The organism is Mycobacterium sp. 1245801.1, assembly GCF_001673055.1.
GTDB lineage: Bacteria > Actinomycetota > Actinomycetes > Mycobacteriales > Mycobacteriaceae > Mycobacterium > Mycobacterium europaeum_A.
On the sequence record NZ_LZKY01000402.1, the window covers coordinates 1 to 55,296 of the forward strand.

Annotated in this window: 58 protein-coding genes and 1 pseudogene (1 of these 59 only partly in view); 35 read left to right on the plus strand and 24 right to left on the minus strand. The window is 67.2% G+C overall.

The genetic code is table 11. The annotated features are described in order from the left end of the window. Window positions 1-30: 30 nt before the first annotated feature. On the minus strand, window positions 31-1,791 hold the full coding sequence (gene oxc / locus A5622_RS25515) for an oxalyl-CoA decarboxylase (RefSeq protein WP_066882011.1): 1,761 nt from the start codon (window positions 1,789-1,791) through the stop codon (window positions 31-33). Window positions 1,792-2,057: 266 nt separating this feature from the next. On the opposite strand from oxc, the gene A5622_RS25520 reads away from it, so the two are divergent. Further along, complete coding sequence (locus A5622_RS25520; protein ID WP_066882014.1) at window positions 2,058-3,653, plus strand: FadD7 family fatty acid--CoA ligase; 1,596 nt, start codon at window positions 2,058-2,060, stop codon at window positions 3,651-3,653. Between the two features lie 12 nt (window positions 3,654-3,665). On the opposite strand, the gene A5622_RS25525 is transcribed toward A5622_RS25520, so the two are convergent. Both A5622_RS25525 and A5622_RS25530 read right to left on the minus strand, forming a co-directional pair. Then, on the minus strand, window positions 3,666-5,834 hold the full coding sequence (locus tag A5622_RS25525) for an elongation factor G-like protein EF-G2 (protein WP_066882015.1): 2,169 nt from the start codon (window positions 5,832-5,834) through the stop codon (window positions 3,666-3,668). Window positions 5,835-5,975: 141 nt separating this feature from the next. Next, window positions 5,976-6,401 (minus strand): TIGR03668 family PPOX class F420-dependent oxidoreductase, encoded by a 426-nt coding sequence (locus A5622_RS25530; RefSeq protein ID WP_066882017.1) that lies wholly within the window; start codon window positions 6,399-6,401, stop codon window positions 5,976-5,978. Window positions 6,402-6,576: 175 nt separating this feature from the next. Between A5622_RS25530 and A5622_RS25535 the strand changes: the two genes are divergently transcribed. The 4 genes from A5622_RS25535 to A5622_RS25550 all read left to right on the plus strand — a co-directional run bounded on the left by A5622_RS25535 (window position 6,577) and on the right by A5622_RS25550 (window position 11,685). After that, window positions 6,577-7,659 (plus strand): S1C family serine protease, encoded by a 1,083-nt coding sequence (locus A5622_RS25535; protein ID WP_066868122.1) that lies wholly within the window; start codon window positions 6,577-6,579, stop codon window positions 7,657-7,659. 120 nt (window positions 7,660-7,779) lie between these two features. Beyond that, window positions 7,780-9,552: a maltose alpha-D-glucosyltransferase gene (gene treS, locus A5622_RS25540; RefSeq protein ID WP_066882100.1), complete on the plus strand. Its 1,773-nt coding sequence runs from the start codon at window positions 7,780-7,782 to the stop codon at window positions 9,550-9,552. Window positions 9,553-9,601: 49 nt separating this feature from the next. Then, window positions 9,602-10,951, plus strand: coding sequence for a maltokinase (locus A5622_RS25545; RefSeq protein WP_066882019.1), 1,350 nt, complete (start codon window positions 9,602-9,604; stop codon window positions 10,949-10,951). 47 nt (window positions 10,952-10,998) lie between these two features. Then, a complete protein-coding gene (locus tag A5622_RS25550; protein ID WP_066868128.1) occupies window positions 10,999-11,685 on the plus strand; it encodes a YoaK family protein in 687 nt (228 codons plus the stop codon). A gap of 57 nt (window positions 11,686-11,742) precedes the next feature. Here the strand turns inward: A5622_RS25550 and ag85C are convergent, their stop codons facing one another. From ag85C to A5622_RS25575, 5 genes are all read right to left on the minus strand, one after another. Beyond that, window positions 11,743-12,768 carry a diacylglycerol acyltransferase/mycolyltransferase Ag85C gene (gene ag85C, locus A5622_RS25555; protein WP_066868130.1) on the minus strand — a complete coding sequence of 342 codons (1,026 nt, stop codon included), beginning with the start codon at window positions 12,766-12,768 and terminating at the stop codon, window positions 11,743-11,745. A 232-nt stretch (window positions 12,769-13,000) separates the two neighbouring features. Further along, window positions 13,001-13,819, minus strand: a complete 819-nt coding sequence (locus A5622_RS25560) for an ABC transporter permease (RefSeq protein ID WP_066868134.1) — start codon at window positions 13,817-13,819, stop codon at window positions 13,001-13,003. After that, window positions 13,809-14,639 (minus strand): ATP-binding cassette domain-containing protein, encoded by an 831-nt coding sequence (locus tag A5622_RS25565; protein WP_066882021.1) that lies wholly within the window; start codon window positions 14,637-14,639, stop codon window positions 13,809-13,811. The genes A5622_RS25560 and A5622_RS25565 overlap by 11 nt, the downstream gene beginning before the upstream one ends. Next, the gene (locus A5622_RS25570; protein ID WP_066868139.1) at window positions 14,636-15,088 is read right to left on the minus strand and encodes a MarR family winged helix-turn-helix transcriptional regulator; all 453 of its coding nucleotides are present in this window, start codon (window positions 15,086-15,088) and stop codon (window positions 14,636-14,638) included. Before A5622_RS25570 ends, A5622_RS25565 begins: the two co-directional genes overlap by 4 nt. 67 nt (window positions 15,089-15,155) lie before the next feature. Beyond that, the gene (locus tag A5622_RS25575) at window positions 15,156-15,653 is read right to left on the minus strand and encodes a metallophosphoesterase (RefSeq protein WP_066868141.1); all 498 of its coding nucleotides are present in this window, start codon (window positions 15,651-15,653) and stop codon (window positions 15,156-15,158) included. Between the two features lie 79 nt (window positions 15,654-15,732). Between A5622_RS25575 and A5622_RS25580 the strand changes: the two genes are divergently transcribed. Genes A5622_RS25580 through A5622_RS25590 form a run of 3 tightly spaced genes read left to right on the plus strand, consistent with a single transcriptional unit; the run spans window position 15,733 to window position 17,137 of the window. Beyond that, a complete protein-coding gene (locus tag A5622_RS25580; RefSeq protein WP_066882023.1) occupies window positions 15,733-16,041 on the plus strand; it encodes a metal-sensitive transcriptional regulator in 309 nt (102 codons plus the stop codon). Between the two features lie 28 nt (window positions 16,042-16,069). Further along, window positions 16,070-16,684: a hypothetical protein gene (locus A5622_RS25585; RefSeq protein ID WP_066882025.1), complete on the plus strand. Its 615-nt coding sequence runs from the start codon at window positions 16,070-16,072 to the stop codon at window positions 16,682-16,684. Window positions 16,685-16,735: 51 nt separating this feature from the next. Next, complete coding sequence (locus tag A5622_RS25590; protein WP_066868148.1) at window positions 16,736-17,137, plus strand: DUF302 domain-containing protein; 402 nt, start codon at window positions 16,736-16,738, stop codon at window positions 17,135-17,137. Between the two features lie 35 nt (window positions 17,138-17,172). Here the strand turns inward: A5622_RS25590 and A5622_RS29890 are convergent, their stop codons facing one another. Further along, on the minus strand, window positions 17,173-17,346 hold the full coding sequence (locus A5622_RS29890; RefSeq protein ID WP_197498032.1) for a hypothetical protein: 174 nt from the start codon (window positions 17,344-17,346) through the stop codon (window positions 17,173-17,175). A gap of 131 nt (window positions 17,347-17,477) precedes the next feature. Here A5622_RS29890 and A5622_RS25595 point away from each other — a divergent pair, with 131 nt between their 5' ends. Beyond that, a complete protein-coding gene (locus tag A5622_RS25595) occupies window positions 17,478-17,933 on the plus strand; it encodes a MaoC family dehydratase (RefSeq protein WP_066868150.1) in 456 nt (151 codons plus the stop codon). A 17-nt stretch (window positions 17,934-17,950) separates the two neighbouring features. Here A5622_RS25595 and A5622_RS25600 read toward each other — a convergent pair whose 3' ends face one another. Both A5622_RS25600 and A5622_RS25605 read right to left on the minus strand, forming a co-directional pair. Next, window positions 17,951-19,246, minus strand: a complete 1,296-nt coding sequence (locus A5622_RS25600) for an acyl-CoA dehydrogenase family protein (protein ID WP_066882102.1) — start codon at window positions 19,244-19,246, stop codon at window positions 17,951-17,953. An 81-nt stretch (window positions 19,247-19,327) separates the two neighbouring features. Beyond that, complete coding sequence (locus tag A5622_RS25605; RefSeq protein WP_066868154.1) at window positions 19,328-20,026, minus strand: GAF and ANTAR domain-containing protein; 699 nt, start codon at window positions 20,024-20,026, stop codon at window positions 19,328-19,330. A gap of 160 nt (window positions 20,027-20,186) precedes the next feature. Here A5622_RS25605 and A5622_RS25610 point away from each other — a divergent pair, with 160 nt between their 5' ends. Further along, a complete protein-coding gene (locus tag A5622_RS25610) occupies window positions 20,187-21,086 on the plus strand; it encodes a manganese catalase family protein (protein WP_066882027.1) in 900 nt (299 codons plus the stop codon). A gap of 60 nt (window positions 21,087-21,146) precedes the next feature. Here the strand turns inward: A5622_RS25610 and A5622_RS25615 are convergent, their stop codons facing one another. Then, window positions 21,147-21,725: a hemerythrin domain-containing protein gene (locus tag A5622_RS25615; RefSeq protein ID WP_066882028.1), complete on the minus strand. Its 579-nt coding sequence runs from the start codon at window positions 21,723-21,725 to the stop codon at window positions 21,147-21,149. A gap of 85 nt (window positions 21,726-21,810) precedes the next feature. After that, window positions 21,811-22,908: a F420-dependent hydroxymycolic acid dehydrogenase gene (locus tag A5622_RS25620; RefSeq protein WP_066882030.1), complete on the minus strand. Its 1,098-nt coding sequence runs from the start codon at window positions 22,906-22,908 to the stop codon at window positions 21,811-21,813. A 51-nt stretch (window positions 22,909-22,959) separates the two neighbouring features. Here A5622_RS25620 and A5622_RS25625 point away from each other — a divergent pair, with 51 nt between their 5' ends. Further along, complete coding sequence (locus A5622_RS25625; RefSeq protein WP_066868239.1) at window positions 22,960-23,565, plus strand: GNAT family N-acetyltransferase; 606 nt, start codon at window positions 22,960-22,962, stop codon at window positions 23,563-23,565. A gap of 63 nt (window positions 23,566-23,628) precedes the next feature. Further along, window positions 23,629-23,976, plus strand: a complete 348-nt coding sequence (locus A5622_RS25630; RefSeq protein WP_066868241.1) for a hypothetical protein — start codon at window positions 23,629-23,631, stop codon at window positions 23,974-23,976. Window positions 23,977-24,010: 34 nt separating this feature from the next. On the opposite strand, the gene A5622_RS25635 is transcribed toward A5622_RS25630, so the two are convergent. Further along, a complete protein-coding gene (locus A5622_RS25635) occupies window positions 24,011-24,712 on the minus strand; it encodes a TetR family transcriptional regulator (RefSeq protein ID WP_197499698.1) in 702 nt (233 codons plus the stop codon). Between the two features lie 43 nt (window positions 24,713-24,755). Between A5622_RS25635 and A5622_RS25640 the strand changes: the two genes are divergently transcribed. Together A5622_RS25640 and A5622_RS25645 are read left to right on the plus strand one after the other, a co-directional pair. Further along, window positions 24,756-25,853, plus strand: a complete 1,098-nt coding sequence (locus A5622_RS25640; protein ID WP_066882034.1) for a ferredoxin reductase — start codon at window positions 24,756-24,758, stop codon at window positions 25,851-25,853. A gap of 43 nt (window positions 25,854-25,896) precedes the next feature. Next, entirely contained in the window at window positions 25,897-27,012 is a 1,116-nt protein-coding gene (locus A5622_RS25645) for an acyl-CoA desaturase (RefSeq protein ID WP_066882036.1), read from the plus strand. 42 nt (window positions 27,013-27,054) lie between these two features. Here the strand turns inward: A5622_RS25645 and A5622_RS25650 are convergent, their stop codons facing one another. Together A5622_RS25650 and A5622_RS25655 are read right to left on the minus strand one after the other, a co-directional pair. Next, entirely contained in the window at window positions 27,055-28,158 is a 1,104-nt protein-coding gene (locus A5622_RS25650) for a DUF1214 domain-containing protein (RefSeq protein WP_066882038.1), read from the minus strand. Beyond that, a complete protein-coding gene (locus A5622_RS25655) occupies window positions 28,155-28,730 on the minus strand; it encodes a TetR/AcrR family transcriptional regulator (RefSeq protein ID WP_066882040.1) in 576 nt (191 codons plus the stop codon). Before A5622_RS25655 ends, A5622_RS25650 begins: the two co-directional genes overlap by 4 nt. A gap of 28 nt (window positions 28,731-28,758) precedes the next feature. Between A5622_RS25655 and A5622_RS25660 the strand changes: the two genes are divergently transcribed. Next, window positions 28,759-29,988, plus strand: coding sequence for a sulfotransferase (locus tag A5622_RS25660; protein ID WP_066882042.1), 1,230 nt, complete (start codon window positions 28,759-28,761; stop codon window positions 29,986-29,988). A 24-nt stretch (window positions 29,989-30,012) separates the two neighbouring features. Then, complete coding sequence (locus A5622_RS25665; RefSeq protein WP_066882044.1) at window positions 30,013-30,897, plus strand: alpha/beta fold hydrolase; 885 nt, start codon at window positions 30,013-30,015, stop codon at window positions 30,895-30,897. 1 nt (window position 30,898) lies between these two features. Here A5622_RS25665 and A5622_RS25670 read toward each other — a convergent pair whose 3' ends face one another. Beyond that, on the minus strand, window positions 30,899-31,111 hold the full coding sequence (locus A5622_RS25670) for a molybdopterin-binding protein (protein WP_066882046.1): 213 nt from the start codon (window positions 31,109-31,111) through the stop codon (window positions 30,899-30,901). An 83-nt stretch (window positions 31,112-31,194) separates the two neighbouring features. After that, window positions 31,195-31,800, minus strand: a complete 606-nt coding sequence (locus A5622_RS25675; RefSeq protein ID WP_066868178.1) for a TetR/AcrR family transcriptional regulator — start codon at window positions 31,798-31,800, stop codon at window positions 31,195-31,197. Between the two features lie 142 nt (window positions 31,801-31,942). Here A5622_RS25675 and A5622_RS25680 point away from each other — a divergent pair, with 142 nt between their 5' ends. Further along, window positions 31,943-33,268 carry a cytochrome P450 gene (locus tag A5622_RS25680; protein WP_066882048.1) on the plus strand — a complete coding sequence of 442 codons (1,326 nt, stop codon included), beginning with the start codon at window positions 31,943-31,945 and terminating at the stop codon, window positions 33,266-33,268. Here the strand turns inward: A5622_RS25680 and msrA are convergent. Beyond that, window positions 33,260-33,800, minus strand: a pseudogene (gene msrA / locus A5622_RS25685) (peptide-methionine (S)-S-oxide reductase MsrA); the annotation flags it as partial. The gene A5622_RS25680 and the pseudogene msrA sit on opposite strands and share 9 nt — an antisense overlap. 87 nt (window positions 33,801-33,887) lie before the next feature. Here msrA and A5622_RS25690 point away from each other — a divergent pair. The 4 genes from A5622_RS25690 (at window position 33,888) to A5622_RS25705 (ending at window position 36,748) form a co-directional block, all read left to right on the plus strand. Further along, complete coding sequence (locus A5622_RS25690; RefSeq protein WP_066882051.1) at window positions 33,888-34,394, plus strand: nuclear transport factor 2 family protein; 507 nt, start codon at window positions 33,888-33,890, stop codon at window positions 34,392-34,394. Next, on the plus strand, window positions 34,391-35,410 hold the full coding sequence (locus tag A5622_RS25695; protein ID WP_066882053.1) for an NAD-dependent epimerase/dehydratase family protein: 1,020 nt from the start codon (window positions 34,391-34,393) through the stop codon (window positions 35,408-35,410). Before A5622_RS25690 ends, A5622_RS25695 begins: the two co-directional genes overlap by 4 nt. Before the next feature lie 64 nt (window positions 35,411-35,474). Further along, window positions 35,475-36,317, plus strand: a complete 843-nt coding sequence (locus tag A5622_RS25700) for a class I SAM-dependent methyltransferase (protein ID WP_066882055.1) — start codon at window positions 35,475-35,477, stop codon at window positions 36,315-36,317. A gap of 50 nt (window positions 36,318-36,367) precedes the next feature. Continuing rightward, complete coding sequence (locus A5622_RS25705; protein WP_066882057.1) at window positions 36,368-36,748, plus strand: DUF427 domain-containing protein; 381 nt, start codon at window positions 36,368-36,370, stop codon at window positions 36,746-36,748. On the opposite strand, the gene A5622_RS25710 is transcribed toward A5622_RS25705, so the two are convergent. After that, window positions 36,742-37,143: a nuclear transport factor 2 family protein gene (locus A5622_RS25710; protein ID WP_066882059.1), complete on the minus strand. Its 402-nt coding sequence runs from the start codon at window positions 37,141-37,143 to the stop codon at window positions 36,742-36,744. The two genes, A5622_RS25705 and A5622_RS25710, sit on opposite strands and share 7 nt — an antisense overlap. 60 nt (window positions 37,144-37,203) lie before the next feature. Between A5622_RS25710 and A5622_RS25715 the strand changes: the two genes are divergently transcribed. Together A5622_RS25715 and A5622_RS25720 are read left to right on the plus strand one after the other, a co-directional pair. Further along, window positions 37,204-38,115, plus strand: a complete 912-nt coding sequence (locus tag A5622_RS25715; RefSeq protein WP_066882061.1) for a DNA-3-methyladenine glycosylase — start codon at window positions 37,204-37,206, stop codon at window positions 38,113-38,115. Window positions 38,116-38,203: 88 nt separating this feature from the next. Beyond that, entirely contained in the window at window positions 38,204-38,752 is a 549-nt protein-coding gene (locus A5622_RS25720; RefSeq protein WP_066868196.1) for a Dps family protein, read from the plus strand. An 8-nt stretch (window positions 38,753-38,760) separates the two neighbouring features. Here A5622_RS25720 and A5622_RS25725 read toward each other — a convergent pair whose 3' ends face one another. Further along, the gene (locus tag A5622_RS25725) at window positions 38,761-40,656 is read right to left on the minus strand and encodes a chloride channel protein (RefSeq protein WP_232003044.1); all 1,896 of its coding nucleotides are present in this window, start codon (window positions 40,654-40,656) and stop codon (window positions 38,761-38,763) included. Window positions 40,657-40,955: 299 nt separating this feature from the next. On the opposite strand from A5622_RS25725, the gene A5622_RS25730 reads away from it, so the two are divergent. The 7 genes from A5622_RS25730 (at window position 40,956) to A5622_RS25760 (ending at window position 48,722) form a co-directional block, all read left to right on the plus strand. Next, window positions 40,956-41,948, plus strand: coding sequence for a pirin family protein (locus A5622_RS25730; RefSeq protein ID WP_066868205.1), 993 nt, complete (start codon window positions 40,956-40,958; stop codon window positions 41,946-41,948). A 2-nt stretch (window positions 41,949-41,950) separates the two neighbouring features. Then, window positions 41,951-42,586 carry a TetR/AcrR family transcriptional regulator gene (locus A5622_RS25735; protein ID WP_066868207.1) on the plus strand — a complete coding sequence of 212 codons (636 nt, stop codon included), beginning with the start codon at window positions 41,951-41,953 and terminating at the stop codon, window positions 42,584-42,586. 72 nt (window positions 42,587-42,658) lie between these two features. Then, window positions 42,659-43,600: a class I SAM-dependent methyltransferase gene (locus A5622_RS25740; RefSeq protein WP_066882065.1), complete on the plus strand. Its 942-nt coding sequence runs from the start codon at window positions 42,659-42,661 to the stop codon at window positions 43,598-43,600. A gap of 27 nt (window positions 43,601-43,627) precedes the next feature. Beyond that, the gene (locus A5622_RS25745; protein WP_066868209.1) at window positions 43,628-44,569 is read left to right on the plus strand and encodes a class I SAM-dependent methyltransferase; all 942 of its coding nucleotides are present in this window, start codon (window positions 43,628-43,630) and stop codon (window positions 44,567-44,569) included. Window positions 44,570-44,659: 90 nt separating this feature from the next. After that, the gene (locus tag A5622_RS25750; RefSeq protein ID WP_066882067.1) at window positions 44,660-46,225 is read left to right on the plus strand and encodes an LCP family protein; all 1,566 of its coding nucleotides are present in this window, start codon (window positions 44,660-44,662) and stop codon (window positions 46,223-46,225) included. 142 nt (window positions 46,226-46,367) lie between these two features. After that, the gene (locus tag A5622_RS25755; protein WP_066882069.1) at window positions 46,368-47,801 is read left to right on the plus strand and encodes an aldehyde dehydrogenase family protein; all 1,434 of its coding nucleotides are present in this window, start codon (window positions 46,368-46,370) and stop codon (window positions 47,799-47,801) included. A 57-nt stretch (window positions 47,802-47,858) separates the two neighbouring features. Continuing rightward, window positions 47,859-48,722: an SDR family oxidoreductase gene (locus A5622_RS25760; RefSeq protein ID WP_066868214.1), complete on the plus strand. Its 864-nt coding sequence runs from the start codon at window positions 47,859-47,861 to the stop codon at window positions 48,720-48,722. 27 nt (window positions 48,723-48,749) lie between these two features. On the opposite strand, the gene A5622_RS25765 is transcribed toward A5622_RS25760, so the two are convergent. Together A5622_RS25765 and A5622_RS25770 are read right to left on the minus strand one after the other, a co-directional pair. After that, entirely contained in the window at window positions 48,750-49,574 is an 825-nt protein-coding gene (locus tag A5622_RS25765; protein WP_066882071.1) for a tyrosine-protein phosphatase, read from the minus strand. Then, the gene (locus tag A5622_RS25770) at window positions 49,571-50,788 is read right to left on the minus strand and encodes an acyl-CoA dehydrogenase family protein (protein ID WP_066868243.1); all 1,218 of its coding nucleotides are present in this window, start codon (window positions 50,786-50,788) and stop codon (window positions 49,571-49,573) included. Before A5622_RS25770 ends, A5622_RS25765 begins: the two co-directional genes overlap by 4 nt. A 114-nt stretch (window positions 50,789-50,902) precedes the next feature. On the opposite strand from A5622_RS25770, the gene A5622_RS25775 reads away from it, so the two are divergent. From A5622_RS25775 to A5622_RS25790, 4 genes are all read left to right on the plus strand, one after another. Next, the gene (locus tag A5622_RS25775; RefSeq protein WP_066882073.1) at window positions 50,903-51,364 is read left to right on the plus strand and encodes a nuclear transport factor 2 family protein; all 462 of its coding nucleotides are present in this window, start codon (window positions 50,903-50,905) and stop codon (window positions 51,362-51,364) included. Window positions 51,365-51,601: 237 nt separating this feature from the next. After that, window positions 51,602-52,684 (plus strand): Re/Si-specific NAD(P)(+) transhydrogenase subunit alpha, encoded by a 1,083-nt coding sequence (locus tag A5622_RS25780; protein WP_066882075.1) that lies wholly within the window; start codon window positions 51,602-51,604, stop codon window positions 52,682-52,684. 9 nt (window positions 52,685-52,693) lie between these two features. Then, the gene (locus tag A5622_RS25785) at window positions 52,694-53,032 is read left to right on the plus strand and encodes an NAD(P) transhydrogenase subunit alpha (protein WP_066882077.1); all 339 of its coding nucleotides are present in this window, start codon (window positions 52,694-52,696) and stop codon (window positions 53,030-53,032) included. Beyond that, a complete protein-coding gene (locus A5622_RS25790; RefSeq protein ID WP_066882079.1) occupies window positions 53,029-54,453 on the plus strand; it encodes an NAD(P)(+) transhydrogenase (Re/Si-specific) subunit beta in 1,425 nt (474 codons plus the stop codon). The genes A5622_RS25785 and A5622_RS25790 overlap by 4 nt, the downstream gene beginning before the upstream one ends. Before the next feature lie 30 nt (window positions 54,454-54,483). On the opposite strand, the gene A5622_RS29405 is transcribed toward A5622_RS25790, so the two are convergent. Further along, window positions 54,484-54,609: a hypothetical protein gene (locus A5622_RS29405; protein WP_003874194.1), complete on the minus strand. Its 126-nt coding sequence runs from the start codon at window positions 54,607-54,609 to the stop codon at window positions 54,484-54,486. 159 nt (window positions 54,610-54,768) lie between these two features. On the opposite strand from A5622_RS29405, the gene A5622_RS25795 reads away from it, so the two are divergent. Continuing rightward, a protein-coding gene (locus A5622_RS25795) for a TetR/AcrR family transcriptional regulator (protein ID WP_066868225.1) crosses the window boundary here: on the plus strand, window positions 54,769-55,296 show its 5' portion. The gene runs 108 nt beyond the window's last position; only the first 528 of its 636 coding nucleotides appear in the window; its start codon is at window positions 54,769-54,771; the stop codon falls past the right edge of the window.

Sequence of the window (55,296 nt, forward strand, 5' to 3'; positions counted from 1 at the left end):
ACGAGTTCTTCGACGCGCAGCTGTTAGGGCTTACCCGCCGGCGTTGACCGCCGCAGGCGGTGTCGCCGCGCTGGCCGGGTTCAGGTTGGCCAGATGTCCGCTCTCCACCCCCGCCGCCGGGTCGAGTTCGCAGTCGATGATCGACGGCCCCCCGGCGCCGATCGCTTCGGCCAGCGCGGCGCGCAGCTCCGACGGGGTGGTGACGTGATATCCCTTGCCGCCGAACGCTTCCGCGAGCAGCTCGTGGTGCGCCCGGGCGTTCAACACGGTCGGTGCCGGGTCCGAGCCGCGCGCGGCGGTGCCGGGTGCGGCCTCGTCGCCGCGGTAGACGCCGCCGTTGTTGAGGATGACGACGGTGACCGGCAGGCGGTAGCGGCAGATGGTTTCGATCTCCATGCCGCTGAAGCCGAATGCGCTGTCGCCCTCGATCGCGACCACCGGTTTGCCGGTCTCGACGGCCGCGCCGATCGCATACCCCATCCCGATGCCCATCACGCCCCAGGTGCCCGTGTCGAGCCGGTGGCGCGGCAGCTCCATGTCGATGACATTGCGGGCCAGATCGAGCGCGTTGGCTCCTTCGTTGACGACATACACGTCCCGGTTGTCCTGCAGGACGGAGCGAATCGCGCCCAAGGCGTTGTAAAACCGCATCGGGTGCGGATCGTCGGCCAGGCGCTCGCGCATCTTGGCGTCGTTGCGGGCTCTGCGCTCGGCCAGCTCGCCGGCCCACTCCGGTGGCGCGGTGATCGGCCGGGCGGCCACGCCGTCACACAGTGCCGACAGCACCGAACCGATGTCGCCGGCCAGCGGCGCGGCGATGCGCTGGTTGCTGTCGAACTCGCAAGCGGCGATGTCCACCTGCACGAATTTGGCGTTCGCGTTCCACTGTGGCGAATCCCCATGGCCCAGCAGCCAATTCAGCCGGGCGCCGACCAGCAGGACGGCGTCGGCCCGCGCGATCGCCAGTGAGCGGGCTGCCGCGGCCGACTGCGGGTGCGAATCCGGAAGTAGGCCTTTGGCCATCGACATGGGCAGGAACGGAATGCCGGTGGTCTCGACGAACTTCCGAATCGCGTTGTCGGCCTGGGCATACGCCGCGCCTTTGCCGAGCACGATCAGCGGCCGCCGCGCTTGGGTCAGCACGTCCAGCGCACGGTCGATCGCGTCGGGCGCCGGCAGCTGGCGGGGCGCGGGGTCGACGACCCGCCAGATCGTGTCCGCCGCGGCGCCGGCGTCCATGGCCTGGCCCAGCACCTCGCCGGGGATGTCCAGGTAGACGCCGCCGGGCCGTCCCGAGACCGCGGTGCGAATGGCGCGCGCGATGCCGCGCCCGATGTCCTCGATCCGGCCGATCCGATAAGCGGCCTTGGCGAACGGCTTCGCGGCGTTGAGTTGGTCGAGGTCCTGATAATCGCCGCGCTGCAGATCCACCAGCGCTCGATTGCTGGAGCCGGAAATCTGAATCATCGGAAAGCAATTCGTGGTCGCGTTCGCCAACGCGGGCAGGCCGTTGAGGAAGCCGGGCCCGGACGTCGTGAGGCACACCCCGGGCCGGCGGGTCAGGAACCCGGCTGCGGCGGCGGCATTTCCGGCCGAGGTTTCCTGGCGGAAACCGATGTAGCGGATTCCGGACGCCTGCGCGACGCGGGCGAGGTCGGTGATCGGGATGCCGACGATGCCGTAGATGGTCTCGACGCCGTTGGCCTTCAGCGCGTCCACCACGAGGTGAAAGCCGTCGGTCAGGCGCGTCGGTTCCGGCGCCGGGATTCCAGATGCCGAAGCTGTGGACATGTGGCGACTCCTCGGATGCGTGCGGTCGGCGGGTGGGTGCGCCGGGGCGGGTACTGCCGTAGCCATCACTGTGGCCCCAGCGCACACCGCGTGTCCAAGACGAAGGCGCTATCCGGCGATTCGCGTTGTCTATCGTGCCAGGTCAAAGCGCTGTGAGGGCAGTTCGATAGCCGGCGGTTATCGATCGTGAGCGAATCGATATTGGACGGCCGAGAAGGCCGCGCGGCAGGGTTGGCATCGGCAGCCGAAGTGGAAGGAGTGCGGCGATGACATCCGAGGTGATTGACAGCGGCGAGGGGTTGACCGAATCCGCGAGCCCCCGCCTGGCGGACCTGGTCGAGGCGGCGGCGCACCGGTCGCCGGAGGCGCGGGCGTTGGTCGTCACCGCCGACCGCATACCCATCAACTATCGAGACCTGATCGGGCTGGTCGATGATCTGGCCGCCCAACTGAAGGCCGGTGGCCTGCGGCCGGGGGATCGGGTCGCGCTGCGCGCCGGCAGCAACGCCGAGTTTGTCGTCGGGTTGCTTGGGGCGTCGCGCGCGGATCTCGTTGCGGTTCCGCTGGATCCGGCTCTGCCCCTGGCCGACCAGCGGGCCCGCAGCGAGGCGGTCGGTGCCCGGGTGGTGCTCGTCGACCAACCCGGTGACGCCGACAATGATCCGGCCGCGCCGCCGTGGTGGCCCATCGCGGTGACGGTCGGGCCGGACGGCACCGCCCCGGCGGTCAGCCTGGACGCCGCCGCGGCGCCCCGTCGCGAGGTGGCCACACCGCAGGGGTTGCGCGACGACGACGCCATGATCATGTTCACCGGCGGAACCACCGGTGTGCCCAAGATGGTTCCGTGGACTCACCACAACATCACCGGGTCGGTGGCGGCCATCATCGCGGGGTACGGGCTGGGTCCGCGGGACGCGACGGTGGCGGTGATGCCGCTCTACCACGGGCACGGGCTGCTCGCCGCGCTGCTGGGCACGCTGGTGTCCGGGGGAGCGGTGCTGCTGCCGGCGCGCGGAAAGTTCTCCGCGCATACGTTCTGGGAGGACATCGAGGCCGTCGGCGCCACCTGGTACACCGCCGTCCCGACGATCCATCAAATCCTGTTGGAGCGCGCGCGAACCGAGCAGCCGGGCAGCACGCCCGCCCTGCGGTTCATCCGTAGTTGCAGCGCGCCGCTGACCGCCGAGACTGCCCAGGCGCTGCATGACACGTTCTCCGCGCCGGTGGTGTGCGCATTCGGGATGACCGAGTCGACCCACCAGGTGGCGACGACCGCCATCGACGGTGCTGGGCATAGCGAAAACCCCGGTGCCACACCGGGTCTCGTGGGCCGGTCGACAGGCCCGGAAATCCGGATCGTCGGGCCCGGCGGTCAGGCGCTGCCCGCGGAGGCCGTCGGCGAGGTCTGGCTGCACGGCCCCACCGTGGTGCGCGGTTACCTCGGCGACCCGTCCATCACCGCCGCCAACTTCACCGAGGGGTGGTTGCACACCGGTGACCTGGGCACTCTGTCGCCGGCCGGCGACCTTGTCATCCGCGGCCGGATCAAGGAGCTCATCAACCGCGGCGGGGAGAAGATTTCGCCGGAGCGCGTCGAGGGCGTCCTGGCCAGCCACCCCGGCGTGCTCGAGGTCGGCGTGTTCGGGGTGCCCGACAAGCTGTACGGCGAGGCGGTGGCCGCGGTGATCGTCCCCCGCGGGTCGGCCGCGCCGACGCCCGACGAACTGGCGGCGTTCTGCCGGGACCGGCTGGCGCCCTTCGAGGTGCCGGCCGAGTTCCAGCAGGCCGACGAATTGCCGCACACCGCAAAGGGTTCGCTGGACCGCCGGGCGGTGGCCGAGCGGTTCGGTCGCAAAGCCTGACGCGCAGGCGCCCTAAACGGCGGCGTTCACCCGGGCGGCCGCGGACTCCGGCATCGGTTCGTAGCGGACGAACGACCGGGTGAACGACGCCGCGCCGTGCGCCAGCGACCGCAGGTCGATGGCGTAACGGGTCAATTCCACCTGGGGCACCTCGGCTTTGACCACGGTGCGCTCGTTGCCCGCGGTGTCCGAGCCCAGCACCCGGCCGCGCCGGCTGGACAGGTCACCCATCACCGCACCGACGTAGTCGTCTGGCACCAGGACCGAGATCTCGTCGATGGGCTCGAGCAGCGCCACCTTGGTCGCAGCGGCGGCCTCCCGCAGCGCCAGCGCGCCGGCCATCTGGAAAGCGAAGTCCGACGAGTCGACGCTGTGCGCTTTGCCGTCGAGCAGCGTGACGCGGATGTCGACCACCGGGTAGCCCGCGTGCACGCCCTTCTCCATCTGGGCGCGCACGCCCTTCTCCACGCTCGGAATGAACTGGCGCGGCACCGCGCCGCCGACCACCTTGTCGACGAACTCGAAACCCGAACCCTCCGGCAGCGGCTCCACCTCGATGTCGCACACCGCGTACTGGCCGTGCCCACCGGACTGCTTGACGTGGCGGCCGTGGCCTTTCGCCTTGCCGCCGAACGTTTCTCGTAGCGGGACCCGCAGTTCCACGGTATCGACGGTGACCCCGTACCGATTGGCCAGCGCGTCGAGCACCACCCCGGCGTGTGATTCGCCCATGCACCACAGCACGATCTGGTGTGTCTCGGAGTTCTGCTCGATCCGCAGCGTCGGATCCTCGGCGGCCAGCCGCCCCAGCCCCACCGACAGCTTGTCCTCGTCGGTTTTGGCGTGCGCGGCGATGGCGACCGGCAACAGGGGCTCGGGCATGGTCCAGGGCTTCAAGACCAACGGCTCGGACTTGTCCGAGAGCGTGTCACCCGTTTCGGCGCGGCTCAGCTTCCCGATCGCGCAGATGTCGCCCGCGACCACCGTCGCCGCCGGGCGCTGCTGCTTGCCCAACGGGAAGGACAGCACCCCGACGCGCTCGTCCTCGTCGTGGTCGGGGTGCACATGGCCCTGAGAATTGGAGCCGTTGCTGGCACCGAAGAACGACGCAAAATGGCCCGACACATGGACCGTCGTGTCGGGCCTGATGGTGCCGGAGAACACCCGGACCAGGCTGACCCTGCCCACGTACGGGTCCGACGTCGTCTTCACCACCTCCGCGAGCAGCGGCCCGTCCGCGTCACACGTCAGGGTGGCGTGCGGCGCACCGACCGGCGTGAAGACCTCCGGCAGTGGGTGTTCCCTCGGAGACGGGAAGCCGCGCGTGGCGACCTCCAGCAATTCCAGGGTGCCGACGCCGCTGCCGCTGCAGACCGGGATCACCGGAAAGAACGAGGCCCGCGCGACGGCCCGCTCCAGATCCGCGATGAGCACGGATTCGTCGATGGCCTCGCCCCCGAGATAGCGCTCCATCAGCGACTCGTCCTCGGACTCCTCGATGATTCCTTCGATCAGGGCGCCGCGCGCTTCCTCGATGTGCTCGGCGTCGGAGGGATTGGGTGACCGCACGGTGCGTGTGCCGCCGCTGTATTCGTAGCGCTGCTGCGACAGCAGTCCGATCAGGCCGCTGCAGTTGGGCAGGTCGGTGGGCAGGTAGAGCGGTAATACCTTGTCGCCGAACGCATTCTGTGCGGCGGCCAAGGCCTCGGCGTAATTCGCGCGGGTGTGGTCGAGCTTGGTGATCACCACGGCGCGGGGCATGCCGACCTGGTTGCATTCCTGCCATAGCGATTTGGTGGGCTCGTCGACGCCCTCGTTGGCCGCGATCACAAACAGCGCGCAGTCGGCGGCCCGCAGCCCGGCCCGCAACTCGCCGACGAAGTCGGCGTATCCGGGTGTGTCGACCAGATTGACCTTGACACCGTCATGCGACAGGGACGCCACGGCCACGCCCACCGACCGTTGCTGGCGGATCTCGGCGTCGTCGTAATCGCAGACCGTGCTGCCGTCGGCAACCGAGCCGCTTCGGGTCAACACACCGGCGGCGACCAACAAGGCTTCTACGAGAGTGGTTTTGCCGCCGCCCGACGGGCCCACCAGCACCACGTTGCGGATCTCGTCCGGACCGGTCGCGGTGGGGGCGTTCCCCGCGCCTTGGGAAGTAGTTGTCCTGTCGGCCATGACTTTCCTCCAGGTTGCCCGGGCGCACCGTTGCTGACCTCGCTAGCACCTAACTAGCTACCATTCACCCAACTTCGGTAGACCACAAGACCGTCGGGCCAGATCGAGTGGCCCACGCGCCGCAGCCGGCCGAGCCGCCGGTCAGTAGTGCCAGCCCGACCAACGCTGCACCGCCACCGCGATCACCGGGCCGTCCAGCGAAACCGATTGGTACTGGGGATATTTCGCGCGCAGCAGTTGGTATCCGAGGTCGGCGTCATCCCCACCGGTGTGGATCGTGGCGACGCCGTCGGCGCGCACCCACCACAGCTGGGTCCAGTCGTCGGCGTAGTGATCGACCAGCAGGCTCACGCGGGGATTGCTGTCGATGTTGGCCAGGCGGCGCAGCCGCCTTGTCGTTTTCGGTTTCGCATCGACGGCCGTGTACACCACGTCGGATCCGTCCCGGGCATCGGTGGCGACCGCGAAGACCACCGGCACCACGTGCGGTTGGCCGCCGGGCCCGACCGTGGCCAGCCGGGCCACCGGGGACCCGGCGAAGCCGGTTTTGGGGTCGAATCCGCCCACCGGGTCAGCCTAGGACCTGGGGTTAACGACGGCGCGGGTGCCGACGAGGCCGATCACAACCTGACACATGCCATGCATAGCTACCTGCATTACGGTTATATACACACAAATGTGCCGCCAAGAGCTTGAGGCCGGGACAGTTTGTTCTCTACCGCAAAGCAGGAGGGTGACACCGATGAGCAAATCGCACCGCCGCGCGGTCCGGTGGTCATGGTTGGTCAGCGTGCTGACCGTGGTCGGACTGGGCCTCGGCTGGGGATCCGGTGTGGGCCTTGCGCCGGCGTCGGCGTCACCATCGAACCTGGCGCTGGATCGGTTCACCGATCGCCCCCAGGCGCCGCTGGATCCGTCGGCGATGGTGGGTCAGGTCGGGCCGCAGGTGGTCAACATCGACACCAAGTTCGGCTACAACAACGCGGTGGGCGCCGGAACCGGCATCGTGATCGACCCCAACGGCGTCGTGCTCACCAACAACCACGTGATCTCGGGTGCCACCGACATCAGCGCATTCGACGTCGGCAACGGGCAGACCTACGCCGTCGACGTGATCGGCTATGACCGCACCCAGGACATCGCGGTGCTGCAACTTCGCGGCGCGTCCGGCCTGCCCACCGCCGCGATCGGCGGCGAGGCCACGGTCGGAGAGCCCGTCGTCGCGCTCGGAAACGTCAACGGTCAAGGCGGTACCCCCAACGCGGTGACCGGCAAGGTCGTCGCCTTGAACCAGAGCGTCTCGGCGACGGACACCCTGACCGGCGCGCAGGAGAGCCTGGGCGGCCTGATCCAGGCGGACGCCCCGATCAAACCGGGTGACTCCGGCGGGCCGTTGGTGAACAACGCCGGGCAGGTGATCGGCGTCGACACCGCCGCCACCGACAGCTACAAGATGTCCGGCGGGCAGGGCTTCGCCATTCCCATCGGGCGCGCGATGGGCGTCGCCGGGCAGATCCGCTCCGGCGCCGGCTCGAACACGGTTCACATCGGCCCCACGGCGTTCCTCGGGCTGGGTGTGATGGACAACAACGGCAACGGCGCGCGGGTGCAGCGGGTGGTCGGTGCCGGTCCCGCCGGGGCCGCCGGCATCGCGCCCGGCGACGTCATCACCGGCGTCGACAACGTCGCGATCACCGGTGCGACGTCCATGACCGAGGTGCTCGTTCCGCATCACCCCGGCGACACCATCGCTGTGCACTACCGGTCCAACGACGGCGGTGAGCGTACGGCGAACATCACACTGGCGGAGGGTCCGCCGGCCTGACATCCACGCCGGCGAGACCCGGCGGTGGCCAATTCGTTTGTCACCGGGCGTGTTTCGTCACAAGCGTGTGGGCGTGATTCCGAAAGTCGCGCCTAGGGTACCCGTGGCATCGTGGATTTGATGAACGACGCAAGAGAAGCTGTCGAGCACCATCCCGAGGGGGGCAGTCACGTCCAGGACGGCGTAGTCGAGCACCCCGACGCCGAGGACTTCAACAACGCCGCCGCGCTGCCCACCGACCCCACGTGGTTCAAGCACGCCGTGTTCTACGAGGTGCTGGTGCGGGCCTTCCTGGACGCCAATGCGGACGGGTCGGGCGACCTGCGCGGGCTGCTGCAGCGACTGGACTACCTGCAGTGGCTGGGCATCGACTGCATCTGGCTGCCGCCCTTCTACGACTCACCCCTGCGCGACGGCGGCTACGACATCCGGGACTTCTACAAGGTGCTGCCCGAGTTCGGGACGGTCGAGGATTTCGTCGCGCTGCTCAACGCCGCGCACGAACGGGGGATCCGGGTCATCACCGACCTGGTGATGAACCACACCTCCGATTCGCACCCCTGGTTCCAGGAGTCGCGGCACGACCCCGATGGTCCGTACGGCGACTTCTACGTGTGGAGCGACACCAGCGAGCGCTACACCGACGCCCGGATCATCTTCATCGACACCGAAGAGTCGAACTGGACGTTCGACCCGGTGCGTAAGCAGTTCTACTGGCACCGGTTCTTCTCGCACCAGCCCGACCTGAACTATGACAACCCGGCCGTGCAGGAAGCGATGATCGACGTGCTGCGCTTCTGGCTCGAGCTGGGCATCGACGGGTTCCGGCTGGACGCGGTGCCCTACCTGTTCGAACGCGAGGGCACCAACTGCGAGAACCTGCCCGAGACGCACGCCTTCCTCAAGCGGGTGCGCAAGGTCATCGACGACGAATTCCCGGGCCGGGTGCTGCTGGCCGAGGCCAACCAGTGGCCGGCCGACGTCGTCGAGTACTTCGGCGACGCCACCACCGGCGGCGACGAGTGCCACATGGCGTTCCACTTCCCGCTGATGCCGCGCATCTTCATGGCGGTGCGCCGCGAATCCCGCTTTCCGATTTCGGAGATCCTGGCCCAGACGCCCGAGATCCCCGACATGGCGCAGTGGGGAATCTTCCTGCGCAACCACGACGAGTTGACGCTGGAAATGGTCACCGATGAAGAGCGTGACTACATGTACTCCGAGTACGCCAAGGATCCGCGGATGAAGGCGAACGTCGGCATCCGCCGCCGGCTGGCGCCGCTGCTGGACAACGACCGCAATCAGATCGAGCTGTTCACCGCGCTGCTGCTGTCGCTGCCCGGCTCGCCGGTCCTCTACTACGGCGACGAGATCGGCATGGGTGACGTCATCTGGCTGGGTGACCGCGACGGCGTGCGCACACCGATGCAGTGGACGCCGGACCGCAACGCGGGCTTTTCCAAGGCGAACCCCGGCCGGCTCTATCTGCCGCCCAGCCAGGACTCCGTCTACGGCTATCAGGCGGTCAACGTCGAGGCCCAACGCGACACCAGTACCTCGCTGCTCAACTTCACCCGGACGATGCTGGCGGTGCGGCGCCGCCACGAGGCCTTCGCGATCGGCAGCTTCGAAGAACTGGGCGGCTCGAACCCGTCGGTGCTGGCGTTCGTGCGGCAGGTGTCCGACGACGGCGACACCGTGCTGTGCGTCAACAACCTGTCGCGGTTCCCGCAGCCGATCGAACTGAATCTGCAGCATTGGAGCGGGTGCACACCGGTGGAGCTGACCGGACACGTCGAGTTCCCGCGCATCGGCCACCTGCCCTACCTGCTCACCCTGCCGGGACACGGCTTCTACTGGTTCCAGCTGACCGGATGCGAGGAGGACGCATGACGACCCCCGCGACGAGGCAGACTGGTGCTCATGAGGAGGAGTGGCGCAAATGACTCAGCCAGCCAAGCTGCCCTGGTCTGAGTGGCTTCCGCAACAACGTTGGTACGCCGGGCGTAACCGGGAACTGACGCGCGCCGAATCCAGCGTGGTCGTCCCGCTCGACGACGACCTCGACCTGGTCCTCGTCGACGCCGACTACGCCGACGGTTCCCGCCACCGGTACCAGGTGATCGTGCGATGGGATGCCGGACCGGTCTCCGAGTACAGCACCGTCGCCACCATCGGCTCCGCCGACGGCCGGACCGGGTTCGACGCGATGTACGACGCCGAGGCGCCGCGGTTCCTGCTCTCTTTGATCGACTCGTCGGCCGTGCGCAACGCGACGGGCACCGAGGTGAGTTTCGCCAAAGAGCCGGGCGTCGAGCTTCCGCTGGAGGCGATGGCGCATGTCTCGGACGCCGAGCAGTCCAACACCAGCGTCATCTTCGACCGCGACGCGATCTTCAAGGTGTTCCGGCGCGTCAGCAGCGGCATCAACCCCGACATCGAGCTGAACCGCGTGCTCGGCCGGGCCGGCAACCCGCACGTCGCGCGGTTGCTGGGCACCTACGAGATGACCGGTTCGGACGGCAGCGCCGACGCGGCGTGGCCGTTGGGCATGGTGACCGAGTTCGCCGCCAACTCCGCGGAGGGCTGGGCGATGGCCACCGCGAGCGTTCGTGACCTGTTCGCCGAGGGCGACCTGTATGCGTACGAGGTCGGCGGCGACTTCGCCGGCGAGTCCTACCGGCTCGGCGAAGCCGTGGCGTCCGTGCACGCCACCCTGGCCGAGACGCTTGGAACCTCGCAGGCCGTGTTCCCGGTGGACAACGTGCTGGCGCGGCTGTCGGCGACCGCGGCCCTGGTGCCCGAGCTCGAGGAGCACGCGACGACGATCGAAGAGCGCTTCCAGAAGTTGGTCACCGAGACGATCACCGTGCAGCGCGTCCACGGCGATCTGCACCTGGGCCAGGTGCTGCGCACGCCGGAGCGCTGGCTGCTCATCGATTTCGAGGGCGAGCCGGGACAGCCGCTCGAGGAACGCCGAGCGCCGGATTCACCGCTGCGTGACGTGGCCGGCGTGCTGCGCTCGTTCGAGTACGCCGCGTACGGACCATTGGTCGACCAAGCCGACGACAAGCAGTTGGCCGCCCGGGCCCGCGAGTGGGTCGAACGCAACCGCACCGCGTTCTGCGACGGCTATGCGGCCGCCTCCGGGACAGACCCGCGCGATTCGGCGCAGCTGCTGGCCGCCTACGAGCTCGACAAGGCCGTCTACGAGGCCGGTTACGAAGCGCGGCACCGGCCGGGCTGGCTGCCGATTCCGTTGCGCTCCATCGCTCGTCTCACCGCCCACTAGCGTTCGCGTGCGCTGCGCGTGCCGCGGCTGTCTGACAGCATGTGCGTGTGCCGAACGAGATCAACAACAGTGAGTCGCGGTTGTCGTGGGTGCTGGCGGTGCTGGCCGGGATTTTGGGGGCGACCGCCTATACGCATTCCGCCGGATACTTTGTGACCTTCATGACAGGCAACGCCCAGCGGGCGGCGCTGGGGTACTTCCGCGGGGACGTGGTGCTGTCGATCTCCGCGGGGGTGTTGATCCTGTGCTTCGTCGCCGGCGTGATCATTGCGTCGGTCTGCCGGCGCCATTTCTGGGTGGCGCACCCGCACGGGCCGACGGTGCTGACGACGTTCAGCCTGGCGGCGGCCACCGTGGCCGACGTCATCGACGAGGGCTGGACCGAAAACCTGCTCGATTTCGCGCCGATCATGTTGGTGGCGTTCGGGATCGGGGCTTTGAACACGTCCTTCGTCAAGGACGGTGAGGTGTCGGTCCCGCTGAGCTACGTGACCGGCACGCTGGTGAAGATGGGCCAGGGCATCGAACGCCACCTCGCGGGTGGGTCGGCGGCCGACTGGCTGGGCTACTTTCTGCTGTTCGCCAGCCTGGTGCTGGGCGCCGCCGTGGGTGGCTTCATCAGCCTGTTCGTCAACGGGACGTGGATGCTGGTGGTGGCCACCGTCGTGTGCGCGCTGACCACCGGCTACACGTACTTCCACTCCGATCGCCGGGCCCTGCTCAAGGAGGCGTGAGAAAAAGCATCGGCAGTAGCGCTGACCGGTGCGCTACTGCCGATGCTGGCCTTGGCCTCAGGCCGCGGGAGGGTTAGCGGTAGGGGCGCTAGCCGGCGCGGCGTTGACCGTGTTGAGGGTTTGCAGGATGTCGGGCTTCATCGCGACCAACTGCTGGTTCCAGTAGGGCCACGAGTGCGTCCCGTTGGCGGGGAAGTTGAACACCCCGTTGCGTCCGCCGGCGGCCACGTAGTTGTTCTGGAACTGCTCGTTGGTGCGCAGCGTCATGCCCTCCAGGAACTTGGCCGGCATGTTGTCGCCGCCGAGGTCGCTGGGGGTGCCGTTACCGCAGTAGACCCAGATGCGGGTGTTGTTGGCGACCAGTCGCGGAATCTGGACCATCGGGTCGTTGCGCTTCCACGCCGGGTCGCTGGACGGCCCCCACATGCTGTTGGCGTTGTAGCCGCCCGCGTCGTTCATCGCCAGCCCGATCAGGGTGGGCCACCAGCCCTCGGACGGGTTGAGGAAGCCCGACAACGCGGCGGCGTACGGGAACTGCTGCGGGTAGTAGGCCGCCAGGATCAGCGCGGAGCCGCCCGACATGGACAGCCCGACGGCGGCGTTGCCGGCCGGGGAGACCTGCTTGTTGGCCTGCATCCACAGCGGCATCTCCTGCGTCAGGAAGGTCTCCCACTTGTAGGTGTAGTTCTGTCCGTTACCCGAGGACGGCTGGTACCAGTTGCTGTAGAAGCTGGACTGGCCGCCGACCGGCATGATCACCGACAGGCCGGACTGGTAGAACTCCTCGAAAGCCGGGGTGTTGATGTCCCAGCCGTTGTAATCGTCCTGCGCGCGCAGGCCGTCGAGCAGGTACACGGCGTGCGATCCGCCGCCCTGGAACTGGACCTTGATGTTGCGGCCCATCGACGGCGAGGGCACCTCGAGGTATTCCACCGGAAGGCCGGGCTTGGAGAAGGCCCCCGCGACGGGGGAGCCGCCGGAGGCAACGGCGAGACCGGACAGCAGGGAGGCCCCCATGGCCGCGATCGCCAGTCGGCGCGGCATGGTAGCCGCTGCGCCACGCAACTTTTCGAAGAACGACATAGCTCTCTACCCATCCCAACTTTCATCTGCCGCATGGTGCGGTCGAATCTGTTCTCGGGGAGTCAAACACAGCGGGACGGATGAATTCGTTTGTCGCGGCCGGGATGTCCGATCGCGGTTGGCTAACGATTGGGCCTCGCACAGAAATCGTCACGGTCGGGTCACGATCGGCTCTCGAAACCGTGCACCTGCCTTGCGATGCGCTGGCGCATGCGCTATCGCCGGCGCCGGATCATGCCACCAAGCGACGCAAAAGCGTTGAGGCCGTGACGATTCCGAGCACCGCGGCGACCACCAGCACCGCGATGTCCGCGGGGTTGTATGGGGTGCCGATCAACAACGCGCGCAGCGCGTTCACCTCGTAACTGAGGGGATTGACCTTGCTCAGCACGTGCAGCCACGCGGGCATCACGTCGACCGGGTACAGGGCGTTGGATGCGAAGAACAACGGCATCGTGATCGCTTGCCCGATTCCCATCAGGCGGTCGCGACTGCGCACCAAGCCGGCCAGCGTCATGGACAGACAGGCGAAGAAGGCGGCGCCGAGCATGACGATGGCCATCGCCGCCACGATCCGCAACGGATTGACCGTCAGGCCGACACCCATCGCGTACGCCAGCGCCAGCACGCCGACCACCTGGGCCACCGACCGGACCCCGGCCGCAAACGCTTTGCCGGTGATCAGCGCCGAAGCCGGCGCCGGTGTCACCATGAGCTTGGCCAGCACACCGGCGTCTCGGTCCCAAATGATCTGTATCCCATAGAAAATGGAGATGAACAGCGCTGACTGGGCGATGATCCCCGGCGCCAGGAACGCCAGATATGACACCGATCCGGTGGGGATGACATGCAAGTGGCTGAACGTGGTCCCGAAGATCAACAGCCACAGCGCGGGCTGCACCATCCGGGTGACCAGTTCGGTCCGGTCGTGCTGCAACTTCTGCAGTTCGACGATCGCGAACGCCCCGATGCGGCTGGCCAACGCGCCGGCTCGTTGCCAGCCGTGGGGCGCGCGAAGCAGTGTCGAGCCGGCGGCGCTATCAACCGACACGGCGAGCCACCTTTCTGCTGGAACGGATTTCACGGATGGACCCGGTGGCTTCCGCGGGATCCGCGTCATCGGCCAGACCCGATGCCGCGTAGTGGCGGAACACATCCTCGAGCGTGGCGTTCGCAGACACCTTGGCCTTCAACCTGTCGGGTGTGCCGACCGCCCGCAATTGACCGCGGTGCATCAGCGCGACCCGGTCGCACAGCGCGTTGGCTTCCTCCATGTAGTGGGTGGTAAGCAGCACGGTCATGCCGAACTGGGCCTGCATCTTTTGCACCTGTGCCCACACGCCGTCACGCGCGATGGGATCCAGCCCGACGGTCGGCTCGTCGAGCACCAGCAGCGACGGGCGGTTGACCAACGCCTGCGCCACCTCGAGGCGGCGGACCATGCCACCGGAATAGGACGACGCCAGCCGGTCGGCCACGTCGATGAGATCCATGGCGACCAGCGCCTGATCGACGCGGTCGGCGCGCTCGGCGCGGGGCACCCCGTACAGCCGCGCGAACCACTGCACGTTTTGCCTGCCGGTCAATGCGGGCTCGATCGAAAGCTGTTGGGGCACATAGCCGATATTGCTTCGAATGTCGGTGGTCTGGCGGCGGGCGTCCATCCCGAAGATGCGCAGTTCGCCATGCTGCACCGGGGTCAACGTGGTCAGCATCCGGACCATGGTCGTCTTGCCGGCGCCGTTGGGCCCCAGCAGGCCCATGGTTTCACCGGGCCGTACCTGCAGGGTCACGTCATCGACGGCGGTGAACTGACCGTACCGGTAGGTCACATTTCTGGCGTCGACCGCCATCGGCAGCGATGCGCTCATGATCGCCGCTCACTCATTTTTCGGGTCATCGTGTCGAGGACCTCCAATCCCTTTGTCAAAGCCTCGATTTGGTCGTCGTCAAGCTCGTCGATCACCTCGGACAGCAACGCCCGCCGGGTGGCGCGGGATGCGTCGACGACCTGCTGGGCGGGCTCGGCCAGCCGCAGTTGGCACACCCGGCGATCGCTGTCGCCGGCAGTCCGCAGCAGCAGCCCGGCGGACACCAACTTGGTGACCAGGGTCGACGCGGTGTTGGGCACCAGGCCCAACTCGGCGGCCGCGGCGCTGACCGAGATCCCCGGCCGACGGCCGACCAGCCACAACAGCTCCGTCTGCGACTCCGACAACCGCGCCGAATCGAACCCGCGACCCGCCGACCGCCGGAGTTGCCGGCGAAACCTGCCGACGACGCCGAACAAGTCGCCGGCCACATCTGTGCGTGAGTTCATCTGCGCCCATAATACCTCTGTAGCCGAGCTATCTATGTGGGGAAGCTGTGCGTGGGTTATGTACCCGCTACCGGGGCAGGCGATGCAGCGCGACCTCGGTCAGCTCGCCATCCGCGGCGCGCGCCGTCATATAGGTGCAGAAGGGTTGGCGGCGGCGGTCCGTCGGTGACCCGGGATTGAGCAGCCGTAAGCCGTTGTCGGTGGTGGTGTCCCACGGGATGTGGCTGTGCCCGAAGACCAGCACGTGGGTGTCGGGATAGAGCCGCGCCATCCGCGTGTCGCGTCCGGTCGCGGCGCCGGTCTCGTGCACGACCGTCAGCCGGACCCCGGCCAGCGTCACGTCGGCCCGTTCCGGCAGTCGCGCCCGCAGCGCCGCGCCGTCGTTGTTGCCCCAGCACCCCACCAGCCTTGCCGCCCGGGCCTCTAGCTCATCGAGGAATTCGGGTGCTATCCAGTCGCCCGCGTGCACGACGACGTCGGCCGCGGCCACCTCATCCCAGACCTGGGCCGGCAGGTCGCGGGCGCGTTTGGGAATGTGGGTATCGGCAATCAGCAGCAGCCTCACAAACCCATCTTGCGCTAAGCGGGATCGACGGCCGATTGGCCAGCGGCAGATACCCTACGGGGTATGGTATAAAGCAGACATGGTGATCGAAGGTAACGGCAGCGCACCGCGCACGAAAGTCGGTGCGGGGCATCGCCCCGGCGATATCGATGCCGTGCTCACCCGGTTACGCCGGGCGCACGGTCAGCTCGGGGGGGTCATCTCAATGATCGAGCAGGGCCGTGGGTGCAAAGACGTCGTCACCCAGCTGGCTGCGGTGTCAAAGGCCTTGGACCGCGCGGGTTTCAAGATCATCGCCTCGGGCCTGCGCGACTGCATCACGCGAGGGCACGATCAGCCGGCCGTGTCGATCGACGAATTGGAGAAGCTGTTCCTGAGCCTGGCGTGATTGCCTAGCGCGACGAAAAGGAGCGAAAATGTCTGCCGTCCAACGTAATTCGACCAAACCGGCTGCGACGCTGTGGCTGGACCCGGTGTGTCCGTACACGTGGAACACCGCGCGCTGGCTGCGTGCCGTCGCCGAGAAGACCGGGCTGGCCACCGATTGGCGGCTGATGAACCTGGCCGTCCTCAACGAGGGAAGCGAACTGTCGCCCGCGCACCAGGCCCGGATGCGTGACTCGCAGCAGGTCGGGCGGCTGATGGCCGCGATCGTCCGCGACCACGGCAGCGCGGGTTGGACCGCCGCGTATTTCGCCTTCGGCGAGCGGTACTTCGAGCAATCGCAGCCTCTCACCGACTCGCTGGTCGCGGAGGTGCTGGATGCGGCGGGCGTTCGTGACGTCACCCCCGCCGCCACCTCGGACGCAACACTGGACGACATTGTCAGGCGAGCACACCAGGACGGACAGGACGCGCTCGGCGAAACCGGCGGCAGCCCGATCCTGCGTATCGGCGAACACACCTTCTTCGGGCCCGTCCTGACGGCCCTGCCCGACGCCGACGCCGCCCTCGCCCTGTTCGACGCGGTGGCCGCCCTGGCCGCAATTCCCCAGTTCACTCAGCTGCAGCGGCCCCGCACCGCGGCCTAGGCGGGATCGCCGCGCATTTCTGGCTAGTGCCACGCCAAAACAGGAGGACAAATGACATCAGGATTGAGCACCACACTGCACACCTCGTTCGAGGACGCGGTGGATCGGACGACGAAAGCCCTGGCCGACCAGGGTTTCGGCGTACTGACCACCATCGACGTGCAGGCCACGCTGAAGCAAAAGCTCGGCGAGGACATGGAGAACTATTTGATCCTGGGGGCCTGCAACCCGGTGCTGGCGCATCGCGCGCTGGACATCCACCGCGAGATCGGCCAGTTGCTGCCGTGCAACGTGGTGGTGCGGTCCGATCCCGCCGGCGATGCGGATGCGGTTCTGGTCGAGGCGATGGATCCTCAGCTGATGGTCAAAGTGACGGCCGAGCCTGGCGCTCTGCAAGACGTGGCGGACCAGGCCACCGCCAAGCTGCAGGCCGCGATCGGCGCACTCGGGTAGCTTTCGGCGCAGCCCTACCGCCCTCGCGGATGGCGCTAGCCGTCTTGACTGCGGGCTTCGGCGCCCGACTCACCGGCGTCGAAGGAATCGTCGGAGCCCGCCGCGCCCACGTACGAGCCGTCTTCCTCACCCGCGGCGGCGCGGGACTGAGTCTGGTGGTTCTCAGCGTCCACGTCTTCCTCGGTCTTGTGGCCCTTGTGATCTGGCATGGTGGCTTCCTTTTCTGGAGAGGTGGCGTTGCGCGTGGGGTTCCCTCGACAGCTCATCCGAAACGGTGACCTCCGGCGATGACGTGGCGCTCCGGCGCTATTGTTAGCAGCCGAAACCAAGGAGAACTCGAATGCGCACCTTCGAATCAGTTACCGAGCTTGCCGCCGCCGCGGGCGAAGCTCTCGGGCACAGCGACTGGGTCACGATCACCCAGGAAGACGTCAACCTGTTCGCCGATGCGACCGGTGACCACCAGTGGATTCACGTCGACCCGGAACGGGCCGCGTCGGGCCCGTTCGGCACGACCATCGCCCACGGTTTCATGACCTTGGCGCTGCTGCCCCGGCTGCAGCATCAGATCTACACAGTCAACGGCATCAAGCTGGCAATCAACTACGGCCTCAACAAGGTTCGTTTCCCCGCACCGGTTCCGGTCGGCTCCCGGGTACGCGCGCAGAGTTCGTTGGTCAGCGTCGACGACGTCGGTAACGGCGCAGTGCAGGCGACCATCTCGACCACCGTCGAGATCGAGGGATCGGCCAAGCCGGCGTGCGTGGCCGAAAGCGTCGTCCGTTTCGTCGCCTGAGGTCGCGGCGCGCGTAGCTAGAACTCGGCGACGGCGTGTTCGAGCCGCTCGGCCAGTCGCGCCTGCGCTTCGGCGCGCCGGGTCGGTATGTGAGCCGACGGGAAAGGCGTTGTCACCGGCTCGTATTCGCGCAGGGTCCGGCGGGCGACAGTCATCTTGTGCAACTCGGTGGCACCGTCGGCGATACCCAGCGACTCGGCGGCCACCAGCATCTTGACGAACGGCATCTCGTCGGAGACGCCGAGCGCGCCGTGTAGGTGCAGCGCCCGCTGCGCGACATCGTGCAGCACCTGGGGCATCGCCACTTTCACCGCCGCGATGTCGCGCCGCACCTTCTGGTAGTCGTGGTGCTTGTCGATCAACCACGCGGTGCGCAGCACCAGCAGGCGGAACTGCTCGATCTGGATCCAGCTGTCGGCGATCTTCTCCTGGGTCATCTGGAAATCGGACAGCCGGCCGTGCCGGGTCTTGCGGGACACCGCGCGCTCGCACATCATGTCAAAGGCGCTGCGGGCCAACGCAATTGTGCGCATGGCGTGGTGAATCCGGCCGCCCCCGAGCCGGGTCTGCGCGATCATGAACGCCTGTCCCTCGCCACCCAGCACATGGTCGGCGGGTACCCGGACGTCGTTGTAGCGGACGTAGCCGTGGGTGGCGCGCTTTGACGACTCCGCTCCGACGCCGACGTTGCGCACGATCTCGATGCCGGGCGTTTCGGCCGGAACGATGAACAGTGACATCTTGTCGTAGGTGCGGGCCTCGGAATTCGTCACCGCCATGACGATGAAGAACGACGCGTGTTTGGCGTTGGTGGAGAACCACTTCTCCCCATTGATCACCCAGTAGTCGCCGTCTCGGGTTGCGGCGGTGACGAATTGCCCTGGGTCAGAACCGCCTTGCGGTTCGGTCATCGAATAACAGGAGGTGATTTCGCCGTCCAGCAGCGGCTGCAGGTAGCGCGCCTTCTGCTCGTCGGTGCCGAACAGGGCGAGGATCTCGGCATTACCGGAATCCGGTGCCTGACAGCCGAACACCGACGGGGCCCACCGCGAGCGGCCCAGGATCTCGTTGAGCAGCGCCAGCTTGACCTGACCGAAGCCTTGGCCGCCCAACTCCGGGCGCAGGTGCGCGGCCCACAACCCCTGGTCCTTCACCTGCTGCTGCAACGGCCGCAGGATGGCCATCATCTCGGCGTTCTGCTTGTCGTACGGGTCGAGCGCGACCAGATCGAGCGGTTCGAGCTCTTCGGCCATGAATTTTTCAACCCAGTCCAGCCTTGCCTGGTACTCGGGGTCTGTTTCGAAGTCCCACACCGTGGTCAACCAATCCCCGGCGCAACGCCGCGCCGGACTCGTTGATGAAGCCACCCCATCCTAGAGCGGGGCGGCGGAGGTTCAGTCGGCGCTGCGGGTGTCGATCACGCGCTGGGCGACGTCGATGAGCTTGGTCTGGCTTTCCTGGGAAAGCCGGCGCAGCAATTCGAAGGCGCGCACGTCATCGACGCCGTAGCGCTCCATGATGATGCCCTTGGCCTGGCCGATGCGGTCCCGCGTGGACAGGGCCGATTGCATCTGCTGTCCGTGCCGCCCGGCCATGATCGCTGAGGCGGCATGCGCGGCGAACACCGTGCCGATGGTTTCGGCTTCGGTGTCCCACACACCGGGCCGGAAACTGAACAGGTTGAGCGCGCCGGCGGTGCGGTCGGCGGTGTAGAGCTTGAACGAGAGGCTGCTGAGGATGCCATGCTCGACGGCGGCCGGTGCGTATTTCGGCCAGCGAGGCTCGTTGCGGAGATCGTCCGTGCGCACGATCGTCTGCTTCAGCGCGGCGTCGTGGCAGGGGCCCTCATTGAAGTCGTGCTGCAGCTTGTCGAGTTTGGCGACCAGGCTGTCGGTGTCGGCGAGCGATTCGAAATCATCGCCCCCTTTGACCAGCAACACCCCGGCGAGGTCCGCCGCCGGTATCAGTTCCACCGCCGCGGTGGTCACGTCGGCGAGAACCCGGTTGAGCGAACGCGGCACCGCGATCTCCCGGGATAGCTCCGCCATGCGCGTAGCCAGCTCGTGCCGAGCGGCCGCGTCCAAAGGCTCCATGGAACCGGATTCTCCACGATGTCCCACGATGCGTCACCCCCGCGGTCGTCTGAGGTGCCCGAGCGCTGGCCACCGAGAGAGTTGCTGTCGTCCGAGTTTGGGGCAAAAGGCCCCGGGTACCCGGCGTCGACAACCCGATCTCAACCCCCAGGGAGCCCCAGTGTTTGTGCACAACAAAGATCTTCAATTCGAGGTTCGCGTCGACCAACCCGACCCTCGCTTCGCGTCGCTGCTGATGGACCAGTTCGGCGGAGCCAACGGTGAACTCACCGCCGCGCTGCAGTACTTCACCCAGGCATTCGTGCTGCGGCAGAAGAACCCGAAAATGTATGACCTGTTCATGGATATTGCGACCGAGGAGCTCAGCCACCTCGAGATGGTCGGATCGATGATCACGATGTTGCTCGACGGGCTCAACGACAACCTCAAGATCGCCAATGAGAAATGCGACTGGATGCCGGCGGTGGCGGCCAACGGCGGCGGCCGCGACGGCCTGATCCACTCGGTGGCGGTCAACCCGCTGTTCCTGGTGCTCAGTGGCGGTGGGCCGGACGTCAAGGACTCCGGAGGAAACAACTGGACCGGCGCCTACATCGACGCCAACGGTGATCCCACTGTGGACCTGCGCAACAACGTCGCGGCGGAATCGCGCGCCAAGGTCGTCTACGAATATCTCAAGCAGTTCACCGACGACCCCGGCGTGCAGGACACCCTGACGTTCCTGATGACGCGCGAGGTGGCGCACTATCAGCAGTTCACCGCAGCGCTCAACGAGCTCCCGGTGAACTTCCCGCCGGGACAGCTGCCGGGCGACCCGCGCTTCCAGAACGTGGCGTTCAACATGTCCAACGGCGGTGGCGAGTCCATTCGCGGTCCGTGGAACCAAGGACAGGGTCCCTGGCCCGAGGGCACGGAATGGGAGTACGTCGAAAAGCCCGAGGAACAGTGGCTTGGCGGCACCACTCGCAAGAACACCGGCGCCAAGGAGAACCCGCAGGGTTCGCCGGCGGTCAACGCCGAGAAGCCCTTCACCCACGAACAGCACGTTCCCACCGGCTAATTGGAGAAGTGGAAGGGCCGGGCGCCGAATTTTGCTCAGCGCCCGGCCCTTCCCATGTGCTCAGTGCATCTGCGGGTCCGGCGGATTGTCCTCGCCGCGGCCGGTTACCGCGTCGCGGACGTGGTCCACGATCGCCGCCCCCATGCCCATCGTTTTCAGCACAGCCGGGTTGGGCGGCGTGTCGGGGTGCGGCCGGGTCGGAGCGATCTTCTTTGCCGCTTCCAACTTTTCGCCGATCTTCTCCAAATCCTCACGGCTGAGCACGGTTTCGACCTGCGGCCACACCTCATCCTGTTCGTAGGCGATGTGTTCGCGGCCCGCTGTGACGAATTCCTGCAACGCTTCGTGGTAATCCGGGTCGCCCGGCTTGCCGTCCTCGAGACGCTGCAGCAGCTTCTTTCCGGCCTGCTCCTGCTCGAGCGCTTTGTCGACGAGGCCGTCGCCGATCGCTTCGCGCACCGCGGGCCAGAAGAACTGCTCCTCAATGGCTTCGTGCTGCGATTCGGCGATGATGAGGTTGTTCACCATGGTTTCCAGGCCGCTCGCCTGAGCGCCCTCGCCCGACGGCGCCCCGTCGAGCGTTTCCAACAAACCGAGCACACTCTTGTGGTCCTGACGAAGAAAATTGATTGCGTCCATGCGTTGCCTTCCCAGTTGGGGCTGTTAGGAGTTGCGTGCGGATACCCGGGGTAGCGGTGCCGAAACGGGGGGCGGCCGGGGTCCGTCAGTGCAACTTCGGCAAGACGTTGGCGCCGTAGAACTCGATGGCGGCGACGGGATCGTCTTGCGGAAAATGCAGGAACGGAATCGCACCGGCGTCGAGAATCCGCTGCAGGGCGTTGATATGGGGAGCCGGGTCGGTGCCGACCGTCCAGCCGCCCAACACCTTGTCGATGGGGTTGGACTCGGCCGCGCGCTGGATCTCGACGGGGTTGGGTTGATCGACGGCCCCGGCGGTGAAGCGCCACAGCGTGGCGGCCCGGGTCGCGACGGTGTTGTCACCGACGACTGCGAACAGTTCGGCCCGTTTTCCGAGCGTCGCCACGTCACGCCCGGCGGCCCGGGCGCCCGCACCGAAGGCCGCCAACAGCTTTGGATTCGTGACATCGCTCGCCTGGGTGATCCAGCCATCCCCGTACTGTCCGGCCAGTCTCACGCTTTTCGGGCCGGCGGCCGCGACGAAGATCGGCGGGGGCGTCGCCGGAACATCGTAGAGTTTCAGCGAGTTCGTTTGAAAATAGTGGCCGGCGAACGAGATTCGCGAACCACTCCACAGCTGGCGGATCAGCTGTACCGCTTCGGCCAGCCTGTCGTGACGCTCGGCGTAGTTGCCGTAGGTGTTGGTGGTGGCCTGTTCATTGAGCCGTTCGCCGGTGCCGACGCCCAGGAACACCCGGCCGGGATAAAGAATCGCCAGGGACGCGAACGCCTGGGCGACCGTGGCGGGGTGGTAGCGGTAGGTCGGGCAGGTCACCCCGGTGCCGAACGTTACGTGGCTGGTGGCGTTGCCGACGAGCGCTAGGGTCAGCCACGGGAACATCGCGTGGCCTTCGTTGTCCTGCCACGGCTGAATGTGGTCGCTGGCCCATACGTGTTGGAAGCCGGCGCGTTCGGCCGCCTTAGCCTGCGCAACCAGCTGGTCGGTGCGGAACTGCTCGTGCGAGAGGACAAAGCCCACGCCCTTGCCCGGTGGGGGCGCCGGCCCGCTGGACTTGCCCTGCTCGGCAGCCGGTTTCGCGCATCCCTGCGCCAGCCCGGCGGGCCCGAGCACGCCGGCGCCGGCCGCTATCCGCCCGAACGCTCGCCGCGAGATGCCGGTCACCGGGTCGGCATACCCGTCACGCCGGGCCTCACACGCACTAGCGTGGTGCAGATGACCCCGCAGGTCCGCCCGGCAGTGAAAGCCGACGTCCGCACGCTGTCGCGCACCCTGGCCCGCGCGTTCTACGACGACCCGGTGATGATCTGGCTGATGCCCGATCAGGACAAGCGGATCGCGCAGCTGTCCCGGTTGTTCGCGACGATGACCCGCCATCATCACCTGGCCCGCGGCGGCGTGGAGGTGGCCGGTGCGGGGGCGGACATCGTTGCGGCGGCGCTGTGGGATCCGCCGGATCAGTGGCAAGAGACGCCGCGGGGCCAGCTGGCGATGACGCCGACGTTCATCCGGGTGTTCGGCCTGCGCTCGATGCGGGGACGCGCCGTACAGGAATTGATGAAAAGCGTGCATCCCGAGGAGCCGCACTGGTACCTGGCGGTGATCGGCAGCGATCCGGCGGTTCGCGGCAAGGGATTTGGTCAGGCGTTGATGCGGTCGCGGTTGGACCGCTGCGACGCCGAGTACTGCCCGGCCTATCTCGAGTCGAGCAAGCCCGAAAATGTGCCGTACTACGAGCGTTTCGGCTTCAGCGTCACCCGTGAGATCGTGCTGCCGGACGGCGGGCCGAGCCTGTGGGCCATGTGGCGTCCGCCACGGTAGGAGCGCGGCCGGAGGCCTGCCGCCCGCGTTTAACCCCCCGACGCCGCGGGCAACCGGATGGGCATGAGCGATAACCCCCAGGCCGACGTGGATCCCGCGGACTTCCCCGAGGAGGGTGGCCCGGGTGACACCTTGAACCCGAGCGAAGGCACCGACTCGGACGAGTTGCGCAACGACGACGGCGACATCGTCGTCGACCCGCCTGAGGGCTGGAGCGAGGCCGACCGGTTCGGCATGACCGCCAGAGAAGAACGCGAGGGCGAATCCCTCGACGCCCGACTGGCGGCCGAGGAGCCCGACGTCCCCGATGCCATTGAGCCGGTCGACGACGGTCCCCGGCGCGCCCACCGGGGCCAGATCGACGGCACCCCCGAGGACGGCGACTCGCTCTACGAGGTCGTCGACGAGTAAGTCAGTGCTCGGCTGTTTACTGCAGCCGATCGGATCAGGGCGTGCTGCGCCAGCCGGCGATGCCGGTCGCGATCATCCGCAACTGCTTGACCGCGAGCCGGCGAATGTCCTCGGTTGCCTCGGCGCTCTGCGAATCCTCGATGGCCTCCGCGATGACGATCATGGCGTTGACGAACAGGGTCGCCAGCACGTTGAGATCCTCGGTGGTCCACTTGTTCAGGCCCGGGAATCGCGCCAGGTCGGTGGCCAGCTCGGACGTGATCAGCCGGATCTCGGTACGGATGGCGTAGCGCAGCACCGACAAGCCGCTGTTGCGCTCGCGGCCGATGAGCCGCCAGTGTTCGCGCCTGTCGGCGACGCTGGCGACCAGGATCTCGACGGACGACTCGATCACCCGGTTCGGGTCGAGCTTTCCGGCACGCGCGTCGCGCAGCGTGTCGCGCAGGCTCCGGAACGACTCGTCGATCAGGACCAGCCCCAGGGCCTCCATCGATTCGAAATGCCGGTAGAACGCCGCCGGAACGATCCCGACCTCCCGCGTCACCTCGCGCAGGCTCAAACTGGAGAAGCTGCGGTCCTGCAGGAGCTTGAGTGCCGCGGCGATGATGGCCCGGCGCGTCGCCTCCTTGCGCTCCTCGCGCGACTGGCTTTCCCGTGTGCGTTCGCGCCCCGCGCCCCGTCCCCGTGAGCTAGGAGTACGGCTGTTCACTGTGTGAACCCTACCACAGCCAGGCATTAAACCCTTGACTGCATGGCCTCCGCGGTCGCACGGTGTACATATGTTCACTCAAACCGCTCAAGCTTCTGGCCGAGTCCTCGCGCGGACCCTTCGGCAGCGCGTGTTGGGTTCAGAGCTGCTAGACCTGCTGACCGGCCCGCACGGCGTCGACCGCTACACCGAACTGGTGGCGCCCACCTGGACGCTGGGCGAGGCCCGCGCCAAGGTGACCGACGTGCGCCGGGCCACGCCCCGCAGCGTCACCCTGACCCTGACCCCCAACGACACCTTCCTGGCCGCCCACACCCTCAAGGCCGGACAGTACGTCAACCTGACCGTGGAGATCGACGGCCGCCGCCACACCCGGTGCTATTCGCCCGCCAACGCCGAAGGCGGTACCACCCTCGAGCTGACGATCGGTCGGCACGACGGCGGCCTGGTCTCGAACTATCTTTACGAACACGCCCACCGCGGGATGGTGGTCGGTCTCGCCGGGACCGGCGGTGACTTCACGCTGCCGGGACCGCAAACCCCGCGGCGCATCCTCTTCGTCTCGGGCGGAAGCGGAATCACCCCGGTGATGTCGATGCTGCGGACCCTCGTCGCCCAGGGCCACGACGGCGAAATCGCATTCATTCACTACGCGCGCACGCCGGCCGAGGCCTGCTACCGCGACGAGCTGAAGGCGATGCCCGGCGTGCGGGTGCTGCACGGCTACACCCGCTCCGAGGGCGGCGACCTCGCCGGACGCTTCGGTGCCGAGCACCTGGCCACCGCGATGCCGTCACCCGATGCGGTATTCGTCTGCGGCCCGGACGCTTTGGTCGAGGCGGTCCGATCGCACTGCGACAACGTGTACACCGAGAGCTTCGTGCCGCCGGCCTTCGATGTGCCGGCGAATCCCTCGGGCGGTCGAGTCACGTTCTCCGACAGCGGTGTTGACGTCGTCGACGACGGGCGCCCGCTGTTGGAGCAGGCCGAAGCGGCCGGGCTCTCACCCGAAAACGGATGCCGAATGGGCATCTGCCACACCTGCACGCGGCGTAAAACCGCCGGCACCGTGCGCAACCTGGTCACCGGTGCGGTCTCGACCGCTCCCGACGAGGACGTGCAGATCTGCGTGTCCGTTCCGGTCGGTGACGTGGACCTGTCGCTATAGCGACCGACCATTCCAGCCCCTGAAAACTTCTGGAGGACAAACAATGTCGAACGCCAAGATTGCCCTGACGCCCGAACAGGCCGATGCATTCGGCCGGGAACTCGACGCCATCAAGGAACGTGTGATGGCAGAACTCGGCGAACAGGACGCCGACTACATCCGCCGCGTCATCAAGGCCCAGCGTGCGCTGGAGGTCGGTGGCCGGGCGCTGTTGTTCGCCGGGTTCCTGCCCCCGGCTTGGCTGGCGGGCACCGCGATGCTGGGCCTGTCGAAGATCCTGGACAACATGGAGATCGGCCACAACATCATGCACGGCCAGTACGACTGGATGCGCGATCCGGCCATCTCCGGGCGCACCTTCGAGTGGGACACGGCGTGCCCGGCCGACCAATGGCGCCACTCGCACAACTACATGCATCACACCCACACCAACATCGTGGGGATGGACCGCGACATCGGCTACGGAATCCTGCGGATGAGCGAAGACCAGCGCTGGCAGCCGTACTTCCTCGGCAACCCGATCTACGCGTTCCTGCTGATGGTGTTGTTCCAGTACGGCGTTGCGCTGCACGAGCTGGAAACCGAGCGCATCCGCTCCGGCGAGATCCGGCTCCAGGACAAGCGTGAGGTGCTGCGGGAGATCTGGCGCAAGACCCGTCGGCAGACCCTGAAGGACTACGTCGCCTTCCCGCTGCTGGCCGGTCCCTTTGCGCCGTTCGTCTTCACCGGCAACCTGACCGCCAACCTGATGCGCAACGTGTGGTCGTACATGATCATCTTCTGCGGCCACTTCCCGGACGGAACACAGGAATTCACCGTCGAGGAAACCAAGGACGAGTCACGCGGCATGTGGTACTTCCGCCAGATCCTCGGCTCGGCAAACCTGACCGGCGGCAAGATCTTTCACCTGCTGTCCGGCAACCTCTCGCACCAGATCGAGCACCACCTGTTCCCGGACATGCCGGCCCGCCGCTACGCCGACATCGCGCCGGAGGTGCAGGAGATCTGCGAGCGCTACGGCATCCCCTATAACCGCGGTCCGCTGCTGCGTCAGTTCGGCACCGTCGTCCGCAAGATCGTCCGGCTGACCTTCCCGGACTCGTGGGCGCCAAAGGCCGGCGTCGAAAAGTCGCCCGAGCCCGAGCCGATCGCCGCGTAAATCCACATTGGCTGGGCCGCGCAATCGAGTTCCAGGGGCGGCCTAGGTGACGGCCGTCGGCGCGTCGACCGCCTTGACGAGCTTCACCTCGGGCCGTTGCGGCACGCCGTCGGCAAGGAACCAGCGAAAAGCCAGATTCCCGCGTGGATAGCCCAGCGTGGTAAGCGAATTGGGATGCGCGGTCGGGCCCGCGGACAAGACGACCGTCACCGAACCGTCACTGTTCGCCACGGCGCTGCGGCCGTTCAGGGAGCACCGGGCGTCCCGGGCGCCGAACGTCGCCATGAACTGGTTCCACACCACCAGGTTCCAGAACCTGCACGACGGCGGTCGGTGCGTGATCACCAGCGCCTCGTCCTCATCGAGCACGAAACTGCCGTACGAGTAGCAGGCGTCGCGCGCCGACCACCCGAAATTGGCGTCCGGCACCTGATAGGGATCGGCGAATTCATTAGCCGCGTGGGCGGTTTCGTGCCCGAGCGCGTGTTGGTCGGCCACCCGATTTCCCACGGCCAGCGGCACGATGGCGAACATGGTGCGCAGCCAGGTGGCGGCGGCGCGCAGGTTCGTCGCGGTCTCGGCGTCGCCGTGCCGGATCGGGTCGGGCTCGTCGAGCGCCTCGATGTGCCACGTCACCGGGCGGCCGGCCAGGGGATCGGCCTGGTAGTCGCGGGTCATCAGCACGGCCGCGTCGGGCGTGGCGGGAAAGTCGAAGGCGAAGTCGCCGTCGGCGTCGATGTCGAGATCGGTGTCGCGGACGATCGCCACCACCCGGTCCGACCAGGCGCCGGGCGTCGGCTCGTTGTACGCCGTCACCGAAAAGTACACGCTGTCACCCCTATTGCCGCTGATGCGGTATCGACGGGCGGGATCGACCGGGCATATGTAGTAGTAGGCATCGGTGTTGTCCCCGCCCCAGCGGCGGTCGCGGCGGAAAGGCGTGTTCACCGCGACGAACTGGGGCCGACCCGGTTCGGGGAACAGGTAGGTGTCCAGGGCCACGCCCAGGGTGGCGGCCAGCATCCGGTAGCCGTCGGCGACGTGCCGGTCGTCGGTGACGGCACGGTCACCTTCGAGGAACGAGTGGCCCAGTTCGCCAAGCGTTTTCAGCAATTCCTGCCACGCCTCGGTCGATTGGTGCGTCATGCGCTGATTCCTTTCAGGAGCAACCTGGTGGTGCGATCGACCCACGCCTCGTCGAGTTCGGTGACGCGGGTGAGCAGGGCGACCAGCGTGACGCCGGCGATCGTCTCGGCCAGTTCGGCGGCGGTCACGTCCGAGCGCACCTCACCGCGCAGCGCAGCGGCCGCCAGCCAGTCGGCGAGCCCGCCGCCGATGACCCCGGCGAAGCGCTCCAGCAACGCCGAGTGCAGCGTCGGGTCCGCGGCCAGCTCGCCGATCAGCCCGGGCAGGGCCGCCCTGGCGGCCGGTGTGGTGAGGAAAGCCATTGTGCGGCGGACCATCTCGCGCAAGCCCTCGGCCGTCGACCCGGTATCGGGGATGGCCGTTCCGGCGCCGATCGGGAATACCGCCTCGTGCACCAGGTGCGCCTTACTGGGCCAGCGGCGGTAGATGGCGGGCTTGCTGGTGCCGGCGCGTTCGGCGATGGCGGAGACCAGCAAGCCGGGGTAGCCGGTTTCGGCCAGCAGCTCGACGGTCGCCCGAAGCACCGCGGCGTCGATCCGGGGATCACGGGGTCTGCCAAAATCCACAACCATTACGAAACTCAGAGTAACATAAGTCGCCGTGACCGTTCGCCTTGACGACCTGGCCTCGCCCCGCTTCAGCGCCGAGGGCCAGCAGATCCTGGACATGATGGCCTCGATGGCGCCCGAGTGCCCGTTGGATGCCGCCGCGCTGCACGCGCGGGCCAGCGCCGACACCGGCCTGGACGACTTCGGGCCCGACGACTACCGGGAACGCCTCGAGGTCTACCTCGCCGCCCTGCGCGAGATCGACGGACTGCACGACGCGGGGAGGGTGAACTTCTACGGGCAACTCCTGCAAGTCCTCAAGAATCGGTTGCTGTTGACCGACCTGCTGAGGCGCCATCCCGAGATCAACGAGATCGAACTGCGTTCACCGGTGGTCATCGCCGGGCTGCCCCGCACCGGCACCACACACCTGCACAATCTGCTGGCCGCGCCGCCGACGTTCCGTACCATGCCGTACTGGGAAAGCAACGAACCGTTCCCGATGCCGAATGAGGTTGACGTTCAACCTGATCCGCGTCGGACCCGGATGGACGTCGCGGTCGGGGTGATCAACATGGTGATGCCGCATTTCGCGCTGATGCACGAGATGACCACCGATCACGTCCACGAAGAGATCCAGCTGCTGGCCAACGACGTGTCGACGATGCTGCTGGAGACGCTCGCCGACGTCCCCCGCTGGCGCGACTACTACCAGGCGCACGACCAGACACCGCACTACCAATACCTGGCCACCCAACTCCGGGCGATGCAGTACCTGCGCGGTGGTCGGCGCTGGCTGCTCAAATCGCCCCAACACCTCGAGCAGGTGCCGGTCCTGGATCGGGTCTTTCCCGACAGCGTCGTGGTGTTCACCCACCGCGACCCCGTCCCGGTGGCACTGTCGATGATCGCGATGATCACCTACTCCGCCCGCATGCACCGCTCGCCGGTGCCGGTGGAGCGGATCGCCAATTCCTGGATCGACCGCCTCGATCAGATGCTCACCGCACTCATCCGCGATCGCGACACCATCGGTCCGGACCGCTCGATCGACATCCGCTTCGACGACTTCATGGCCGACGAAATCGGCGTGGCCGAACGGGTCTATGCCCTGGCCGGCGAACCGTTCACCGACGAGGCGCGCAAGGCCGTCGACGACTACCTGACGGGCCACCGGCGCGGACGGCTGGGCAACGTCGAGACGTCATACGAGATGTTCGGGCTGAACGAGGAGAGCCTGCGGAAGCGCTTCGCGCCCTACGTCGAGCGGTTCCTGAAATAGGCGCAGTGCGCTAGCTTTTCATGCATGGTCACCATGCCCGCGCTGGACGGCGTCGAACACAGGTACGTCGAGCTGGGAAGCGGCGTCACCATCCATGTCGCGGATGCCGGTCCGGCCGACGGACCGGCCGTCATGCTGGTGCACGGCTTCCCGGAGAACTGGTGGGAATGGCACGAGCTGATCGGTCCGCTGGCCGCCGATGGTTACCGGGTGGTGTGTCCCGACCTGCGGGGTGCGGGCTGGAGTTCGGCGCCGCGCTCGCGGTACCTGAAGGCGGAGATGGCCGAGGACCTTGCGGGCGTGCTGGACGACTTGGGCATCGCCAAAGTGAAGCTGGTCGCCCACGATTGGGGCGGGCCCGCGGCTTTCATCATGATGTTGCGCCATCCGGAGAAGGTGACGGGCTTTTTCGGACTCAACACCGTGGCGCCCTGGGCGAAGTTCGATTTGGCGGCGGTCCGCGACCTCTGGCGCTTCTGGTATCAGGTCCCGATGTTGCTGCCCGTGATCGGACCTCGGGTGCTCAGCGATCCCCACTGGCGGTTTCCCCGGATCCTGGGTTCGTGGGTCGGCGGCGGGTTCCCGCTGCCCGAGGACAGCGTGCGGTTATACGCGGAGTGCATGCGCGAGCCAGGGCACGCGGAGGCCGGATCGCGGTGGTATCGCAGCTTCCAGACCACAGAGATGCGCAGCTGGCTGGGGGGTGAGTACGACGATCACCGAGTCGACGTACCGGTGCGCTGGCTGAGCGGTACCGATGATCCGGTGATCACTCCGCGGCTTCTGGACGGATACGCCGACCACATAAGCGATTTCGAGGTGGAGCTGGTCGACGGAGTCGGTCACTGGATCGTCGCGCAACGACCCTATTTGGTGCTGGATCGGTTGCGCGGGTTCATGAAACTCTGAGTCAGTCGACGCCGATGGTGACTTCGGTCGACTTGATGAACACCGTTGCCTTCTGACCGACCTGAAGGCCGAGGTCGGTCGCGGCATCCTTGGTGACCGACGACGTGATCACCTGGTCGCCGCCGTCGAGAGTCACCTTGACCACCGCCATCACCGTGCCGAGATCGACCTCGGTGATGGTCCCCTTGAGCTGATTTCGGGTTGAAAGCCGCATCGCTAGGTCCTCCGTTTCCGCGCAAGCCATTCCGGCGATGAGCCTAGGCCCCGAAAACCACTCGCGCGATGGGTTCTACGCCGTCAGTGCCGGGGCCCCAACAGCGCGACGGAGGCATCCACGGCCGGTTCGACGATCTCACGGACGGCCCGACCGTCTTCGACCGCAAGCGCGGTGAGCTCACGCAGACCGCCCAACAGGATCACGGCCAACGGCGCCGTCAACGGAGGCAGCTTGGCGCGCCGAAATCCGGGACTGGCGCTGAGGTCGATCAGCAGGCTGGTCAGCAACTGCAGCCCGCGGCGCTGGACCGGGCGAGCGGCCGCACCCAGCGAGGGCAGTTCGCGGATCCAGCTCAACGTGATGGCCGGGCGGGCCTCGATGTATCCCACATAGGCCTCGACCGCCTGACGGATCTGGACGTGCCAATCGGCGTCGGGATCGACCGATGCCGCGATCTTGGCGCCCAACTTTTCGATGTCGACGGCCAGCAGCTCCAGAAAGCACTCTTCCTTGCCGCCGAAGTGGTCGTAGAAGGTGCGCTTGGAGGTCCGTGCGTAGCGGACGACGTCGGCGACCGTGCTGGCGCGGTAACCGCGCTCGCTGATCGAGGTGGCGAGGCCGTCGAGCAACCGGATTCGAAACGGATCGACCTCGCCGAGATCGGGGTCGCCGGCCGTTGCTGTCATTGCTGAGGTCACGGCCAGCGCCCCCGTTCGGTTCGAAACGCATCTTGTCAGCTTTGGTACTGCAGAGTACCGTACTCGGAAAAGGTCCGTGGTACATCGCGGTACCAACTCCGGCCCGGCAGATGTGGGGAGCAATGACGCCATGAGTGAACTAGCCACCGTCCCATCAGCCGCGGCCCATTTGCCACCTGCCGTCCGAAGCCCGAAGCTATTGCAGGGCATCGGCTTTGCCGCGTCACGACGAATGATGATGCGACGCCTGTCACGCCGTTATGGCAACGTCTTCACGCTGCGCCTGCCGATGTGGGGGCGTGTCATCATGGTCAGCGACCCTCAGCTGGCTAAGCAGATCTTCACCACCAGCCCAGACGAACTCGGCAACATCCAGCCCAATTTGAGCAGGCTGTTCGGCTCCGGCTCGGTATTCGGGCTCGAGGGTGATGACCACCGGCGGCGGCGGCGGCTGCTGGCGCCGCCGTTTCACGGCAAGAGCATGAAGAATTACGAGGCCATCATCGAAGAAGAGACGCTGCGCGAGATGGCCGACTGGCCGGAGGGCAGGTCATTCCCGACGCTGCCGCCGATGATGCGAATCACGCTCAACGCGATCCTGCGCGCGGTCTTCGGCGCCGAGGGCGCCGAACTCGACGAGCTACGCCGCCTCATCCCGCCGTGGGTCACCCTGGGTTCACGCCTTGCGGCGCTACCGAAGCCGAAGCGCTATTCCCGGTTCGGCCTATGGGGCCGGCTGGACAAGTGGCGGCGTCAATACGACGACGTCATCGAGAAGCTGATCGCCGCGGAGCGGGCCGACCCGGAGTTCGCCGAGCGGACCGACGTGCTCGCGCTGCTGCTGCGCAGCACCTACGACGACGGTGCGGCCATGTCACACAAGGAGATCGGTGACGAGCTCCTGGCTCTGCTGGCCGCCGGGCACGAGACCACCGCCTCAACGCTGGCTTGGGCATTCGAGCGGATCAGCCGGCACCCGGAGCTGCTGGCGAGGCTTGTCGAGGAGGCCGACGGGGCCAGTGATGGCGGCAACGAGCTGCGCCAGGCGACGATCCTGGAGGTCCAGCGAGCAAGGACCGTCATCGATTTCGCCGGTCGCCATGTCTACCCCGAGGCCTACCGGCTCGGCGAATGGGTGATCCCGCGCGGCTATTCGATCATCGTCGGCATCGCCCAGATACACGACAACCCCGATGTGTTCCCCGATCCCGGACGGTTCAACCCGCAACGGTTCATCGACACGAAACCGTCGGCGCTGTCGTGGATCCCGTTCGGCGGCGGGACGCGTCGGTGCGTTGGGGCGGCGTTCGCGAACATGGAAATGGACGTCGTGCTACGAACGGTGTTGCGAAACTTGACCATTGAGACGACGGACGCTCCCGGCGAGCGCTGGCACGGCCGCGGGGTCGCGTTCACCCCGAAGGACGGCGGCCGAATCGTGATGCGCCGCCGCTGAACTCGGCGCTAGGCTCCGCCTACTGGCCGGCGGCCGCGCGACGCGGCAGTTTCCAGCCCGGGCGGATGAAGTGGCAGGTGTACCCGTTGGGGTAGTGCTGCAGGTAGTCCTGGTGCTCGGGTTCGGCTTCCCAGAAGTCGCCGGCCGGGCTGACCTCGGTCACCACCTTGCCGGGCCATAGCCCCGATGCCTCGACATCGGCGATGGTGTCCAGCGCGATCCGCTTCTGGTCCTCGTCCAGATAGAAGATGGCCGACCGGTAACTGGTGCCCCGGTCGTTGCCCTGCCGGTCTTTCGTTGTCGGATCGTGGATCTGGAAGAAGAACTCCAGGATCGTGCGGTAGTCGGTGACCGCCGGGTCGTAGATGATCTCGATGGCTTCGGCGTGGGTGCCGTGATTGCGGTAGGTCGCATTGGGGACGTCACCGCCGGTGTAACCGACCCGCGTCGAAACCACGCCCGGCTGCTTGCGGATCAGTTCCTGCATCCCCCAGAAGCAGCCGCCGGCGAGAATCGCTTTCTGGTTGGTCATGCTTCGTCCTCCATAACCGGCTAGCACTCGGGCAGGAACAAGGCCAGGCTACACTCCGCCGATGAGCTGCAATGGTGCCGCGAAATCATGAACACGCCGAAGTTCTCGCGTAGCGAACTGGCCGCCGCGTTCGAGAAGTTCGAAGCGACCGTCGATGCGGCGGCGCGGTCGCAGGACTGGGACGCGTGGGTGCAGCACTACACGCCCGATGTGGTCTACATCGAACACGCGGCGGGCACCATGCACGGCCGCGACGAGGTCCGCGAGTGGATCAGCAGGACGATGGGCAGCTTTCCCGGCAGCCACATGGTCGCTTTCCCGTCGCTGTGGTCGGTGATGGACGAGGCCACCGGGCGCATCATCATGGAGCTCGACAACCCGATGCGCGATCCGGGCGACGGCACCGTCATCAGCGCGACGAACATCTCGATCATCACCTACGCCGGTGACGGCCTGTGGCGTCAACAGGAAGACATCTACAACCCGTTGCGCTTCGTGCGGGCGACGTTGAAGTGGTGCCGCAAGGCCCAAGAGCTCGGCACCCTCGACGAGGAAGCCGCGCGTTTCATGGATCAGTACGGAGGGGCCCAGTGACCACCAGACCCAAGCTCGTCATCGGCGCCAACGGCTTCCTGGGTTCGCACGTGACCCGCCAGCTCGTCGCCGACGGTTTCGAAGTCCGGGCCATGGTGCGGCCGAACGCCAACACGCGCTCCATCGACGACCTGGACGTCACCCGGTTTCACGGCGACGTGTTCGACACCGCCGTGCTGCGCGAGGCGATGGACGGCGTGGATGACGTCTACTACTGCGTCGTCGACACCCGCGCCTGGCTGCGCGACACCTCTCCGCTGTTTCGCACCAACGTCGAGGGGCTGCGCAACGTCCTCGATGTGGCAATCGCGCAACCCGGCCTGCGCCGGTTCGTCTTCACCAGCACCTACACGACCGTCGGCCGGCGCCGCGGGCACGTGGCGACCGAAGACGACGTCGTGGGCAGTCGCGGGCTGTCGGACTACGTCAAGTCCCGGGTGCAGGCCGAGAACCTGGTGATGCGTTACGTGGCCGAGTCCGGCCTGCCCGCGGTGGCGATGTGCGTGTCGACGACATACGGCGACGGCGATTGGGGTCGCACCCCGCACGGTGCGTTCATCGCCGGCGCGGTCTTCGGCAAGCTGCCCTTCACGATGGAGGGCATCCAGCTGGAGGTCGTGGGCGTCACCGACGCGGCCCGGGCCATGATCCTGGCCGCCGAACGCGGCCGCATCGGCGAGCGATACCTGATCTCCGAGCGGATGATCGCGTTGAAAGAGGTGGTCCGGATCGCGGCCGACGAGGCCGGGGTGCCGCCGCCGCGGCGCTCGATCTCCGTTCCGATGCTCTACGCCCTGGGTGCGCTGGGCGACCTGCGGGCCCGGCTCACCGGCAAGGACGCCGAACTCAGCCTCGCCTCGGTGCGCATGATGCGTGCCGAAGCGCCCGTCGACCACAGCAAGGCCGTGCGCGAATTGGGTTGGCAGCCTCGCCCGGTCGAGGAATCCATTCGCGAGGCGGCCCGCTTCTGGGCGGCGATGCGAAATGCCAAGGGTAAGAGCGCGACTCCCGGCTGAACGCCACGCCGATCGCCGTTCAGGATGCGCCGCGGCCCGTCGTGGGGGACTAGCCTCGGGCGGTATGCCAACCGCGCGAGTACCCGTCGATCTCACCGGGGCGCCCCAGACCATGCTGGCGACGTTCTACGCGAAGGCGCTGGACGCCGACTTCGACAAGCCGATCCTGGGCGATCGGTACGCCAAGGAGATCGTCGAGCGCATCGACTACGACTGGAAGAAGACCACCATCACGGCGCGGCGAGCGCCGTCGGTGACCACCCGGTCGGCGCACTTCGACGACTGGACGCGCAAATTCCTTGCCGCGCATCCGCGTTCGGCCGTGCTGCACCTGGGCTGCGGGCTGGACAGCCGGTTCTTCCGCGTGCAGCCGGGTCCGGACGTCGAGTGGTACGACGTCGACTACCCCGAGGTTGTCGCGCTGCGCACCCAGCTCTACCCGAGCCCCGATCACTACCGCGTCATCGCCGCCTCGGTCACCGACCCGGCATGGCTGGAAGACATCCCCGCCGACCGTCCCACCCTGATGATCGGGGAGGGGCTGACCATGTACCTCACCGAGCGGGACGGCATCGCGCTGCTGCGCCGGGTGGTCGACCGATTCGGTTCCGGCGAGTTGCAGTTCGACGCGTTCAACTGGCTCGGGATCAAGTCGCAATGGCTCAACACGGTGGTGCGGCGGTCGGGATCCACGCTGCACTGGGCGATCAACGGGCCCGACGACATCGTCAGCGCCGTGCCGGGGGTGCGGCTGCTGGCCTGGGAACGATGGTTCGAGTCCGACACCTTCGCGCGGTTGCCCCGCCCAACCCGAGTCCTGGGCAAGCTCATGGCGCAGGTTCAGGCGGCTGCGAACATGGCGCAATACCACCGCTACGCATTTGGCCCGGCCGAACGGGAAGGCTAGGCCACGGACGCGCGTTGAACGACTGATAGGCGCCTGAAGGAGGAACCACCATGGCCCACCCGGAAATCAAAGAACCCAACGCGGGGCACCCGATCACCATCGAGCCGACCAAGGGACGGGTGCAGGTGCGCGTCAATGGCGAGCTCGTCGCCGACACCACCGCCGCGCTGGAACTGCGTGAAGCCACTTTGCCTGCGGTGCAATACATTCCGATCGCCGACGTGGCACAGGATCGGCTCACCCGGACGGACACCAGCACGTACTGCCCCTTCAAGGGCGACGCCAGCTACTACAGCGTGACCACTTCGGCCGGTGACACCGTCGACGACGTGATCTGGACGTACGAGCAGCCGTATCCGGCGGTCGCGGCGATCGCCGGGCATGTGGCGTTCTACCCCAACAAGGCCGACATCAGCGTGCTAGCTCAGTAGGGGACCCACCCGGGAAGCGCGGTCGCCACCGCGCGGGTGTCGCTGTAGAGGCGCATCGAGACGATCAGCCCGTCACGGGTGTCGAAGATGCAGACGAACGGGCTGTCGTACTCGACGCCGGCGGACGTGATGCCGCTGGCCTGCGCCTCCACCACCACGGTCTCCCCCTCGTTGACGCAGCGCACCAGGTCGATGGTCAGTTCGAGCTCCTGTTTGCGTCGCTCCACCCCACGCCGAAACGCGTCCTTGTCACAGGACGTGCGGGTGTAGAGCGTCCAGTAGGTGAAGTCGTCGCTGAGCAGGGAGAAGCCCTCGTCCAGATCGCCGCCGTCGCTGGTGCTCTGCAGGAACATCCAGGCCAGTTCGCCCTGCGGGTCATCGAACGGCGTCATCACAACGCAATATTGACGTGGGACGCAGTTCACGGTCAATCACGGCAGTCGGGGAGTCATCAGGTGGAAAGCGCGCGCACGGTCGTGTTCCCCGGAGCCGTCAGCTTCGGGCACACGTTGGGGCCCCTTCGCCGCGGCCGGGGGGATCCGTGCTTCCGGACTCCCGGTGACGGCTCGATCTGGCGTACCAGCCTGCTACCCACCGGTCCGGTCACGGCCCGGATCAGCCGCGTCGCCCACAACGCCGCGCACGCCGTGGCGTGGGGCGGCGGCGCGCAGGAGTTCGTCGAGATGCTGCCCGCCCTGCTCGGTCTCGAGGACGACGACTCGGACTTCGTGCCGCACCATCCGACGGTTGCCGCCGCCCAGCAACGGGTGCCGCACCTGCGCCTGGGAAGAACCGGCCTGGTGCTGGAGGCGCTGATCCCGGCCATCATCGAGCAGCGGGTGCCCGGCGCCGATGCGTTTCGCGCATGGCGGGTGCTGGTGTCGAAGTACGGCTCGCCGGCGCCGGGGCCGGCGCCCGACGGGATGCGCGTCATGCCGGCCGCGGAGGTCTGGCGATACATCCCGTCGTGGGAGTTTCATCGCGCCAACGTGGACCCGAGACGGGCGCAGGCGGTGGTGACCTGCGCGCGTCGGGCCTCCTCGGTGGAGCGGCTGGCGGGTGGGCCGGCCGGGCAGGCGCGTGCGGCGCTCATGTCGCTGCCGGGCGTGGGGGAGTGGACCGCCGCCGAGACGGCACAACGCGCCTTCGGTGACGCCGATGCCGTGTCGGTGGGCGACTACCACATCCCCAAGATGATCGGCTGGACGTTGCTGGGGCGGCCCGTCGACGACGCCGGCATGCTCGAACTGCTCGAGCCGATGCGCCCGCACCGCCAGCGCGTGGTCCGGCTCCTCGAGGCCAGCGGACTGGCGTACGAACCGCGCCGCGGGCCGCGGCTGCCGGTGCAGCAAATCCACTCACTTTGATCCGTCGCGTTTTTCACTATCGCCATCGGGTACCCAACGGGGCAGTAACCGTGTGTGAACCCCATGGAAGGAAGCTAGGAAACAAGCGATGACTCAGTTCACGATTCCGGGATTGACCGACAAGCAGGCGGCGCGGCTCACCGAACTGCTGCAAAAGCAACTGAGCACCTACAACGATCTGCACCTGACGCTCAAGCACATTCACTGGAACGTGGTGGGCCCCAACTTCATCGGCGTGCACGAGATGATCGACCCGCAGGTGGATGCGGTCCGCGGGTTCGCCGACGATGTCGCCGAACGCATTGCGGCCCTTGGTGCTTCGCCGCAGGGTACTCCCGGCGCCATCATCAAGGACCGCTCGTGGGACGACTATTCGGTCGGCCGCGACACGGTCCAGGCCCACTTGGCCGCGCTGGATCTGGTGTACACCGGCGTGATCGAGGACATCCGCCAATACATCGACGAGACAGACGAACTCGACCAGGTGACCCAGGACCTGCTGATCGGGCAGGCGGGTCGGCTGGAGAAGTTTCAATGGTTCGTCCGGGCGCACCTGGAAAGCGCCGGCGGAGAGTTGGCCCACCAAGGCAAGAGCACCGAGAAGGACGCCGCAAGCAGCGCTCGTGGCAAATCCTGACGGTTATGCTAGTCACGGTGCTTGGAATCGGCGTCCCGCGAACCGTTTTTGGGGACTAGGACATTGATGCGGTCTCCGGCCGTGAGTTGCACGGCGGGTTGGGCGTCGACCAGCTGCCGGTTGTGCACTACGGATACCGGGAGGTGGCCCGCCGGCCAATCGAGGTCGTCGAGCGTGCGTCCGACCGCGGCCGAATCCGCCGCCAGAGTGTGCTCGATGATGCAGTATCCGTCGAGTTGACTTCGCGGATCGTGTTCGTTCTCGGGACTTTTCGGGTCCGCGGAGTCACCGCCGAGATTCGCGGCGGTGGGGCTGGGTTCGACACCTGTGACGTAGGCACTGACGGCGCGCAGCACGTTCTGGTTGGTCAGCCAACCCTGAACGCGGTGCGCGTTGGTATCGATCACCGGTAGTCCATCGCGGCCATAGAGCACCAGCTGGCGCAGGGCCTGCGCGAGGCTGTCGTTGGCAAACAGCGCCTGCGGTTCCCGGATCCGGGTCACGGGGCCGAGGAGTTGTGTTCTGTCGTGGGTGGTGTCGCTTGTCGGATGGGTCAGGTCCAGTGGAGTGGCAAATGGATGCATGGCCTCAGCGACCGTGAGGCCCGCAAAAGCGTGGGCGGGGGCGGGCCGATCGATGTCGATGCCCCGGCGTAGCAGCTTGGCGGTGTAGATGGTGCCGTAGGAAAGCCCGCGCGACACCGTGGTTCCCACGGCGACGGCCAGCATGACCGGCAATGTCAGGGTGAAGTCGCCGGTCATCTCGACCGTGCTGGCCAGCGCGGTGAGCGGGGCCCGGGCGGCGGAAGCGAATACCGCGCCCATGCCGACGATGGCATACAGCGCGGGATGTCCCACCGCAGTGCCGATGACGTGCTGGACGATCAGCCCGAATGCCATGCCGGAAGTAGCCCCCACGAACAACGACGGAGCGAACACGCCGCCGGAGCCGCCGATCCCGATGGTCAAGCTGCACGCCAGCATTTTGCCGCCGGCGAGGACCACCAGGAACCACAGAGCGTAATGGCCGGCAAAGGCGGCGTACATGACCGGGTAGCCCACCCCGTACAGCTGCGGCACGGCGAGCAACAGCAGGCCCAGCACCAATCCACCGACCGCCGGTCGCGCCCAGTCCGGGCGCTCGCCCCAGAGCCGATCACACAGATCCTCCGTCTTGTACAGGACGTTTTTGAACACGATGCCCAGCACCCCGGCGACCGCCGCAAGAAGGGCGATCAGCAAGTAATTGGCAATGTGATTGAGCTCGATGCCCTCGGGAAGCTTCGTGAGGAAAGGGGCGGAGCCGAAGAACACGCGGGCGATCACGTCGGCGACCATTGCCGAAAGCATGATGGTGAAGATCGCCTCGACCGAGAGTTCACGCAGGATCAGTTCGACGGCGAAGAACACCCCGGTGATCGGGGCGTTGAACGTTGCCGAGATGCCGCCGGCGGCGCCGCACGCCACCAGCACCCTTAGCCGATTCTCCGGCATCCGCACCCATTGACCGAAGCTTGATGCCAGCGCCGCACCGATCTGCACGATCGGCCCCTCCCGACCGACCGAGCCGCCGGTTCCGATGCATATCGCCGAGGCCAGCGCTTTCACCACCGTCACCTGCGGGCGGATGCGGCCGCCGTTCTCTGCGACGGCGATCATCACTTCCGGGACGCCGTGGCCACGCGCCTCGCGCGCGAACCGGCTGATCAGTGGCCCGTACAGCAACCCGCCGATAACGGGGATGACCGCGTAAAACGCGATCCCCAACCAGGGCAGGTGGTCGCTGGCCGCCCACCCCTGTTGGCCGAACTCGTCATGGCCGGTCGCCAGCCAGGTGAAGCCGAAGACCAGGTAGCGGAATGCGACCGCGCCGAGCCCGGCGCCGACCCCCACCACGATTGCCACGCAAAACAAGCCCAGTTGATTCGCCCGCAGCCAGCTTGCGAGCTGTCCCGGAAACCCGGCCCCCGGCTTTCGCGTGCGGGCCGGGTGACCGGCTGATTTGTCCTGCCCCATGCCCGTCACCCTCCCCAGCGTTCTTTCAATCGTTGCGTCGAAACCATGTTCGAAGGTCACCCGCACCCGCGACGAATATTTATGTCAGCAAATATTGCCCTATGGAACTATCGGCCGCCTGTTACGAGCCCCCGGAATAAGCGGACCTCAGTCCGGTTATATGGGGCATCCACTAAACGAGGAGCCCGATGCCTGCAATCACGGCTGACACCATGACCCTGCCGCGAGTGAGCGGCCCCGGCCCTGCGGATGCCGAGCGGGCCGTCCGATCGATCACCACCTGCCCGCGCGGCTACGAGGGCGAGGGTTTTCCGGTGGTGCGCGCCTTCGCGGGCGTCAGCACCGCCGCGCTCGACCCGTTCGTGCACATGGACCAGATGGGTGAGGTCGACTACCAACCGGGCGAGCCCAGGGGCACCGATTGGCATCCGCACCGCGGCTTCGAAACCGTGACCTACATGCTCGACGGGAAGTTCGCGCACCAGGACTCGCACGGTGGCGGCGGCCTGATCGCCGACGGCGCCACGCAGTGGATGACGGCCGGGTCCGGCATCCTGCACATCGAGACCCCGCCGGCCGAACTGGTCGACAGCGGCGGGCTCTTCCACGGCATCCAGTTGTGGGTCAACCTGCCGAAAAAGGACAAGTTCGCGCCCCCGCGCTATCAGGCCATCGAGGGTGGCGACGCTGCCCTGCTCGCCTCCGACGACGGCGGGGCGTTGGTCCGCATCATCGCCGGCGAGATCGACGGCCACCGGGGTCCGGGCATCACTCACACCCCGATCACCCTCGCCCACGCGACCATCGAGAACGGGGCCCGGCTCAACATCCCGTGGCGGCGCGATTTCAACGCGCTGGCCTACGTGCTGTCCGGCAGCGGGTACGTCGGTCCGGTCGCGCACCCGATCCGCCAGGGGCAGTTAGCGGTCCTGTCAGCCGGCGATCGGATCACGGTCGGCGCCCAGCGGGCACCGGATTCGAGCGGCCTGCCGGTCCGGGGCGCCATTGATGTGCTGCTTCTGGGCGGGCGGCCGATTCGCGAACCGGTATTCCACTACGGCCCTTTCGTGATGAACACTCGGGCGGAATTGATCGAGGCGCTAGAGGACTACCGAGCTGGAAAGTTTGGCACCATTCCGCCAAATGCGCTAATGCCGCACCGCGGGGGTGGCACACTTTAGCAATGCATCCCCGGGGGAATCGCAGGCCCGGGCGTCCGCCCGCCGCGAAAGCCGACGAGACGCGGCAGCGGATCATCCAAGCCGCCCGTCTGGTCTTCAGCGAGCGCGGCTACGACGGCGCGACGTTCCAGGCCATTGCGGCGCGCGCCGACCTTACCCGACCGGCGATTAACCATTATTTCTCGAGCAAACGAGCGCTTTATCGCGAAGTTATGGACGAGACAAATGAATTCATCATCGGAGCAGGAATTAAACAGGCCGAAGGCGAGACGGGGCTGGTAGCACGGCTGACGGCGTTCATCTCCGCGGCTGTTAAAGCGAATTCGGAAAATCCCGCCGGTTCGGCGTTCATTATCGGCGGCGTACTCGAATCGCAGCGGCATCCGGAGTGGAGCGCAACCGAAAATGATTCCGTGCGGGTGGCGCGAGAATTTCTGATGCGCGAAGTGAACGAGGCGATCGAGCGCGGCGAGGTCGTCGCCGACATCGATGCGTCCGCGTTGGTCGAATCACTGCTCGTGGTGATCTCGGGGGTGGGCCTGTACGCGGGTTACATCAAGAGCTACAAGGAAATGCTGGCTGTCACAGGGATGCTGCGCCAGCTCCTGGAAGGCGCGCTCTGGCGGCCGGAGGCCTAGCCCGTTCGACGCAGTGAAGTTGCGCACAAAGCGTATAGGCTAACTAACTTATCCCGGTACCATGGTCGGGATATGACTGACCTGGATGCCTCGCCACCGCCTTCCGTACGGTCTGCCGGCGACAGCTGGACCATCACCGAACTCGTCGGCGCCACCGCGCTGGGCGTCGCCGCGTCGCGCGCGGCCGAGACCGCCGGACCCGATCCGCTGATCCGCGACGAGTTCGCGCGCCTGCTGGTGTCGTCGGCCGGACCGGCGTGGGCCCGGTTGGCCGACCCCGAGCTCGGCTGGCTCGACGGCGATCAGCACGGCCAGCGCGCGCATCGGTGCGGCATCGACTACCAAGCCGTGCGCACCCACTTCTTCGACGAGTACTTCGCCGGGGCCGTCGACGCAGGCATCCGCCAGGTGGTGATCTTGGCCGCCGGCCTCGACTCCCGGGCTTACCGGCTGGACTGGCCGACCGGCACCACGGTCTACGAGATCGACCAGCCCCAGGTGCTCGAATACAAGGCAGGCATCCTGCAGCAGCACGGCGCCGTGCCCACCGCCATCCGGCACCCCGTCGCGGTGGACCTGCGCGACGACTGGCCCGCGGCCCTGACCGCCGCCGGGTTCGACCGCACGCGGCCCACCGCGTGGCTGGCCGAAGGCCTGCTCCCGTACCTGCCCAGCGACGCCCAGGACCGGCTGTTCGAGATGTTCACCGCGCTGAGCGCACCCGGCAGCCAGGTCGCGATCGAGATGTTCGGCATGAACTCGCGCAGCAACTCGCAGCGCTGGCTGCGGATGCGGGAGCGGCTCGGCCTGGACGTCAACGTCCAGGCGCTGACGTACCACGAGCCGGACCGTTCGGACGCCGCGGCGTGGCTGGCCGAGCACGGCTGGCAGGTGCACAGCGTGAGTAACCGCGACGAGATGGCCCGGCTGGGGCGTCCAGTGCCCGACGACCTGACCGACGAGGCGGTCCGCAGCACCCTGTTGCGGGCGCGTCTCGGCACGCCCACCGCCTGACCGAGGATCGATCCAAGGAGCAACGCCATGAGTTCACTGCGCACGCACGACGACACCTGGGACATCAAGAGCAGCGTCGGCACCACCGCGGTGATGGTCGCCGCGGCGCGGGCCATCGAGACCGAGCAGCCCGACGCGCTGATCCGCGACCCCTACGCCCGGCTGCTGGTCAACAACGCCGGCGCCGAGGTGCTCTGGGAGGCCATGCTCGACCCGGAGGTCGTGGCCAAGATCGAAGCCATCGACGAAGAATCCGCCGCCCGGATCCAGCACATGCGCGGCTACCAGGCGGTGCGGACCCACTTCTTCGACGAGTACTTCGCGGACGCCGTCGCCGCCGGGATCCGGCAGGTGGTGATCCTCGCGTCGGGTCTGGATTCGCGGGCGTACCGCCTCGACTGGCCGGCCGGCACCACCGTCTACGAGATCGACCAGCCCCAGGTGCTGGACTACAAGACCACGACGCTGGCCGAAAGCGGTGCCACCCCGTCCGCCGACCGCCGCGAGGTGGCGATCGACCTGCGCGAGGACTGGCCGACCGCGCTGCGCGCGGCCGGCTTCGACCCCGCCCGGCCCACCGCCTGGCTGGCGGAGGGATTGCTGATGTACCTACCCGCGGAAGCCCAGGACAAGCTGTTCACGCAGATCGGCGAGCTCAGCCCGGCGGGCAGCCGCGTCTCCGCCGAGACCGCACCCATGCACGCCGAGGAGCGGCGCCAGCAGATGCGCGAACGGTTCAAAAAGGTGGCCGACCAGCTCGGCCTCGAGGAGACCGTCGACGTCGGCGAGCTGATGTACCGCGACGAGCACCGTGCGAACCTCGCCGACTGGCTCAACGAGCACGGCTGGCGCGCCACGGCGCAGAACTCGATCGACGAGATGCACCGCCTGGGTCGTGGGGTGCAGAGTTCCGAAATCGACGAAGACCGGGACGCCTTCTCCGACTTCGTCATCGCCGAGCGCCTGTAGCGGCCCGCACCCGGCTCGTCGACCGTCGGTTGGCTCGCGGCTCCGGTTACCGGGAATTCGCCTGGTCATCGGGGACAATGGTCACTCATTATGGCCAGTGGCGGATCGGGGCGATCGCACCGTTGGGTGCTGCTCAAGGGCCGCCTGGTCGCCAGCATCGCGTCGGCGTTCGTCATGGCCATCACCGGCGTCGGCTGGACGGGCTACCACACCGCGCTGGGCAGGATCATCATCTCCCACGCGCTGCCCCATGCGGCGACGACGCTCGACGGCAACCAGAACATCTTGCTGATGGGCTTGGACAGCAGGTTGGATCAGAACGGTCAGCCGCTGCCCCAGGAGATCTACGACGCGCTGCACGCCGGGGACGAAAGCTCGGGCGGCTACAACGCGAATGTCCTTATCGTCGTGCATCATTCGGACGGTGACGGGCCCGTCACCGCGATCTCGATTCCGCGCGACGACTACGCGGAGCTACCGGGCTGCCCGGGGTCGGTCTGCGCCGGCAAGATCAAGCAGGCCTACGGGCTGGCCTATCAGCAGTCGCTGAATTCGCAGGCGGCCGGGAAATCGGGTGGGGCGGGCGCCACCAATCTGGCGGCCCGCGAGCAGACCGCCCGCGAGGCTGGGCGCAAGGCCGAAATCAGCGCCGTCAACGACTTTCTGGGGATCTCCGTCGACCACTTCGTCGAGATCACGCTGGGCGCGTTCTTTCAAATCGCCAAGGCCGTCGAGCCGATCACGGTGTGCCTCAACGCCGATACGCGGGACAGCTATTCGGGTGCCGACTTCCATCAGGGGGTGCAGCGCATCGACGCCGCGGACGCGATGGCCTTCGTGCGGCAGCGCCGCGACGAAAACGACGGCTCCTTCACCGATTTCGACCGGACGCGACGGCAGCAGGCGTTCCTGGTGTCGTTGGTCCAGGCGGCTCGCAGCGGTGGTGCGCTGTCCAGCGTGAGCGGGCTGCGTAAGCTGCTGCAGGTCGCCCGAGACAACGTCGCCGTCGACGACGGGCTCGACATCATGGAATTGGCCTCGCGGGCCTCGCAATTGAGTGAGCGGCCGCTGTCGCTGTACACCCTGCCCATCTCCGGCTTCGGCGAGGACGCCAACGGGTCCGACATCAACCAGGTTGACCTTCCGACGATCCGGCGCATCGTCAACGAGCGGTTTATGTCCGACACGCCGGTCGCGCTCGAGGCCGCGTCACCGGCCACCCAGCCGGCACCCGTGCTGACCGAACCCGTGATCCTCGACGTCGTCAACGCGGCCGCACGGGACGGACTCGCGGCCGCCATCGAGGAGGCCTTCGCGGCCCGCGGCTTCACCCGCGGCAGCGCCACGACCGCCGCGGCCCCGGCCGACGACAGCGTCATCGAATACGGCCCCGGGGCGGACCGCGGCGCGCAGCTCCTGGCCGACCAGCTGCACATGCCCGCGACGGCGAACGGCGCCGTGGCCGCGGCCACCGTGCGGCTGACGGTGGGGACGGGGTTTCCCGCGGCGGACTACCTCGCCCACCCCGGCGCGACGACCGACCCGTCGGGGTCCGGGCAGGTGAGTGCCGTCGCCGCCACCGGCACCGGCGACCGCGCCCCGGCGCCGACCGACCTCAGCCAGATGACCGCGGCGAAGGTGCCCTGCGTCAAGTAACCGCGCCGCAACCGCGGTGGTACTGCCCGGCGAGACCGGGGTTGGGCGGATCCTTCCTATTGCTCTCCCAACCGGATGGTTAGTATCGCGGTTATCACCGATGAGCGGCCGCCTTGCAGCGGGACTCTGCTCGGGAAGGACAATGATGACCACCGAATCGGTTGCATCGCAGACATCGCTCGCCAAGGACTCCACCAACGGGGCGGCTGCGGCCGACGTCCCCGCCACGGTTGCCCGCCTTCGTCAGACCTTCGCCACCGGACGTACCCGCGACGTCGAATGGCGCAAGCGGCAGCTGCTGCAACTGGCGAAGCTGATGGAGGAGAACGAGGCCGCGATCGCCGCCGCGCTCGCCGAAGACCTGGACCGCAGCCCCTTCGAGGCCTACATCGCTGACATCGCCACCACCGCCGGCGAAGCCAAGTACGCGGCCAAGAAGGTGCGGAGGTGGACCCGCCGCAAGTACCAGCTGCTGGAGGTGCCGCAACTTCCCGGCCGCGGTTGGATCGAGTACGAGCCCTACGGCACCGTGTTGATCATCGGCGCCTGGAACTACCCGTTCTATTTGACCCTGGGTCCGGCCGTCGGAGCGATCGCCGCCGGAAACGCCGTCATCCTCAAGCCGTCCGAGATCGCGGCGGCGTCCGCGCACCTGATGGCCGAGCTGGTGCCGAAGTATCTCGACAAGGACGCCATCGCGGTGGTCGAGGGCGACGGCGCGACGAGCCAGGAGCTCATCGCCCAAGGCTTGGACCGCGTGCTGTTCACCGGCGGCACCGAGATCGGCCGCAAGGTCTACGAGGGCGCGGCACCGCACCTGACGCCCTGCACTCTGGAGCTCGGCGGCAAGAGCCCGGTCATCGTCGCCGCCGACGCCGACGTGGAGGTGGCGGCCAAGCGGATCGCCTGGATGAAACTGCTCAACGCCGGACAGACCTGTGTGGCACCCGATTACGTCCTGGCGGACGCCACGATTCGCGATGAACTGGTCGACAAGATCGGTGCCGCCATCACCAAGTTCACCTCGGACAAGCCGGGCGGCATGCGGGTGGTCAATCAACGCCAATTCGACCGGATCAGCGGTTACCTGTCCGGCGGAGACGGCAAGGTCACCGTCGGCGGGGCCTGCGACGCGTCGAACCTGCGCATCCAGCCCGCCGTCGTGGTGGACCCCGACCCGAACGGGCCGCTGATGCAGAACGAGATCTTCGGTCCCGTCCTGCCGGTGGTCACCGTCCAAAACCTGGACGAGGCAATACGTTTCGTGAACTCAAGGCCCAAGCCGCTGTCGGCGTACCTGTTCACCAAGCGGCGCGAGACGCGCGAGCGGGTGATCAAGGAGGTGCCGGCCGGCGGCATGCTGGTCAACCACATCGCCTTCCAGGTGTCGACGGCCAAGCTGCCGTTTGGTGGGGTCGGCGCTTCGGGGATGGGGGCCTACCACGGCCGCTATGGCTTCGAGGAGTTCAGCCACCGCAAGTCGGTGTTGACCAAACCCACTCGGCCCGACCTGTCGAGCTTCATCTACCCTCCGTACACCGAGCGGGCCTTCAAGATGGCCCGCCGAATGTTCTGACCCTGGTTTCACCGAAACCGTTGCAACACTGAGTTTTTCACAGCAGAGAGGAAACGTATGCCCGGAGTGCAGGATCGCGTCATCGTCGTCACCGGAGCCGGTGGAGGCCTGGGCCGTGAGTACGCCCTGACCCTCGCCAAGGAGGGCGCCAGCGTCGTCGTCAACGACCTCGGCGGTTCGCGTGACGGCACCGGCGCCGGCCATAACATGGCCGACCAGGTGGTCCAGGAGATCAAGGACGCCGGCGGGCGGGCGGTCGCCAACTACGACAGCGTCGCCGAACCCGAGGGCGCCGAGAACATCATCAAAACCGCGCTCGACGAATTCGGCGCCGTGCACGGCGTGGTCAGCAACGCCGGCATACTGCGCGACGGCACCTTCCACAAGATGTCCTTCGAGAACTGGGACGCCGTGCTCAAGGTGCACCTCTACGGCGGCTACAACGTCATCCGCGCCGCCTGGCCGCACTTCCGTGAGCAGAGCTACGGCCGCGTCGTCGTGGCCACCTCCACCAGCGGACTGTTCGGTAACTTCGGCCAAACCAACTACGGCGCAGCCAAACTCGGCCTCGTCGGCCTGATCAACAGCCTGGCGCTGGAGGGTGCGAAGTACAACATCCACGCCAACGCGGTCGCCCCGATCGCCGCCACCCGCATGACCGAGGACATCCTGCCCAAGGAGGTGCTCGAGAAGCTGACCCCCGAATACGTCGCACCCGTGGTGGCCTACCTGTGCACCGAGGAAAACCCGAACAGCGCTTCGGTTTTCGTCGTCGGTGGCGGCAAGGTGCAGCGCGTCGCGCTGTTCCAGAACGCGGGCGTCAACTACGACAAGCCGCCGACGGTGGAGGACATCGCCTCGCAGTGGGGCGAGATCACCGACCTGTCCGCGGCGAAGCAGGCGGACTTCAAGCTGGGCTGAGCCAGCCGCGACCGGGTGGTCAGCGAGTCAGGCGAGCAGTTCGCCGCGCAGGCGTTCGACGTCCGCCTCGCTGACACCCGCGTCGCGTAAATAGGCGTCCAGGGACCCGAATTCGTCGTCGATCGTTTGGAAAGCGGCGTCCAGGTATTCCGGACGCACGCCGAGGACTCCGTCGGACAGCCGCGCCTCGGTGAACGTCATGACTTCCGGGGTGAGTTCGACGTCGGAGCGCTGCTTGATCATCTCGGAGATGTGGTCCCGGAGTTGGGGGACCGCGGCGTTGCTGCGCAGGTAGTCGGCGATGATGGTGTCGCGGTCGACGCCGAGCACTTCCAGCACCGTCGCGATCACGAAACCGGTCCGATCTTTGCCCGCGAAGCAGTGCGTGAGCACCGGGCGCCCGGCACCCAGCAGCGAAAAGACTTGCCGCACAGCACGTTGCGCCCCGTTGCGGGTCGGAAACTGCCGGTACTCGTCGATCATGTGACGAACGGCGGCCTCGTTGACGGCCTCGTCGGATTGGTTCGGGTCGCCTTCGAACAGCCGACGGAACGCGTGCTCGTGCGGGGCCTCGTTGTCGGTCGGTGCATCGTCGCCGAGGTCGGGAAGGGGCAGCCGGTGGATCTCGACGCCGTCGGGGACCAGCCCCGGGCCGCGCCGGGCGACTTCCTGGTTCGCGCGCAGGTCGGCGACATCGGTGATGCCCAGCTCGAGCAGCGTTGCGCGTCCGGCGTCGTCGAGCCGGCTCAGCTCACCGGACCGGAACAGCCGCCCGGGCCGAAGCGCGCTCGCGCCGTCGGCGACGTCGCGAAAGTTCCACGCGCCGGACAGTTCTCGCAACGCCTCGGTCATCCTGCGGTGACCGCCGCGGCGAAGGCCGACTGTTCGCGGCCGATCTCGGTGCGCGCGATGGTCCGCATGTGCACCTCATCGGGTCCGTCGAAGATGCGCATGGCGCGGTGCCAGCCGTAGAGGCGGGCCAGCACCGTGTCGTCGCTGACGCCGGCGGCGCCGTGTACCTGGATAGCGCGGTCGATGACGTCGCACGCGACCTGCGGTGCCACCGCCTTGATCTGCGAGACCAACAGGTGGGCGGCCTTGTTGCCGTGCTGATCGATGGTCCACGCCGCTTTTTCGCACAGCAAGCGGGCCTGGTCGATCTCGTTGCGGGACTTCGCAATTGCTTGCTGCACCAGACCCTGGTCGGCCAGCGGCCGGCCGAAGGCGATGCGGTTGTTCGCGCGGTGCACCATCAGCGCCAGCGCACGTTCGGCGCCGCCGAGCGCGCGCATACAGTGGTGGATGCGGCCCGGGCCCAGCCGGGCCTGGGCGATCGCGAAGCCGCCGCCCTCCTCACCGAGCAGATTGGTGGTTGGCACCCGCACGTTGTCGTAGATGATCTCGCAGTGCCCGTGCTGGTCCTGCCAGCCGAACACCGACGTCGAGCGCACCACCGTCACGCCAGGGGTGTCCATCGGCACCAGCACCATCGACTGCTGCTGGTGACTGGCAGCGTCGGGGTTGGTGCGGCCCATCACGATCAGGATCTTGCAGCGCGGGTCGGCCGCGCCCGAGGTCCACCATTTACGGCCGTTGATGACGTAGTCGGCGCCGTCGCGCACGATCGACGTCTCGATGTTGCGGGCGTCGCTGCTGGCGACCGCCGGCTCGGTCATCGAGAACGCGCTGCGGATCTCGCCCGCCAACAACGGCTCCAGCCACTGCTTGCGCTGCTCCTCGGTGGCGAACAGGTGCAGGGTCTCCATGTTCCCGGTGTCTGGCGCCGCGCAGTTGACCGCCTCGGGCGCGAGCTCCAGGCTCCAGCCGGTGAGCTCGGCCAGCGGGGCGTACTCGAGGTTGGTCAACCCCGATTCGGCCGGCAGGAACAGGTTCCACAGTCCCCGCTCTTTGGCCTTGACCTTGAGGTCCTCGATGACGGGCGGGACCGTGTGATCGTGTGGGCCGGCTTCTTCGCGGTATTTGTCGTATTCGGCCTCGGCCGGAAAGACGTACTCGGTCATGAAGTCGGACAGTCGCTTGTGGTAGTCGATGGCTTTGGCCGACATCGCGAAGTCCATGCCCGTCACGATAGGACACGTGTCGAGTCGCCGGGTTTCCGGTCGTCAGCGCGGTGCTTACGCCGGGGTGAAAGCGCGCCGGCGGGGCGGCACGATAGAGGCATGAGTGAAGCCCGCCCCCCGTTCCCGCCGTTCACCCGGGAGACCGCGATCCAGAAAGTGCAGGCGGCCGAGGACGCCTGGAACACCCGCGATCCCCACCGCGTCAGCCTGTCCTACACCGTCGATTCGCAGTGGCGCAATCGCGACGAACACGTCGTGGGCCGCGACGAGATCGTGGCGTTTCTGACCCGCAAGTGGCAGCGCGAACTGGATTACGCACTGCGCAAGAGCCTTTGGGACTTCTACGACAACCGCATCGCGGTGCGGTTCCAGTATGAGTGCCGCGACGCGTCCGGCCAGTGGTATCGCAGCTACGGCAACGAGCTGTGGGAGTTCACCGAGTCCGGACTGATGGCGCGGCGCGAAGCCAGCATCAACGACGTGCCGATCGAGCAATCGCAGCGGCGCTACTTCGGGCCCCGACCGGAGTCCGAACACGGCCACGACATCCCGCTTTGGTAGCAACAACGCCGGCTTGTGACCTCACAACGGTGCGGGCGCTACTGCGTCGCGCGGCGGCGGCGAACCATCGACCGGAGCGTCGATCGCCTTCGGCCGGGGTATCCCGCCTTGGGCCGCCGGAGCCGTTGACGCGTCCATGGTGAAACCTGGTTAAGGTAGCGAAGCGCGCGGCCGAGCCGGCGCCACGTCCATCGGCAGGGACAGTACGGGAAAGTACGGAAAGTAGATGTACGCGCCATGACAAATGCGCAGACGACGGTAGGAGTGGTCGCCGAATCCGGCCCCGACGAGCGGCGGGTCGCGCTGGTGCCGAAGGCGGTCGCGTCGCTGGTGAACAGCGGCGTGGCGGTGGTGGTCGAATCCGGCGCGGGGGAGCGGGCGTTGCTGCCCGACGCGCTCTACACCGAGGCCGGGGCCAGCATCGGCGACGCGTGGGCCGCCGACGTGGTGGTCAAGGTCGCGCCGCCGACCCAGGCCGAGGTCGCCAAGCTGCACAGCGGTCAGACGCTGATCGGTTTCCTCGCGCCGCGCAACGCCGAGAACTCGATCGGCGCGCTGAAGCAGGCGGGCGTGCAGGCGTTCGCGCTCGAGGCCATCCCGCGGATCTCGCGGGCCCAGGCGATGGACGCGCTGTCGTCGCAGGGCAACGTGGCCGGTTACAAGGCGGTGCTGCTGGCGGCCTCGGAGTCCACCCGGTTCTTCCCGATGCTGACGACGGCGGCCGGCACCGTGAAGCCGGCCACCGTGCTGGTGCTCGGCGTCGGGGTGGCCGGGCTGCAGGCGCTGGCGACGGCCAAACGGCTGGGCGCCCGTACCACCGGTTACGACGTCCGGCCCGAGGTGGCCGACCAGGTGCGCTCGGTGGGCGCGCAGTGGCTCGACATCGGAATCGACGCCTCCGGCGAGGGTGGCTACGCCCGTGAGCTGACCGACGAGGAGCGCGCCCAGCAGCAGAAGGCTTTGGAGAAGGCGATCAGCGGCTTCGACGTCGTGATCACCACGGCGCTGGTCCCCGGACGCCCGGCGCCACGCCTGGTCACCGCGGCGGCGGTGGAGGCGATGAAGCCCGGCAGCGTGGTGGTGGACCTGGCCGGCGAGACCGGCGGCAACTGCGAGCTCACCGAGCCCGGCCAGACCGTCGTCAAGCACGACGTCACCATCGCCTCGCCGCTGAACCTGCCGGCCACCATGCCCGAGCACGCCAGCGAGCTCTACAGCAAGAACATCACCGCACTGCTGGACCTGCTGCTCACCGACGGCAAGCTGGCCCCCGACTTCGACGACGAGGTCGTCGCGGACTCCTGCGTGACGCGGGACTGAGAGGACTACATGTACGACGAGCTATTGGCCAACCTGGCAATCCTGGTGCTGTCCGGATTCGTCGGGTTCGCGGTCATTTCCAAGGTGCCCAACACGCTGCACACGCCGCTGATGTCGGGCACCAACGCCATCCACGGCATCGTGGTGCTGGGCGCGCTGGTGGTGTTCGGCTCGGTCGAGCACCCCTCGCTGGCGGTGCAGATCATCCTGTTCGTCGCGGTGGTGTTCGGTACCCTGAACGTCATCGGCGGGTTCATCGTCACCGACCGGATGCTGGGCATGTTCAAGGGCAAAAAGAAGCCGCTGCCCGCCAAGGCCGAGAGCACGGAAGCGCCGGCCGCCAAATGAATTACCTGGTTATCGGCCTCTACATCATCTCGTTCGCCCTCTTCATCTACGGCCTGATGGGCCTGACCGGACCCAAGACGGCGGTGCGCGGCAACCTGATCGCCGCGGTCGGCATGGCGCTGGCGGTGGTGGCGACCCTGATCAAGATCCGCCACACCGACCAGTGGGTGCTGATCATCGCCGGCCTGGTGGTGGGCGTCGTGCTCGGCGTCCCGCCCGCCCGCTACACCAAGATGACGGCCATGCCGCAGCTGGTGGCGTTCTTCAACGGCGTCGGCGGCGGCACGGTCGCGCTGATCGCGCTCGCGGAATTCATTGAGACGCAAGGTTTTTCGGCCTTCCAGCACGGCGAGTCGCCGACCGTGCACATCGTGGTGGCCTCGCTGTTCGCCGCGGTCATCGGGTCGATCTCGTTCTGGGGATCGATCATCGCGTTCGGCAAGCTGCAGGAGATCATCTCCGGATCGCCGATCGGCTTCGGCAAGGCGCAGCAGCCGATCAACCTGCTGCTGCTGGCCGGGGCGGTGGCCGCGGCCGTCGTCATCGGCCTGCACGCGCATCCGGGCACCGGCGGCGCGCCGCTCTGGTGGATGATCGGGCTCCTCGCCGCCGCGGGCGTGCTGGGCCTGATGGTGGTGCTGCCCATCGGCGGCGCCGACATGCCGGTGGTCATCTCGCTGCTGAACGCGATGACCGGGCTCTCGGCCGCGGCCGCGGGACTGGCGCTGAACAACACCGCGATGATCGTCGCGGGCATGATCGTCGGCGCGTCCGGTTCGATCCTGACCAACCTGATGGCCAAGGCCATGAACCGCTCGATCCCCGCGATCGTCGCCGGCGGCTTCGGCGGCGGCGGGATCGCGCCGAGCGGCGGCGACAGCGGCGACAAGACCGTCAAGGCCACCTCGGCCGCCGACGCCGCGATCCAGATGGCCTACGCCAACCAGGTGATCGTGGTGCCCGGCTACGGCCTCGCGGTCGCCCAGGCCCAGCACGCGGTCAAGGACATGGCGGCGCTGCTGGAAGACAAGGGCGTGGAGGTCAAGTACGCCATCCATCCGGTCGCCGGCCGGATGCCGGGCCACATGAACGTGTTGCTGGCCGAGGCCGAGGTCGACTACGACGCCATGAAGGACATGGACGATATCAACGACGAGTTTGCCCGCACCGACGTCGCGATCGTCATCGGCGCCAACGACGTCACCAACCCGGCGGCCCGCAACGACGCGTCCAGCCCGATCTACGGCATGCCGATCCTCAACGTGGACAAGGCCAAGTCGGTGATTGTGCTCAAGCGGTCGATGAACTCCGGTTTCGCGGGCATCGACAACCCGCTGTTCTACGGCGAAGGCACCAGCATGCTGTTCGGCGACGCGAAGAAATCGGTGACCGAGGTCGCCGAGGAACTCAAAGCGCTGTAACGGCGGGAAAAGCGCCGCTGCGCTGGGCGGTTAGACGGGCGGGTACGCCGGCGGCGGGTAGCCGTTTCCGTCGGTGACCCCACGCAAGCCCCAGGTCAGGTACCGCATGAAGAACTCGATCTCGTCGCTTCCGTCGTAATCCGGACTCGGATCCATCGGCCCCACCTCTCGACTCATCGCGTTCGATCAGGAGTCTAGTCGCATACGCCTGCACGTGACACCCGGCGTTTTGCTTAAACTGTCCAACCAGTTAGTTGATAGCTATTCTGGGCCGCACCGCCCCTGGCCTGGCCGTACCGACGATAGTGAGAACAGATGCCCACCGACAGCATCACCCCGAACGGGCTGACCCGGCGCGAAGAGCTGCTGGCGGTTGCCACCAAGCTGTTTGCTGCGCGCGGCTATCACGGCACCCGGATGGACGATGTGGCCGACGTGATCGGGCTGAACAAGGCGACGGTCTACCACTACTACGCCAGCAAGTCGCTGATCCTGTTCGACATCTACCGTCAGGCCGCCGAGGGCACGCTGGCCGCCGTGCACGACGACCCGTCTTGGACGGCGCGCGAGGCCCTCTACCAGTACACCGTCCGGCTGCTCACCGGCATCGCCAGCGATCCGGAACGGGCCGCGGTGTACTTCCAGGAGCAGCCCTACATCACCGAATGGTTCACCAGTGAGCAGGTCGCCGAGGTCCGGGAGAAGGAAGCCCAGGTCTATCACCACGTGCACGGCCTGATCGACCGCGGCATCGCCAACGGCGAGTTCTACCCGTGCGACTCGCACGTGCTGGCGCTGGGCTACATCGGCATGACCCTGGGTGCCTACCGCTGGCTTCGCCCG

Bases quoted from the DNA above. Each gene is read 5' to 3' on its own strand.
- oxc (WP_066882011.1), bottom strand. From the start codon at position 1,791: ATGTCCACAGCTTCGGCATCTGGAATCCCGGCGCCGGAACCGACGCGC.
- A5622_RS25520 (WP_066882014.1), top strand. From the start codon at position 2,058: ATGACATCCGAGGTGATTGACAGCGGCGAGGGGTTGACCGAATCCGCG.
- A5622_RS25525 (WP_066882015.1), bottom strand. From the start codon at position 5,834: ATGGCCGACAGGACAACTACTTCCCAAGGCGCGGGGAACGCCCCCACC.
- A5622_RS25535 (WP_066868122.1), top strand. From the start codon at position 6,577: ATGAGCAAATCGCACCGCCGCGCGGTCCGGTGGTCATGGTTGGTCAGC.
- treS (WP_066882100.1), top strand. From the start codon at position 7,780: ATGAACGACGCAAGAGAAGCTGTCGAGCACCATCCCGAGGGGGGCAGT.
- A5622_RS25545 (WP_066882019.1), top strand. From the start codon at position 9,602: ATGACTCAGCCAGCCAAGCTGCCCTGGTCTGAGTGGCTTCCGCAACAA.
- ag85C (WP_066868130.1), bottom strand. From the start codon at position 12,768: ATGTCGTTCTTCGAAAAGTTGCGTGGCGCAGCGGCTACCATGCCGCGC.
- A5622_RS25565 (WP_066882021.1), bottom strand. From the start codon at position 14,639: ATGAGCGCATCGCTGCCGATGGCGGTCGACGCCAGAAATGTGACCTAC.
- A5622_RS25570 (WP_066868139.1), bottom strand. From the start codon at position 15,088: ATGAACTCACGCACAGATGTGGCCGGCGACTTGTTCGGCGTCGTCGGC.
- A5622_RS25580 (WP_066882023.1), top strand. From the start codon at position 15,733: ATGGTGATCGAAGGTAACGGCAGCGCACCGCGCACGAAAGTCGGTGCG.
- A5622_RS25585 (WP_066882025.1), top strand. From the start codon at position 16,070: ATGTCTGCCGTCCAACGTAATTCGACCAAACCGGCTGCGACGCTGTGG.
- A5622_RS25590 (WP_066868148.1), top strand. From the start codon at position 16,736: ATGACATCAGGATTGAGCACCACACTGCACACCTCGTTCGAGGACGCG.
- A5622_RS29890 (WP_197498032.1), bottom strand. From the start codon at position 17,346: ATGCCAGATCACAAGGGCCACAAGACCGAGGAAGACGTGGACGCTGAG.
- A5622_RS25595 (WP_066868150.1), top strand. From the start codon at position 17,478: ATGCGCACCTTCGAATCAGTTACCGAGCTTGCCGCCGCCGCGGGCGAA.
- A5622_RS25605 (WP_066868154.1), bottom strand. From the start codon at position 20,026: ATGGAGCCTTTGGACGCGGCCGCTCGGCACGAGCTGGCTACGCGCATG.
- A5622_RS25615 (WP_066882028.1), bottom strand. From the start codon at position 21,725: ATGGACGCAATCAATTTTCTTCGTCAGGACCACAAGAGTGTGCTCGGT.
- A5622_RS25625 (WP_066868239.1), top strand. From the start codon at position 22,960: ATGACCCCGCAGGTCCGCCCGGCAGTGAAAGCCGACGTCCGCACGCTG.
- A5622_RS25630 (WP_066868241.1), top strand. From the start codon at position 23,629: ATGAGCGATAACCCCCAGGCCGACGTGGATCCCGCGGACTTCCCCGAG.
- A5622_RS25635 (WP_197499698.1), bottom strand. From the start codon at position 24,712: ATGCCTGGCTGTGGTAGGGTTCACACAGTGAACAGCCGTACTCCTAGC.
- A5622_RS25640 (WP_066882034.1), top strand. From the start codon at position 24,756: ATGTTCACTCAAACCGCTCAAGCTTCTGGCCGAGTCCTCGCGCGGACC.
- A5622_RS25645 (WP_066882036.1), top strand. From the start codon at position 25,897: ATGTCGAACGCCAAGATTGCCCTGACGCCCGAACAGGCCGATGCATTC.
- A5622_RS25650 (WP_066882038.1), bottom strand. From the start codon at position 28,158: ATGACGCACCAATCGACCGAGGCGTGGCAGGAATTGCTGAAAACGCTT.
- A5622_RS25655 (WP_066882040.1), bottom strand. From the start codon at position 28,730: ATGGTTGTGGATTTTGGCAGACCCCGTGATCCCCGGATCGACGCCGCG.
- A5622_RS25665 (WP_066882044.1), top strand. From the start codon at position 30,013: ATGGTCACCATGCCCGCGCTGGACGGCGTCGAACACAGGTACGTCGAG.
- A5622_RS25670 (WP_066882046.1), bottom strand. From the start codon at position 31,111: ATGCGGCTTTCAACCCGAAATCAGCTCAAGGGGACCATCACCGAGGTC.
- A5622_RS25675 (WP_066868178.1), bottom strand. From the start codon at position 31,800: ATGACAGCAACGGCCGGCGACCCCGATCTCGGCGAGGTCGATCCGTTT.
- A5622_RS25680 (WP_066882048.1), top strand. From the start codon at position 31,943: ATGAGTGAACTAGCCACCGTCCCATCAGCCGCGGCCCATTTGCCACCT.
- A5622_RS25690 (WP_066882051.1), top strand. From the start codon at position 33,888: ATGAACACGCCGAAGTTCTCGCGTAGCGAACTGGCCGCCGCGTTCGAG.
- A5622_RS25700 (WP_066882055.1), top strand. From the start codon at position 35,475: ATGCCAACCGCGCGAGTACCCGTCGATCTCACCGGGGCGCCCCAGACC.
- A5622_RS25705 (WP_066882057.1), top strand. From the start codon at position 36,368: ATGGCCCACCCGGAAATCAAAGAACCCAACGCGGGGCACCCGATCACC.
- A5622_RS25720 (WP_066868196.1), top strand. From the start codon at position 38,204: ATGACTCAGTTCACGATTCCGGGATTGACCGACAAGCAGGCGGCGCGG.
- A5622_RS25730 (WP_066868205.1), top strand. From the start codon at position 40,956: ATGCCTGCAATCACGGCTGACACCATGACCCTGCCGCGAGTGAGCGGC.
- A5622_RS25735 (WP_066868207.1), top strand. From the start codon at position 41,951: ATGCATCCCCGGGGGAATCGCAGGCCCGGGCGTCCGCCCGCCGCGAAA.
- A5622_RS25740 (WP_066882065.1), top strand. From the start codon at position 42,659: ATGACTGACCTGGATGCCTCGCCACCGCCTTCCGTACGGTCTGCCGGC.
- A5622_RS25745 (WP_066868209.1), top strand. From the start codon at position 43,628: ATGAGTTCACTGCGCACGCACGACGACACCTGGGACATCAAGAGCAGC.
- A5622_RS25750 (WP_066882067.1), top strand. From the start codon at position 44,660: ATGGCCAGTGGCGGATCGGGGCGATCGCACCGTTGGGTGCTGCTCAAG.
- A5622_RS25755 (WP_066882069.1), top strand. From the start codon at position 46,368: ATGATGACCACCGAATCGGTTGCATCGCAGACATCGCTCGCCAAGGAC.
- A5622_RS25760 (WP_066868214.1), top strand. From the start codon at position 47,859: ATGCCCGGAGTGCAGGATCGCGTCATCGTCGTCACCGGAGCCGGTGGA.
- A5622_RS25765 (WP_066882071.1), bottom strand. From the start codon at position 49,574: ATGACCGAGGCGTTGCGAGAACTGTCCGGCGCGTGGAACTTTCGCGAC.
- A5622_RS25770 (WP_066868243.1), bottom strand. From the start codon at position 50,788: ATGTCGGCCAAAGCCATCGACTACCACAAGCGACTGTCCGACTTCATG.
- A5622_RS25775 (WP_066882073.1), top strand. From the start codon at position 50,903: ATGAGTGAAGCCCGCCCCCCGTTCCCGCCGTTCACCCGGGAGACCGCG.
- A5622_RS25780 (WP_066882075.1), top strand. From the start codon at position 51,602: ATGACAAATGCGCAGACGACGGTAGGAGTGGTCGCCGAATCCGGCCCC.
- A5622_RS25785 (WP_066882077.1), top strand. From the start codon at position 52,694: ATGTACGACGAGCTATTGGCCAACCTGGCAATCCTGGTGCTGTCCGGA.
- A5622_RS25790 (WP_066882079.1), top strand. From the start codon at position 53,029: ATGAATTACCTGGTTATCGGCCTCTACATCATCTCGTTCGCCCTCTTC.
- A5622_RS29405 (WP_003874194.1), bottom strand. From the start codon at position 54,609: ATGGATCCGAGTCCGGATTACGACGGAAGCGACGAGATCGAGTTCTTC.